The 56,174-nt window shown below is 73.1% G+C and carries 49 protein-coding genes and 1 pseudogene (2 of these 50 cut by a window edge); 26 read left to right on the forward strand and 24 right to left on the reverse strand.

Translation table 11 applies throughout. The features are described 5' to 3' along the window. Positions 1-1,520 carry the 3' portion of a beta-propeller domain-containing protein gene (locus ACLQ2W_RS21210; RefSeq protein ID WP_425787916.1) on the forward strand. 397 nt of this gene lie to the left of the window's left edge, so 1,520 of the gene's 1,917 nt are visible here — the last part of the coding sequence; its start codon lies off the left edge, out of view; its stop codon occupies positions 1,518-1,520. Positions 1,521-1,577: 57 nt separating this feature from the next. After that, positions 1,578-2,786 carry a D-mannonate dehydratase ManD gene (gene manD / locus ACLQ2W_RS21215; RefSeq protein ID WP_425787918.1) on the forward strand — a complete coding sequence of 403 codons (1,209 nt, stop codon included), beginning with the start codon at positions 1,578-1,580 and terminating at the stop codon, positions 2,784-2,786. Between the two features lie 10 nt (positions 2,787-2,796). Here manD and ACLQ2W_RS21220 read toward each other — a convergent pair whose 3' ends face one another. The 6 genes from ACLQ2W_RS21220 to ACLQ2W_RS21245 are packed head-to-tail and all read right to left on the reverse strand — an operon-like array spanning position 2,797 to position 10,680. Then, positions 2,797-4,914, reverse strand: coding sequence for an alpha-glucuronidase (locus ACLQ2W_RS21220; RefSeq protein ID WP_425787920.1), 2,118 nt, complete (start codon positions 4,912-4,914; stop codon positions 2,797-2,799). Continuing rightward, complete coding sequence (locus ACLQ2W_RS21225; protein WP_425787922.1) at positions 4,911-5,594, reverse strand: hypothetical protein; 684 nt, start codon at positions 5,592-5,594, stop codon at positions 4,911-4,913. Before ACLQ2W_RS21225 ends, ACLQ2W_RS21220 begins: the two co-directional genes overlap by 4 nt. Continuing rightward, a complete protein-coding gene (locus tag ACLQ2W_RS21230) occupies positions 5,591-7,135 on the reverse strand; it encodes a GH39 family glycosyl hydrolase (protein WP_425787924.1) in 1,545 nt (514 codons plus the stop codon). Before ACLQ2W_RS21230 ends, ACLQ2W_RS21225 begins: the two co-directional genes overlap by 4 nt. Positions 7,136-7,141: 6 nt before the next feature. Beyond that, entirely contained in the window at positions 7,142-8,785 is a 1,644-nt protein-coding gene (locus ACLQ2W_RS21235; RefSeq protein WP_425787926.1) for an extracellular solute-binding protein, read from the reverse strand. Positions 8,786-8,812: 27 nt separating this feature from the next. Continuing rightward, on the reverse strand, positions 8,813-9,697 hold the full coding sequence (locus ACLQ2W_RS21240; RefSeq protein ID WP_425787928.1) for a carbohydrate ABC transporter permease: 885 nt from the start codon (positions 9,695-9,697) through the stop codon (positions 8,813-8,815). Further along, positions 9,694-10,680: an ABC transporter permease gene (locus ACLQ2W_RS21245; protein ID WP_425787930.1), complete on the reverse strand. Its 987-nt coding sequence runs from the start codon at positions 10,678-10,680 to the stop codon at positions 9,694-9,696. Before ACLQ2W_RS21245 ends, ACLQ2W_RS21240 begins: the two co-directional genes overlap by 4 nt. 119 nt (positions 10,681-10,799) lie before the next feature. Here ACLQ2W_RS21245 and ACLQ2W_RS21250 point away from each other — a divergent pair, with 119 nt between their 5' ends. After that, positions 10,800-11,810 (forward strand): acetylxylan esterase, encoded by a 1,011-nt coding sequence (locus ACLQ2W_RS21250; protein WP_425787932.1) that lies wholly within the window; start codon positions 10,800-10,802, stop codon positions 11,808-11,810. Between the two features lie 77 nt (positions 11,811-11,887). Here the strand turns inward: ACLQ2W_RS21250 and ACLQ2W_RS21255 are convergent, their stop codons facing one another. After that, positions 11,888-12,979, reverse strand: coding sequence for a cellulose binding domain-containing protein (locus tag ACLQ2W_RS21255; protein ID WP_425787934.1), 1,092 nt, complete (start codon positions 12,977-12,979; stop codon positions 11,888-11,890). A 297-nt stretch (positions 12,980-13,276) separates the two neighbouring features. Here ACLQ2W_RS21255 and ACLQ2W_RS21260 point away from each other — a divergent pair, with 297 nt between their 5' ends. After that, positions 13,277-13,609 (forward strand): YciI family protein, encoded by a 333-nt coding sequence (locus tag ACLQ2W_RS21260; RefSeq protein WP_425787936.1) that lies wholly within the window; start codon positions 13,277-13,279, stop codon positions 13,607-13,609. Here ACLQ2W_RS21260 and ACLQ2W_RS21265 read toward each other — a convergent pair. Next, complete coding sequence (locus tag ACLQ2W_RS21265; protein ID WP_425787938.1) at positions 13,606-13,965, reverse strand: hypothetical protein; 360 nt, start codon at positions 13,963-13,965, stop codon at positions 13,606-13,608. The genes ACLQ2W_RS21260 and ACLQ2W_RS21265 overlap by 4 nt on opposite strands. Positions 13,966-14,106: 141 nt before the next feature. Here ACLQ2W_RS21265 and ACLQ2W_RS21270 point away from each other — a divergent pair, with 141 nt between their 5' ends. Continuing rightward, positions 14,107-14,376 carry a GlsB/YeaQ/YmgE family stress response membrane protein gene (locus tag ACLQ2W_RS21270; protein WP_107156754.1) on the forward strand — a complete coding sequence of 90 codons (270 nt, stop codon included), beginning with the start codon at positions 14,107-14,109 and terminating at the stop codon, positions 14,374-14,376. Positions 14,377-14,440: 64 nt separating this feature from the next. Here ACLQ2W_RS21270 and ACLQ2W_RS21275 read toward each other — a convergent pair whose 3' ends face one another. The 4 genes from ACLQ2W_RS21275 to ACLQ2W_RS21290 all read right to left on the reverse strand — a co-directional run bounded on the left by ACLQ2W_RS21275 (position 14,441) and on the right by ACLQ2W_RS21290 (position 18,835). Next, the gene (locus ACLQ2W_RS21275; protein ID WP_425787940.1) at positions 14,441-15,616 is read right to left on the reverse strand and encodes an SGNH/GDSL hydrolase family protein; all 1,176 of its coding nucleotides are present in this window, start codon (positions 15,614-15,616) and stop codon (positions 14,441-14,443) included. A gap of 71 nt (positions 15,617-15,687) precedes the next feature. Further along, on the reverse strand, positions 15,688-16,527 hold the full coding sequence (locus ACLQ2W_RS21280; protein ID WP_425787942.1) for a sugar phosphate isomerase/epimerase family protein: 840 nt from the start codon (positions 16,525-16,527) through the stop codon (positions 15,688-15,690). Further along, a complete protein-coding gene (locus ACLQ2W_RS21285; RefSeq protein WP_425787944.1) occupies positions 16,524-17,687 on the reverse strand; it encodes a dihydrodipicolinate synthase family protein in 1,164 nt (387 codons plus the stop codon). The genes ACLQ2W_RS21280 and ACLQ2W_RS21285 overlap by 4 nt, the downstream gene beginning before the upstream one ends. Next, positions 17,684-18,835: a Gfo/Idh/MocA family protein gene (locus ACLQ2W_RS21290; RefSeq protein ID WP_425787946.1), complete on the reverse strand. Its 1,152-nt coding sequence runs from the start codon at positions 18,833-18,835 to the stop codon at positions 17,684-17,686. The genes ACLQ2W_RS21285 and ACLQ2W_RS21290 overlap by 4 nt, the downstream gene beginning before the upstream one ends. Positions 18,836-18,951: 116 nt before the next feature. On the opposite strand from ACLQ2W_RS21290, the gene ACLQ2W_RS21295 reads away from it, so the two are divergent. Continuing rightward, positions 18,952-19,983 carry a LacI family DNA-binding transcriptional regulator gene (locus tag ACLQ2W_RS21295; RefSeq protein ID WP_425787948.1) on the forward strand — a complete coding sequence of 344 codons (1,032 nt, stop codon included), beginning with the start codon at positions 18,952-18,954 and terminating at the stop codon, positions 19,981-19,983. A gap of 40 nt (positions 19,984-20,023) precedes the next feature. On the opposite strand, the gene ACLQ2W_RS21300 is transcribed toward ACLQ2W_RS21295, so the two are convergent. Beyond that, positions 20,024-20,968, reverse strand: coding sequence for a sugar phosphate isomerase/epimerase family protein (locus tag ACLQ2W_RS21300; RefSeq protein WP_425787950.1), 945 nt, complete (start codon positions 20,966-20,968; stop codon positions 20,024-20,026). 136 nt (positions 20,969-21,104) lie between these two features. Here ACLQ2W_RS21300 and ACLQ2W_RS21305 point away from each other — a divergent pair, with 136 nt between their 5' ends. Next, on the forward strand, positions 21,105-21,524 hold the full coding sequence (locus ACLQ2W_RS21305; RefSeq protein WP_425787952.1) for an NUDIX hydrolase: 420 nt from the start codon (positions 21,105-21,107) through the stop codon (positions 21,522-21,524). A gap of 95 nt (positions 21,525-21,619) precedes the next feature. Here the strand turns inward: ACLQ2W_RS21305 and ACLQ2W_RS21310 are convergent, their stop codons facing one another. After that, complete coding sequence (locus ACLQ2W_RS21310; protein WP_425787954.1) at positions 21,620-22,351, reverse strand: class I SAM-dependent methyltransferase; 732 nt, start codon at positions 22,349-22,351, stop codon at positions 21,620-21,622. Positions 22,352-22,573: 222 nt separating this feature from the next. On the opposite strand from ACLQ2W_RS21310, the gene ACLQ2W_RS21315 reads away from it, so the two are divergent. The 3 genes from ACLQ2W_RS21315 to ACLQ2W_RS21325 are packed head-to-tail and all read left to right on the forward strand — an operon-like array spanning position 22,574 to position 27,225. Beyond that, the gene (locus ACLQ2W_RS21315) at positions 22,574-23,164 is read left to right on the forward strand and encodes a DUF7019 family protein (protein WP_425787956.1); all 591 of its coding nucleotides are present in this window, start codon (positions 22,574-22,576) and stop codon (positions 23,162-23,164) included. A 9-nt stretch (positions 23,165-23,173) separates the two neighbouring features. Then, positions 23,174-26,623 (forward strand): WD40 repeat domain-containing serine/threonine protein kinase, encoded by a 3,450-nt coding sequence (locus ACLQ2W_RS21320; protein ID WP_425787958.1) that lies wholly within the window; start codon positions 23,174-23,176, stop codon positions 26,621-26,623. After that, positions 26,620-27,225, forward strand: a complete 606-nt coding sequence (locus tag ACLQ2W_RS21325; RefSeq protein ID WP_425787960.1) for a hypothetical protein — start codon at positions 26,620-26,622, stop codon at positions 27,223-27,225. Before ACLQ2W_RS21320 ends, ACLQ2W_RS21325 begins: the two co-directional genes overlap by 4 nt. A 345-nt stretch (positions 27,226-27,570) precedes the next feature. Here ACLQ2W_RS21325 and ACLQ2W_RS21330 read toward each other — a convergent pair whose 3' ends face one another. Beyond that, a complete protein-coding gene (locus ACLQ2W_RS21330) occupies positions 27,571-27,990 on the reverse strand; it encodes a DUF6119 family protein (RefSeq protein ID WP_425787962.1) in 420 nt (139 codons plus the stop codon). On the opposite strand from ACLQ2W_RS21330, the pseudogene ACLQ2W_RS21335 reads away from it, so the two are divergent. Then, positions 27,904-28,608 (forward strand): annotated as a pseudogene (locus tag ACLQ2W_RS21335) (DUF5753 domain-containing protein). The gene ACLQ2W_RS21330 and the pseudogene ACLQ2W_RS21335 sit on opposite strands and share 87 nt — an antisense overlap. Here the strand turns inward: ACLQ2W_RS21335 and ACLQ2W_RS21340 are convergent. The 3 genes from ACLQ2W_RS21340 to ACLQ2W_RS21350 form a co-directional block, all read right to left on the reverse strand. After that, positions 28,574-30,139 carry a B12-binding domain-containing radical SAM protein gene (locus tag ACLQ2W_RS21340; RefSeq protein WP_425787964.1) on the reverse strand — a complete coding sequence of 522 codons (1,566 nt, stop codon included), beginning with the start codon at positions 30,137-30,139 and terminating at the stop codon, positions 28,574-28,576. The pseudogene ACLQ2W_RS21335 and the gene ACLQ2W_RS21340 overlap by 35 nt on opposite strands. A gap of 62 nt (positions 30,140-30,201) precedes the next feature. After that, positions 30,202-30,879: an HAD family hydrolase gene (locus ACLQ2W_RS21345; protein ID WP_425787966.1), complete on the reverse strand. Its 678-nt coding sequence runs from the start codon at positions 30,877-30,879 to the stop codon at positions 30,202-30,204. Positions 30,880-30,888: 9 nt separating this feature from the next. After that, positions 30,889-33,138 carry a hypothetical protein gene (locus tag ACLQ2W_RS21350; RefSeq protein WP_425787968.1) on the reverse strand — a complete coding sequence of 750 codons (2,250 nt, stop codon included), beginning with the start codon at positions 33,136-33,138 and terminating at the stop codon, positions 30,889-30,891. Positions 33,139-33,443: 305 nt separating this feature from the next. Here ACLQ2W_RS21350 and ACLQ2W_RS21355 point away from each other — a divergent pair, with 305 nt between their 5' ends. The 5 genes from ACLQ2W_RS21355 to ACLQ2W_RS21375 are packed head-to-tail and all read left to right on the forward strand — an operon-like array spanning position 33,444 to position 36,813. After that, positions 33,444-34,133, forward strand: coding sequence for a DUF6308 family protein (locus ACLQ2W_RS21355; protein ID WP_425787970.1), 690 nt, complete (start codon positions 33,444-33,446; stop codon positions 34,131-34,133). A 1-nt stretch (position 34,134) separates the two neighbouring features. After that, a complete protein-coding gene (locus ACLQ2W_RS21360) occupies positions 34,135-34,386 on the forward strand; it encodes a hypothetical protein (protein WP_425787972.1) in 252 nt (83 codons plus the stop codon). After that, on the forward strand, positions 34,383-35,396 hold the full coding sequence (locus ACLQ2W_RS21365) for a hypothetical protein (protein ID WP_425787974.1): 1,014 nt from the start codon (positions 34,383-34,385) through the stop codon (positions 35,394-35,396). The genes ACLQ2W_RS21360 and ACLQ2W_RS21365 overlap by 4 nt, the downstream gene beginning before the upstream one ends. Further along, a complete protein-coding gene (locus ACLQ2W_RS21370; RefSeq protein WP_425787976.1) occupies positions 35,380-35,976 on the forward strand; it encodes a hypothetical protein in 597 nt (198 codons plus the stop codon). Before ACLQ2W_RS21365 ends, ACLQ2W_RS21370 begins: the two co-directional genes overlap by 17 nt. A gap of 45 nt (positions 35,977-36,021) precedes the next feature. After that, positions 36,022-36,813 (forward strand): class I SAM-dependent methyltransferase, encoded by a 792-nt coding sequence (locus ACLQ2W_RS21375; RefSeq protein WP_425787978.1) that lies wholly within the window; start codon positions 36,022-36,024, stop codon positions 36,811-36,813. Between the two features lie 232 nt (positions 36,814-37,045). On the opposite strand, the gene ACLQ2W_RS21380 is transcribed toward ACLQ2W_RS21375, so the two are convergent. Together ACLQ2W_RS21380 and ACLQ2W_RS21385 are read right to left on the reverse strand one after the other, a co-directional pair. Further along, positions 37,046-37,639 carry a hypothetical protein gene (locus ACLQ2W_RS21380; RefSeq protein ID WP_425787980.1) on the reverse strand — a complete coding sequence of 198 codons (594 nt, stop codon included), beginning with the start codon at positions 37,637-37,639 and terminating at the stop codon, positions 37,046-37,048. 47 nt (positions 37,640-37,686) lie between these two features. Continuing rightward, entirely contained in the window at positions 37,687-39,078 is a 1,392-nt protein-coding gene (locus ACLQ2W_RS21385) for a pyridoxal phosphate-dependent decarboxylase family protein (RefSeq protein WP_425787982.1), read from the reverse strand. A gap of 181 nt (positions 39,079-39,259) precedes the next feature. Between ACLQ2W_RS21385 and ACLQ2W_RS21390 the strand changes: the two genes are divergently transcribed. Further along, entirely contained in the window at positions 39,260-40,174 is a 915-nt protein-coding gene (locus ACLQ2W_RS21390) for a hypothetical protein (RefSeq protein WP_425787984.1), read from the forward strand. On the opposite strand, the gene ACLQ2W_RS21395 is transcribed toward ACLQ2W_RS21390, so the two are convergent. Further along, entirely contained in the window at positions 40,143-42,098 is a 1,956-nt protein-coding gene (locus tag ACLQ2W_RS21395) for a BTAD domain-containing putative transcriptional regulator (protein ID WP_425787986.1), read from the reverse strand. The two genes, ACLQ2W_RS21390 and ACLQ2W_RS21395, sit on opposite strands and share 32 nt — an antisense overlap. A 105-nt stretch (positions 42,099-42,203) precedes the next feature. Between ACLQ2W_RS21395 and ACLQ2W_RS21400 the strand changes: the two genes are divergently transcribed. Then, positions 42,204-43,082, forward strand: a complete 879-nt coding sequence (locus tag ACLQ2W_RS21400; protein WP_425787988.1) for an alpha/beta fold hydrolase — start codon at positions 42,204-42,206, stop codon at positions 43,080-43,082. Between the two features lie 49 nt (positions 43,083-43,131). On the opposite strand, the gene helR is transcribed toward ACLQ2W_RS21400, so the two are convergent. Next, a complete protein-coding gene (helR, locus tag ACLQ2W_RS21405) occupies positions 43,132-45,279 on the reverse strand; it encodes an RNA polymerase recycling motor ATPase HelR (protein ID WP_425787990.1) in 2,148 nt (715 codons plus the stop codon). Positions 45,280-45,719: 440 nt separating this feature from the next. On the opposite strand from helR, the gene ACLQ2W_RS21410 reads away from it, so the two are divergent. The 6 genes from ACLQ2W_RS21410 to ACLQ2W_RS21435 all read left to right on the forward strand — a co-directional run bounded on the left by ACLQ2W_RS21410 (position 45,720) and on the right by ACLQ2W_RS21435 (position 52,931). Next, complete coding sequence (locus ACLQ2W_RS21410) at positions 45,720-46,691, forward strand: ATP-binding cassette domain-containing protein (protein WP_425787992.1); 972 nt, start codon at positions 45,720-45,722, stop codon at positions 46,689-46,691. Between the two features lie 11 nt (positions 46,692-46,702). After that, a complete protein-coding gene (locus tag ACLQ2W_RS21415; RefSeq protein ID WP_405094234.1) occupies positions 46,703-47,521 on the forward strand; it encodes an ABC transporter permease in 819 nt (272 codons plus the stop codon). Positions 47,522-47,553: 32 nt separating this feature from the next. Further along, on the forward strand, positions 47,554-50,391 hold the full coding sequence (locus ACLQ2W_RS21420) for a DEAD/DEAH box helicase (protein ID WP_425787994.1): 2,838 nt from the start codon (positions 47,554-47,556) through the stop codon (positions 50,389-50,391). Next, entirely contained in the window at positions 50,388-51,689 is a 1,302-nt protein-coding gene (locus ACLQ2W_RS21425) for an SWIM zinc finger family protein (protein ID WP_425787996.1), read from the forward strand. The genes ACLQ2W_RS21420 and ACLQ2W_RS21425 overlap by 4 nt, the downstream gene beginning before the upstream one ends. 100 nt (positions 51,690-51,789) lie before the next feature. Next, positions 51,790-52,596, forward strand: a complete 807-nt coding sequence (locus ACLQ2W_RS21430; protein ID WP_425787998.1) for a TetR/AcrR family transcriptional regulator — start codon at positions 51,790-51,792, stop codon at positions 52,594-52,596. A 23-nt stretch (positions 52,597-52,619) separates the two neighbouring features. Further along, positions 52,620-52,931, forward strand: coding sequence for an NIPSNAP family protein (locus ACLQ2W_RS21435; protein WP_405089369.1), 312 nt, complete (start codon positions 52,620-52,622; stop codon positions 52,929-52,931). A 33-nt stretch (positions 52,932-52,964) separates the two neighbouring features. Here ACLQ2W_RS21435 and ACLQ2W_RS21440 read toward each other — a convergent pair whose 3' ends face one another. Then, positions 52,965-53,975 carry a helix-turn-helix transcriptional regulator gene (locus ACLQ2W_RS21440; RefSeq protein ID WP_425788000.1) on the reverse strand — a complete coding sequence of 337 codons (1,011 nt, stop codon included), beginning with the start codon at positions 53,973-53,975 and terminating at the stop codon, positions 52,965-52,967. Between the two features lie 95 nt (positions 53,976-54,070). Between ACLQ2W_RS21440 and ACLQ2W_RS21445 the strand changes: the two genes are divergently transcribed. Then, positions 54,071-54,649, forward strand: a complete 579-nt coding sequence (locus ACLQ2W_RS21445) for a DUF664 domain-containing protein (protein WP_425788002.1) — start codon at positions 54,071-54,073, stop codon at positions 54,647-54,649. 18 nt (positions 54,650-54,667) lie between these two features. Here ACLQ2W_RS21445 and ACLQ2W_RS21450 read toward each other — a convergent pair whose 3' ends face one another. Beyond that, positions 54,668-55,885 (reverse strand): MalY/PatB family protein, encoded by a 1,218-nt coding sequence (locus ACLQ2W_RS21450; RefSeq protein WP_425788004.1) that lies wholly within the window; start codon positions 55,883-55,885, stop codon positions 54,668-54,670. Positions 55,886-55,918: 33 nt separating this feature from the next. Here ACLQ2W_RS21450 and ACLQ2W_RS21455 point away from each other — a divergent pair, with 33 nt between their 5' ends. Then, positions 55,919-56,174, forward strand: partial view of a GNAT family N-acetyltransferase gene (locus tag ACLQ2W_RS21455; protein ID WP_425788006.1) — the 5' portion only. Its footprint extends 302 nt past the window's final position; the window shows 256 of its 558 coding nt (coding positions 1-256); it begins with the start codon at positions 55,919-55,921; its stop codon lies beyond the right edge, outside the window.

The following is a 56,174-nucleotide window of genomic DNA, read 5'->3' on the forward strand; positions in this document are numbered from 1 at the left end:
CCGGCCGGCTGGCGATCGAACCGACGGTGGGGGAGCGGTTCGGCGGGGGTGACATCAGTCTGCTGCTGCACGGCGACCGGGCGCTGGTGCTGCTCCCGGCCCGGTGGGTGGTCAAGTCCGCCGCGCCGAAGGGGCGGCTCGGCCCGGACGGGCCGCAGTCCCGGCTGGTCCTGGTCGACCTCGCCGGGGCGCCGCGGATCCTCGGTGACTACCGGATCGACGGCAGCATGGTCGACGCGCGGCAGGTCGGGGCGAGCGCCCGGGTGGTGGTCCGCTCCACGCCCCGGCTGGCGTTCCCCGCGCCGGGCCGGGGCAGCGACGCGCAGCGCACGGCCGCCAACCGCGCCGTCGTCGACCGGGCCACGATCGACGACTGGCTGCCCCGGTACGAGGTCCGCGAGGGTGGCCGCACCGCCACCGGGCGGGTGGACTGCGACCGGGTGAGCCGGCCGGCCGGCTTCTCCGGCACCGCGATGGTGACCGTGCTCAGCTTCGATCTCGGCGCGTCCACGCTCGGCACCGGTGACCCGGTGACCGTCGCGGCCGACGGCGACACGGTCTACAGCAGCGGTCCTCGGCTCTATCTCACCAACGACCAGCGCCGGCGGTGGTCGGCGGCGTCGCCGGGCGGGGCGGACGGCGGCACCGAGATCTACCAGTTCGATCTGACGGGGCGCACCCCGCGTCACGTCGCGTCCGGCTCGGTGCCGGGCTGGCTGATCAACCAGTACGCGTTGTCCGAGTGGAACGGCCACCTGCGGGTGGCCACCACCACCGGGGACCGGTGGGGCCGCGGGGATCGTTCCACCTCCGGCGTCTACGTGCTGCGGACGGACAGCCCGACGCTCACCCGGGTCGGCCAGGTCACCGGGCTGGGTCGGGGCGAGCGGATCTTCGCGGTGCGGTTCCTCGGCCCCACCGGTTACGCGGTGACGTTCCGGCAGACCGACCCGCTGTACGCGGTGGACCTGCGGAACCCGGCCGCGCCCCGGGTGACCGGCGAGCTGAAGATCAACGGGTACTCGTCGTACCTGCATCCGGCCGGGGACGGCCGGTTGCTCGGGGTCGGGCAGGAGGCGACCGACCGGGGGCAGGTCCTGGGCACCCAGGTGTCGCTGTTCGACGTCGCCGACCCGGCCCGGCCGACCCGGCTCGCCCGGCACCACGTCGCGCAGGGCTGGTCCGACGCGGAGGCCGACCCGCACGCGTTCCTCTACTGGGCGCCGGAGCGCCTGGTGGTGCTGCCGGTGAACCGGCCGGGCGTGGTCACCGACCGGGCCGGCGGGGAGGCCCGCCGGGCCGCGCCGGCCACCGGGATGCTGGCGCTGCGGGTCGGCGACGACGGGTTCACGGTGGCCGGCACGATCGACCATCCGCCGTCGCTGGGCGACGGTGCGGAGTGGACGCCGGTCCGCCGGTCGCTGGTGGTCGACGGGGTGCTCTGGACCGTCTCCGACACCGGCCTGAAGGCGACCGCCCCGACCACCATGCGGACGGTGGCCTGGGTGCCGACGACCTGACCCGGCCGGCGGACCGGCGGCCCGCCGCGACCATGGATGTCTGTTAATGTCCTGATGATGAGGATCGTCGATGCTCGGGTCATCCTGACCTGCCCCGGCCGCAACTTCGTCACCCTCAAGGTGGTGACCGACGAGGGCGTCACCGGGGTCGGCGACGCTACCCTCAACGGTCGGGAGCTGGCCGTCGCGTCCTACCTGCGTGACCACGTGGTGCCGCTGCTGATCGGCCGCGACCCGGCCCGCATCGAGGACACCTGGCAGTACCTCTACCAGGGCGCGTACTGGCGACGCGGGCCGGTCACGATGAGCGCGATCGCGGCGGTGGACACCGCGCTCTGGGACATCAAGGGCAAGGTCGCCGGGCTGCCGGTCTACCAGTTGCTCGGCGGCCGGTCCCGCGACGGCGTCACCGTCTACGGCCACGCCAACGGCGAGAGCGTCGACGAGGTGCTGACCGAGGTGGCCCGCTACGTCGACCTCGGCTACCGCGCGGTACGCGTGCAGTGCGGTGTGCCCGGCCTGCCCCGCACCTACGGCGTCAGCTCCGACAAGATGTTCTACGAGCCGGCCGACGCCGCGCTGCCCAGCGAGACCACCTGGTCGACCGAGGCGTACCTCGCCCACGCGCCGGGCGTGTTCGCCCGGGTCCGTGACGAGTTCGGCCCCACCCTGCGGCTGCTGCACGACGTGCACCACCGGCTCACCCCGATCGAGGCGGCCCGGCTCGGCCGCAGCCTGGAGCCGTATGCGCTGACCTGGATGGAGGATCCGGTCCCGGCCGACCTGCCGGAGGGCTTCCGGCTCATCCGCCAGCACACCACCACCCCGATCGCCGTCGGTGAGGTCTTCAACAGCATCTGGGACGCCGCCCAGCTCATCCGGGAACAGCTCATCGACTACGTCCGCGCCACGGTGGTGCACGCCGGCGGGCTCACCCACCTGCGGCGCATCTTCGACCTCGCGGCGCTGCACCACGTCCGCAGCGGCTCGCACGGGGCCACCGACCTGTCGCCCGTCTGCATGGCCGCCGCGCTCCACCTCGACCTCGCCATCCCGAACTTCGGCCTCCAGGAGTACATGCGGCACACCGAGGCGACCGACGAGGTCTTCCCGCACGGCTACCACTTCGCCGACGGCTACCTGCACCCCGCCGAGACGCCCGGCCTCGGGGTGGACATCGACGAGGCGGCGGCGGCCCGGTTCCCGTACGCGCCGGCCTACCTGCCGGTGAACCGGCTGACCGACGGCACGGTGCACCCGTGGTGACCGCGCCGGCTCACCAGATGCGGCGACCGTACGCGTCCGGCACCCCGGACTTGCGGAAGAAGTAGGTGTTGATCTGGTCCCGCCACTGGATGGCGCTGCGGACCTGCTCGTCGAGGCGCTCGGCCACCCGTTCGTACACCGCCGGTTCGATCAGGCCGGCGAGCCGGCGCCACCGCTCGCGCATCGCCTCCACCTGCTCGACGCCGGCGAAGTGCGTGTCGTAGATGTGCTGGATCACCGTACGGCCGCTGTGCAGCACGTGGTCGTAGGGGACGTGGTGGAAGAAGAGCAGCAGCTCGTCCGGGCACCGCTCGCGTGACTCGTACACCTCCGACCAGGGTTCCGGGTACTGGCCGGTGAACCCGGTCCCGGTCGCCCGGGTGCGGTCCACCCCGACACCGTCCCGGTCGGCGAAGTGGTAGGTGCCCCAGGCGGTGTACTCGTAGCCGTCCACGTCGGGCCCGTAGTGGTGCCCGGGCCGCACCATGAAACCGACGCCCAGCGGCGCGGTGTACCGCTCGTAGCCGCGCCAGGAGTCGTCCATGATCTCGTGCAGCGTCCGCCGCAGCAGGTCCGGGTCGGGCGTCGTGGCCGGCGGCCACGTCAACCCGATCCACTCGTCGAGCACCGCGTCGGGCGCCAGGCGGGGGTCCCAGGCGAGCCGTCCCACGGCGTACAGGTTGGCCTGGGCCAGCGGATGTCCGGTCCAGAACGGGTCGTCCCCGGTGCTGGCCACCGCGGCCAGGCCGCCACCGCGCGCGCCGGCCACCACGTCGGCGACCGTGCCGGCGTCGCCCCGGGGCGCGAACCGCAGCACCTCGCTCCAGCAGGGGCCGAGCCAGCAGACGTGCCGCTGCTGGCCGGTGTACTCCTGCGTCACCTGCACCTCGACCGCCATCCGGGTGGCCGGCATGGCCAGCAGCAGCGGCGACACCGGCTCGCGGACCTGGAAGTCCACCGGGCCGAACTTCACCTGGACGATCACGTTGTCGGCGAAGCGCCCGTCCAGCGGGGTGAAGTGGTCGTACGCGGCCCGGGCCCGGTCCGTCGACCGGTCCCGCCAGTCCTGGTGGTGGTCGTAGACGAACGCCCGCCAGTGCACCACGCCGCCGTGCGGCGCGAGCGCGGCGGCCAGCAGGTTCGCCCCGTCGGCGTGGTCGCGCCCGTAGGTGAACGGGCCGGGCCGGCCCTCCGAGTCGGCCTTCACCAGGAAGCCGCCGAAGTCCGGGATGCGCGCGTACACCCGCTCGGCGGCGGCGGCCCACCAGGCCCGCACCCGGTCGTCGTGGGGGTCGGCGGTGGGCAGGCCGCCGAGCACCACCGGGGCGGCGAACGTGACCGCCAGGTGCACCCGCACGCCGTACGGGCGCAGCACGTCCGCGATCTCCGCCACGTCGCCCAGCCGGTCGGTCAGCAGCCGCGCCTCGGTGTCGTGCACGTTGACGTTGTTCACCGCGATCGCGTTGATCCCGGCGGCGGCGAGCAGCCGCCCGTAGTCCCGGATCCGGGCCGTGTCCCGCCGCGCCGCGCCGTCGCGCCAGAAGATCGAGCCGCCGGCGTAGCCGCGCTCGACCTGACCCGACACCGGGTGCACGGCCACGTTGTCCCAGTGGTCGAGCATCCGGCGGGACAGCGCCGGGACGTTCCGCCGCGCCGGCCGGTCGACGTCGAACGCCGCCGCGCCCAGCCGGACCACGTGGAACAGCCCGTACAGCAGGCCGGCCGGCGCGTCGGCCAGCACCACCGTCACGCCCGCCGACCGGGCGGTCAGGAACCCCTCGTCACCGAGCGCGCCGTCGCCCCGGCCGTTCACCGCCGGCGTGGCGGCGAGGCGGACCGCCTCCGCGGTCGCGTTCGCCAGCGGACCGGCGTCGCGCAGCGCGAGCACCAGGTCGGCGTCGACGTCCCAGGACGGGGAGCGCCACACCCGGCCGCCGTACCGGGCGCAGGCCCGCGTCACCTCGTCCAGCACGGTGTCCACCAGCGGGCCGGAACCGTGCACCAGGACGCCCCGGGTGCCGAGCGCCCGGAACGCCTCCGGCGGCAGCCAGGCGGCGTGCCAGGTGGTGGTGTCCACCGGCCGCGGCTCCGCGCCGCTCGCCGGGTCGTCCGTGGCAGCGGTACTCATGCGGTGAACTCCCTACGGATCACGTCGATCATCGGGTCGCCGATCCGGAGCAGCGCCAGCACGCCGACCGCGCCCAGGAGCGCGAGCACCGCCTCGGAGAAGACGGCGGTGACGCCGGCGGCGGCGCCCAGCAGGACGATGTTGCCGACCGTGACGCCGGGCGTGCGGACCAGGAAGTACCCGGCCAGCCGGACCACGTCGCGGGTGCGGAACGCGAACAGCGAGACGATCACCAGGGCGTTGGTCCCGACCAGCGCGACGCCCGCCCCGACCAGCGCCAGCGGCACCGCCCACCAGGCCGGCACGGCCGCGGCCGGCAGGTGGGCCAGGTTCACCGCGATGAGCGTCAACCACGCCAGCGTCGGCACCCAGACCCGCAGCACGCCCGGCAGGTTGGCCCGGTAGGCGCGCCGGAACGCGGCGGCGGGCCGCAGGTCGGTCAGGTCCCGGCGCTGGTGACGCAGGGCGTGCAGCGCGGCGGAGACGGCCGGCCCGACCGGCAGCAGGCAGACCGCGACCAGCGGCAGGTTGCTGGCGTCCCGGTCGAGCAGCACCAGCGCGACCAGCCCCGGCACGGTGGTGAGCAGGAGCAGCAGCTCCACGACGAGCAGGATGTGCACGGTCGCGGCGGCCCGCGACAGCGGCCCGTCGCCGAACTCCCGCCGGCCGGGCCCGCTCACCACGGCTCCGCCCCGGTCGGGGCCGGCTCACCGGTCGGGTCGAACAGCCGCCCGTCGTCCCACGGCGGCGTCTCGTCCACCACCGGCGTCAGCTCGACGAGCGTCACCTCGTGCCGGGCGAGCGTGAGGTCGACGTCGGCCCGCCCGGCGGCGACCGGCAGGGCCCGGTGGCTGCGGGCCGGCTCGGCGGCCTCCCGCAGGGCGTCGAGCTGCCGGGGGTGGGGCGAGCGCGGGCTGCCCATCTCCCGCCAGGCCGCCCGGACGTTGCCGGCCTCCTCGCTCACCGACGAGCGGAGCTGGAACGCCGAGGTGGTGCCCGGCGGACCGAGCGGGACCGACAGCGCCAGGGTGTGCCGCGCCGGTGCCGGCGTCCGGCCGGTGACGTCGACCGGCGCCCAGGCCAGCACCGCGACCCGACCGTCCGGGTGCCGGGTGACCAGGTGGTCCGGCCCGCGGGCGAGCACCTCGCCGCCGAGCCGCGCCATGAACGCGTACAGGTGGTAGGTGGGTTTCTTGAGCTGCCGGTGGGCGAGCAGGCCGAAACCGCCGTGCAACGGCGCGGTCGGCACGCCCACCTCCTCGAACACGTCGCTGAACGTCCAGTACGAGAACGAGTCGACCAGGTCCCCGCCGCCGGCCAGCACCGGCGCGAGATAGGCGGCGTGGAACGCGGTGTCGTGGATCGGGTTGTCCGGCCGGTAGGAGGAGTTGAACTCGGTGATGTGCACCGGCCGGTCCGCCAGCGCGGTGCCGGCCAGGTGGCGGCGCGGCGCGGCGAACTGCTCCAGCAGCTCCGCCGCCGGGGCCAGGGTCTGGTGGGTGCCGAACGGCACGTGCCGGGCCGGGCCGGAGGTGTACGCGTGGCGGCTGACGAAGTCGACGGGCACGTCGCGGGCGGCGACGAACTCGGCGAACGGCGCCAGCCACTCGTCCGCGCCGGGGGAGATGGCCGGGCCGCCGACCTGGAGCGAGGCGTCGACGTCCTTGACCGCGTGCGCCGACACCTCGTACAGGCGGTGGTAGGCGGCCTGGTCGGCGTCCCGCCAGAAGTCGGGCAGGTTGGGTTCGTTCCACACCTCGATGGGCCAGCCGCGCACCTCGGCCAGGCCGTACCTGTCGACCAGGTGGGCCACCGTGGCGCGGACCAGGTCGCCCCACTCCGGATAGGAGCGGGGCGGCGTGACGTTGCCCCGCCACCAGAACACGGTCTGGTCCCCGGAAGCGAGCGCCGACGGCATGAAACCCAGCTCCACGAAGGGCCGGACGCCCCGCTCCAGGTAGGCGTCGACGACCTGGTCGACGTACGTGAACGCGTGCCGCACCCGGCGCTCGCCCCGGTACTCGTACGGCTGGTGCACGCCGACGCCGTCACTGAACAGCCCGTGCCCGCGGATGTGCCGGAACCCGATGTCGCGCTGCACGAGCGCCAGCGAGTCCTGGTGGTCCCGGCGCAGCGCCAGGTCGAACCGCCCGGTGCCCACGCAGGTGCGCCAGGCGTCGGTCAGCCGGCCGACGGGCCGGTCGGGGACGGTGCGGCGCATCGCCGGTCACCCGTGGTTCTTGCGGTACCGCTCGTACGCCTTGTTGACCAGATCGGTGTACGCCTGCGCGTTCTTGCCCTTCAGTTCGGTGACGTAGGCGTCCCATTCGCTCAACGGGCGCTGGCCCAGCGCGAACCGGAGCGTGTTCTGGGTGACGTAGTCCTTCAGCGCCGTCGCCCAGAGCGTGGTCTGCTCGCGCTCCTCGTCGGTCAGCGGCGCGGGCGGCGGCGTCACCCAGGGCGCCGGCTTGCGGCCGTTCATCTCCCGCTGGAACTCCATCTCCTCGGGGGAGAAGAACGACTGCACCAGGTCCAGCTTGCCGCCGTACGCGAAGACGCCGTTGGCGAAGCCGAAGTCCTTCTGGAGGTGCTTGGTGCCCTTGGGGTTGAGCCCGACGATGTCGACGTCGGGGGTGGGGGCGCGCCGGCCCGAGGCGTCCCGGGTGTAGGTGGTGCCCTCGACACCCCACTTGGCGAACTCCTGGCCGGCGTCGGAATACCAGAGCCAGTCGATGAACTGCATCATGGCCACGAAGTTCTTGCCCTCGCGGGCCTTGCTGGAGATCATCACGCCGTTCTCCAGCCGGCTCGCCGGGTTGACCGGGCCGGCCGGGCCGATCGGGAACATGATCTTCTTCAGTCGGGCGTTCGGGTTGATCTTCGCGATGTCCGGGCGGTAGTCGTTGACCAGGGTCTGCGCGTTCGTGCTGATCACGAAGGACTTCCCGCTGGCGAGCTTCTGGCGGGCCTGGTCGTCGGTCTGGGTGAACGTCTCCGGGTCGAGCAGCCCCTCGGCGACCAGCTTGTGCAGGAACGTCACCACCTGCCGGTACTGCTCCGACGCGCCGGTGAAGACGTACTTCCCGGCGCCGGCGTCCCAGGCGGTGGCCTGGTAGTTCCAGCCGGCGCCCGGCAGCCCGTGCGACAGGGCGAGCATGTTCAGCAGGTTGCCGGCGGGGTTGGGCTTGCCGAACCGGTCGGAGAACGGATGGACGTCCGGGTGGGCCGCCTTCATCGCCTTGAGCATGGTGTACACCTCGTCCCAGGTGGTCGGCGACGGGATGCCCAGTTGCTCCAGGATGTCGGTGCGGACCGCGAGCGTGTACTCCTGCCAGGGCTTCTCGTGCAGGCCGGGCAGCAGGTAGAACTTGCCGTCCTCCTGCCGGAGCGTGTCCATCTCCGGCTTGAGGTTCCACTTCTCCAGCTTCTCCGCGAAGTGCGGCATCAGGTCGAGGTAGTCGCTGACCGGCAGGATGGCGCCGGAGGAGACGTACGAGTTCTCCTGCGGGTGGTAGGTCTTCGGGATGATCAGCGGCGCGTCCCCGGAGGAGACGAGCACGCTGCGCTTCTGCTCGTAGTCACTGAGCGGCACGGCGACCGGGTCGAGCTTGACGTTGGTCCGCTTCGCCAGCTCCGACCAGAACAGCCACTCCGGCTTGAGCGGGTAGTTCGGGTGGTTGTTGTAGAGGATCGAGTACGTGACCGGCTCGGTGGCCCGGAACTGGTCGCCGACGCCGTACTTCTCCATCGCGCCGGTCCGGTTGCGGTCGAGGTCCTTCTTGTCAAGGCCGTCGTCACCGCATCCGGTGAGCGAGACGACGGTGGCCGCGCCGGTGGCGAGCAGCACCTGGCGGCGGGACAGCTGGACCATGGGTGTTCCCTTCGGTTGGCGGCACCGCTATCCCTTGACGGCGCCGAGCATGATTCCGGAGACGAAGTAGCGCTGGATGAAGGGGTAGACCGCGAGGATCGGCAGGACCGTCAGCACGATGGTCACGGACTGGATGGTCGCGGCGGCCTGCACGATGTCGTCGCCGCTGCCGAGCCCGCCGCCGGCCTGCGTGGCGTCGCTCGCGCCCACGATGAGGTTGCGCAGGTAGACCGTCACCGGGAGCAGGTCCTGCCGGTCCATGTAGAGGAACGCGGCGAACCACGAGTTCCAGAACGACACCGCGTAGAACAGCACCATCGTGGCCACCATCGCCTTGGACAGCGGCAGGACGATCCGCAGCAGCGTCCCGTACGTGCCCAGCCCGTCGACCGCGGCGGCCTCCTCCAGCTCGACCGGCAGGCTCTCGAAGAACGCCTTCATCACCAGCAGGTTGAACACGTTGATGGCGTTGGGCAGCGCGACGGCCCACACGGTGTTCTTCAGGCCGAGGCTGGTGACCAGCACGTAGTTGGGGATCAGGCCGCCGGTGAAGAACATGGTGAACACGGCGATCCCGACCAGCGCGGTCCGGCCCCGCAGGTGCTTCTTCGACAACACGTACGCGTAGCAGGTGGTCAGCACGACGGAGATGAGCGTGGCGACCACCGTGTAGACGACGGTGTTGCGGTAGCTGATCCAGAACGCCGGATCGGACGTCACCACCCGGTACGCGGTGAGGTTGAACCCGCGCGGAACGAGGTTGACCTGCCCGCTGACGATGGCGGCGTTGTCGCTGAGCGAGCGCGCCACGATGGTGAGGAACGGGTACACCGTCACCACCACCACGGCGGTGAGGACGACGGCGTTGACCGCCTGGAAGACGCGGTAGCCCCGGGTGGGGCGGGGGCTCACCACAGGCTCGTCCCCACCGCGCGCCGGGAGATCCCGTTCGCGGACAGCACCAGCGTCAAGCCGATCACGGCCTCGAACAGGCCGATCGCGGCGGCGTAGCTGAGGTTCCCGGAGACGATGCCCACCCGGTACAGATAGGTGGAGATGACGTCCGCGGTCGGGTAGGTGAGCGGGTTGTAGAGCAGCAGGATCTTCTCGAAGCCGACCGCCATGAACGTGCCGATGTTCAGGATCAGCAACGTCATCATGGTCGGTCGGATCCCGGGCAGCGTGACGTGCCAGGTCTGTCGCCACCGGTTGGCGCCGTCGATCCGGGCCGCCTCGTAGAGGTCGCCGTCGATCGTGGTGAGCGCCGCGAGGTAGAGGATGGTGCCCCAGCCGACGGTCTGCCAGACCTCGGAGGAGACGTAGATCGACCGGAACCAGCCGGGCTCCTGGATGAACGGGACCGGTTGCCCACCGAACGCGCCGACCACCTGGTTGACCGTGCCGTCCACGGACAGCAACTGCATGACCATCGCGGCCACGATCACGATCGACAGGAAGTGGGGCAGGTAGGACACCGACTGCACGAACCGCCTGAGGAACCGGCTGCGCACCTCGTTGAGCAGCAGCGCGAGCACGATCGGCAGCGGGAAGCAGAACAGCAGCGTCAGCGCGCCCAGCACCAGCGTGTTGGTGAAGACGTCCCAGAACGTGGGGTCGGTGAAGAACAGCCGGAAGTAACGCAGGCCGGTCCAGTACTCGCCGAACACGCTGCCGCCGGGCCGGAAGCGCCGGAACGCGATCACGTTGCCCAGCATCGGCAGGTAGCGGAAGACCAGGAAGAACAGCAGCGGCAGGACGGCCAGCGAGTAGAGCTGCCAGTCCCGCCGCAGCGCCCGCCGCCAGGGCCGGCGGCCGGCGCGGCGCCGGCGGTCCGGCCGCGGCGCGGGCGCGGGCCCCGTCGGGGCGGACCGCGCATCCGAGCGTACGGATGTCATTCGCGCCCTCCCACCGTGGCCGAAAATTCCGGTAATGGCCCGTAAGCTTTCCGGAAATTTATGGCCATCGCTTGATCCATGTCAAGGCGATCGATGTCCCCGTCATCCGTGGAGGATCCGTGCCCTTCTCCGACCTGCCACTCGACCAGCTCCGGCGGTACCGGCCGGCGGTCCCCGAGCCCGCCGACTTCGACAGGTTCTGGCGCGCCACGCTCGACCGGGCCGCCGCGACCCCGGTCCTCTGCGACGTCCGGCCCGAACCCACCGGCCTGCGCCTGGTGGACACCTGGGACGTGACGTACGCCGGCTTCGACGGCGAACCGGTGCGGGCCTGGTACACCCGCCCCGCGGGCGTCGACGGGCCGCTGCCCGCCGTGGTGGAGTACGCCGGCTACGGCCGCGGGCGGGGCCTGCCGGGGGAGCGGCTGAGCTGGCCGGTGGCCGGGTACGCCCACCTGCTGATGGACAACCGGGGCCAGGGCGGCTGGTACGCCCGCGGCGACACCCCCGACCCGCACGGCGGCCCGGGCGGTCCGACCATCGCCACCCGGGGCATCCTGAACCCGGACGACTACTACTACCGTCGCCTGATCACCGACGCGGTCCGCGCGGTCGACGCGGTCCGCGCGCTGCCGGGCGTCGACGCGACGCGCGTCGTCGCGGCCGGGAACAGCCAGGGCGGCGGGCTCGCCCTGGCGGTCGCCGGCCTGGTCGACGACCTCGCCGCGGTGCTGGTCACCGCGCCGTTCGCGTGTCACATCCTGCGGGCCGTCCAGCTCACCGACGCCTCCCCGTACGGCGAGATCGCCCGGTACCTGGCCGTCGACCGTGAGGTCGAGGCGGCGGTCCGGCACACGCTCGCCCACGTCGACGGCGTCGCCTTCGCCCGCCGGGCCACCGCCCCGGCGCACTTCGGCATCGGCCTGCGGGACGACGTCTGCCCGCCGAGCACCGGCTTCGCCGCGTACAACCAGTACGGCGCCGCCAGCGGCCGGCCGGTGCCGCCACTGCGGGAGATGCACACCTACCCGTACAACGGCCACGAGGGCGGGGAGGCGGTCCACGTGCGGCGGCAGCGGAGCTGGCTGGACGAGGTGCTCCGGCGTGCCGACGCGCCGGTGCGGACCTGACCGCCCGCCGTGCCCGGCGCGTCCGGCTGGTGCGGCCGGGCGCGTCGGGACGGCCGGTACGGTCCGTCGGCGGCCGATCAGCCGACCGAGCAGGGGGCGCCGTTCAGGCTGAAGGACGCCGGCTTGCCGGTGTTGCCGGAGTGGCTGGCCTGGAAGCCGATGTCGACGGAGGCGCTCGGGGCGATCGTGCCGTTGTAGGAGACGTTGCGCGCGGTCACCGCCCCGCTCGTCGGCGCGTACGAGGCGTTCCAGCCGCCGGTGATGGTCTGCCCGCCGGGCAGCGTGAACGCCAGCGCCCACCCGTTGACGGCCGCGCCGCCGGTGTTGGTGATCGTGACGCTGGCGGTGAGACCGTTGCTCCAGGCGTTGACCGTGTACGCCACCCGGCACCCGCCGGCCGGCGGCGGGGTGGTCGGCGGGGGAGTGGTGGGCGGCGGTGTGGTGGGCGGGGCAGTGGTCGGGGGCGTGCTGTCGCTGATGCTGCCCGGGACCGATCGCAGCGCGTTGTACCAGGCGGCGGCCATCTTGGCGTAGCCGCCGGCGTTGGGGTGCACGCCGTCGGCCAGGTCGCCGAGGGTCAGCGCGGCGTACATGTCCACCAGGTGCACGCGCCGCCCCGCGTCGGCCCGGCTCTTCACGATGCCGGGGATCGCCGCGTTGTACCCGCGGACCTGCGTGTCCGCGCCGGACTTGGGAATGATCGTGGCGACGAAGAGTTCGGTCGTGGGCGACGTCGACGTGATGCGGTCGACGAGCGTGGCCAGCCGGCCCGGGGCGCCGCTGGTGTCGCCGTACATGTCGTTGGTGCCGATGTGCAGCAGCACGGTGCGGGGGTTCGTCGCCCGCAGCCAGTTCACCACGTTGGCGTCGATCTGGGCGATGGTCCACCCGGAGTGCCCCTCGTGGTCGTGGTCACCCAGGTTGCTCGGGCCGTTGAACTGCGAGCCGACGAAGTCGATCCGGTAGTTGTCCGCCGCCAGCCGCCGCCACAGCTCCGTCCGGTAGCCGCCGGGCACGTTGAACCCGTCCGTGATGGAGTCGCCGAGCGGCATCACCCGGACGCCCCCGTTGGACTCGGCGCTCGCCGGGCCGGTGGCCATCGTCGCCGCGGCGGCCAGGGCCACCATCGCGGCGGCTGCCGCGCTCCACACTCGAAATCTTCGGATCATCGGGTCCTCCGCGGGGGATCGGTCGGTGCGTGCGTCACCGCGGTCGCCGTGGCACGCGCGGTGACGGGACGGGAGTGCGGGCGCGGAGCGACCGACCGGGACCCGGACACCGGTGTCGTGCCGCACGGGGAGCGTGCCCTCCGCTCCCGCCGGCCCACGCTACTGAGCTTCCGATAACGATGTCAATCGATGGTGCTAAATCGATTTCGACCTACCCGGACGGGCGCGGCGCGCCGTGGTGCGGCGCGGGCGTGGTAGGCAGGTCGAGGACCGCAACCGCGACGGAGGGCCCGCAGCATGCCGACGTTCATCACCATCGGGTACGGCGACCAGGACGGCTACGACCGCACCGACCCCGCGGTACGCGACGCCGCCCACGCGCACGACCAGCGGCTGCGGGCGGCCGGGGTCCGGATGGGTGTGGCCGGCCCGCCGGTGCAGGTGCGCAACCCCGACGGCGTGGGCGCCGAGGTGCGCGACGGGGCGTTCCTGACCTCGGCGCTGCCGATCGGCGGCTTCGCGGTGATCGAGGCGGCGTCGATGGCGGAGGCGATCGAGCTGGTGTCGGGCACTCCGTGCGCGGTGGCCCACGGCGTCGTCGAGGTGTGGCCGCTGCGCGACACGCCCTAACCGAGCCGGCGCAGCGCCGCGTCCACGGTGTCCTCCGGGGTGCTGTTGAACGCGATCGCCGCGCCCGGGGCGTGCCGGTGGACCAGGTTGACGACCTGCTCGAAGAGCTCCAGCAGCGGCTCGTGCTTGCGGAGGCCGCCCCCGACCACCACGCAGGCGTACGCCCGGCGGGTCAGCGCCGCCGCGATCTCTCGTGCGGCGTCCGGGTCCGGCGCGACCAGGCACAGGTCGGCCTCGATCCCGTGCTCGGCGAAGCGGGCGTGACCGCGTGCGATCGCGGCGACCACCGGCGCCGGGTCCCAGCCCGGGATTCGGGCCGGGTCGAGTCCGATCACCAGCACCGGGCCGTGTGTCATGGCGTCCTCCTCGGTGTGCCGCGCCGTCCGGTCCATCCCATCCCATCGGTGGCGCTCCGGTCAGCCCGCCACCCGGTTTCATTTTCCGTTGCCCCGGGCAATTGACCGGTCGACTCACACCCCTGAGGAAGGGCGGCCATCATGCACGTCGGCGGCATCATCTCCGGCATCATCATCGGTCTGATCATCGGCGCGCTGGGCCGCCTGGTCGTACCGGGCAAGCAGAACATCCCGATCTGGCTCACCCTGGTCATCGGCGTGGTCGCCGCGCTTCTCGGTACCGCCGTCGCGGGCGCGCTGGACGTGGCCGACACCAACGGCGTCGACTGGATCGAGCTGCTCATCCAGGTCGTCTTCGCCGCGATCGGCGTGGCGATCGTCGCCGGCACCTACGGCCGGCGACGGATCTGACCCGACCGCACCGCCGTCGCCCCGGCCGGTCGGGACGCCGCGAGCGTCCCGACCGGCCGGCGTGTCAGGAGCCGTCGGCGGCGAACGGGCCGCCCGCGCCGAACGCCAGCGCGGCGAACCGCTCGCCGATACGGCGGTCCGCGACCGGGTCGGGGTGCAGCTCGTCGGGCAGCGGCAGCTCGGCGTAGTCCGCCTCGCCGTAGAGCTCCAGCCCGTCCAGGTAGTGCAGGTTCGGGTCGTCGGCGGCCCGGCCGGCCACGATCCGGGCCAGCTCGGCGCGGATCACCCGCAACGTGAGCTTCCCGGCGGCCTGCTCGGCCGGGTCGCCGGTGGCGACGAACCGCAGCGTACCGGTGCTGAGGTCGGCCGCGCCCGGACCGGGCGTGTCCTCCTGGATCGGGCACAGGATCGACGAGACGACAAGCAGCGGGATGTCCGGGTGCCCGTCGCGCAGCGTGTCGAGGAAGCCGTGCACCGCCGGGGTGAACGCGCGCAACCGCATCGCGTCGCTGTTCACCAGGTTGATCCCGATCTTCACGCTGATCAGGTCCGCCGGGGTGTCCCGCATCGCCCGCGCGGTGAACGGGTCGAGCAGCGCGCTGCCGCTGAACCCGAGGTTGACCAGCTCCACGCCGGCGAGCCCGGCGGCGATCGCCGGCCAGGTGGCGGTGGGGCTCTCGGCGTCGGAGCCGTGGCTGATCGAGCTGCCGTGGTGCAGCCACACCCGCCGCCCCCGGTCGCCGACCGGCTCGACCGGCGCGTCGGTGCGCAGCGCCACCAGCTCGGTGATCTCCCGCTGCGGCAGCCAGATCTCCACCTCCTTGTCGCCGACGGGCAGGTCGGCGAAGCGGACCGCGGCGACCGGTCCGGGATCGGTGGTCACGGCGCCGGTGGTCAGGTCGATGGTGAGCACCTTGCCGCCGTCGGCGGTGGCCTGCCCGGCCAGCCGCCCGTCGACGAGCAGGTCGTAGCGGCCGTCCGGGCGCGGCGGGGCGCCCCGGTAGACCATCTTGGTGGGCAGCACGTCCAGCTCGACGACGGTGGCGCGGGTGCGGAACACCAGGCGCACGCCGGACGGCATCGTCTCCGCCATCGTCACCTGCGGGTCGGTGTTCTGGGCCCGGGCGCGGGCCGGCAGCCGGTGCGGCAGCACGCCGTGCGCGGTGCGTTCCAGGTCCAGCGCGCCGCGCAGCAGGTCGGCGGTGATCGGCGTGGTGATCGAGGGGGGCGGCAGGGTCATGATCCGATCTTGACCTACCGGTCCGCCGGACGACCACGTGTTTCGTCCGAGAGGCCGGACTCGGGCGCGCGTCAGTCGGCCAGCACCAGCTCGACGTAGCGCTCGGCCATGGTGGCGACGACCTGATCCGGGTCGGTCGCCCACACCTCGGCGTTGAAGATCTCCACCTCGGTGTCCCCGGTGTAGCCGGCCGCCGCCACGGCGCGGCGCAGCGGCGGGAAGTCGATGTGCCCGTCGCCCATCATCCCGCGCCCGAGCAGCACGTCGGCCGGCAGCGGGGTGAGGAAGTCGCACACCTGGAAGCTGGCGATCCGGGCCCCGGCGCGGGCGATCTGCCGCCACACGTCCGGGTCCCACCAGACGTGGAACGTGTCCACCACGACGCCGACCTGGTCGACCGGGAACGCCTCGGCCAGGTCGAGCGCCTGCCCGAGCGTGGACAGCACCGCCCGGTCGGCGCAGTACATCGGGTGCAGCGGCTCCAGCGCCAGGCGTACGCCGCGCTCGCCCGCGTACGGGGCCAGCTCGGTGAGCGCGTCGGCGACCCGCGCCCGCGCGCCGGCCAGGTCGCGGGAGCCGGGCGGCAGGCCGCCGACGACCAGCACCAGACAGTCGGTGCCGAGGCCGGCCGCCTCGTCGATGGCGCGCCGGTTGTCGGCCAGCGCCTCGGCCCGCGCGGCCCCGCCGGCGGCGGTGAGGAAACCGCCCCGGCACAGCGAGGACACGCGTAGCCCGGCGTCCGCGACGAGCGCCGCGGCGGCCGGTACGCCGATCTCGGCGACCGGCTCACGCCACAGCCCGATCGCCGGGATGCCGGCGCGGACGCAGCCGTCGACCGCCTCCCGGACCGACCAGCGTTCGGTGGTGCGCTGGTTGAGCGACAGCTTCGCCAGCCGCGGATCGGTGGTCATCCGGTCACCCCCGCCACGTCGAGGTACCCGCGCATCCGGTGTGCCGCCAGCTCCGGGTCGAGCAGCAGCCCGGCGGCGTCGGCCAGCCGGAACGTCTCCACCAGGTGCGGTACGCCGCGCCCGCCGTGCAGGCCGCCGACCATGGTGAAGCCGGGCTGCCGGCCGTTGAGCCAGGCGAGGAACGCGATGCCGGTCTTGTAGTACCGCGTGGGCGGCGCGAACACGTGCCGGGACAGCGGCACTGTCGGGTCCAGGACCGCCCGGAAGCCGGCCGGGTCCCCGGCGTCGAGCCGTTGCAGCGCGGCCGACGCGGCCGGGGCGATGGCCGCGAACGCGCCGAGCAGCGCGTGACTGGACCGCTCGCCGTCGCCGGCGATCAGCTCGGGGTAGTGGTAGTCGTCGCCGGTGTAGACCTTCACGGAGGGCGGCAGCAGCTCCCGCAGCCGCACCTCCCGGCCGGCGTCGAGCAGCGACACCTTCACGCCGTCGATCACGTCGGCGTGCGCGCGCACCAGCGCGACGAACGTCGTGGTGGCGTCGTCCAGGTCGGTCGAGCCCCAGTAGCCGGCGAGCGCCGGGTCGAACATGTCACCGAGCCAGTGCAGCACCACCGGTGCGCCGCTGGCGCCCAGCACCTGCCGGTAGACGCGCCGGTAGTCGTCGGGGCCGGTGGCGAGCGCGGCGAGCTGCCGGCTGGCCATCACCACCGCGACCGCGCCGCACTCCTGCACGAACGCGACCTGCTCGGCGTACGCGGTGACCACCTCGTCGAGCGTGTCGGGCACGCCGGTGAGCTGGTCGGTGGCCGCCCCGGCGACGATGCGCCCGCCGCAGGCGGCGGCCTCGGCGGCGCTGCGCCGGATCAGCTCGCGGGTGGCCGCCCAGTCCAGCCCCATGCCGCGCTGCGCGGTGTCCATCGCCTCGGCCACGCCGAGCCCCCACGACCACAGGTCACGCCGGACCGCGAGGGTGGCGTCCCAGTCCAGCCGGGCGGGCGCGTCGGGGGCGTTGTCGGCGTACGGGTCGGCGACCACGTGCGCCGCCGCGTACGCGATCCGGCTGGCCGGCGGCGCGGCCGGCCGCTGCCAGCCGGCCGGCTCCCGCAGCGTCCGCGTCTCGGTGCCGCCACCCGGGGTGGGCAGCGTGATCCGGACGGTCACCTGTCGATCTCCTCGATCTCGACCCGCCGCCCCTCCCGGGCGGAGCGCAGCCCGGCCTCGGCGAGCTGCACGCCGCGCGCCCCGGCCAGGAAGTCCCACGGGAACGGCTCGTCGTCCACGACGTGCCGCAGGAACGCCTCCCACTGCACCTTGAAGCCGTTGTCGTAGTCGGCGTTGTCCGGCACGGTCTGCCACTGGGCGCGGAACGGCTCGGTGACCGGCAGGTCCGGGTTCCACACCGGCATCGGGGTGGCGCCGCGGTGCTGGATGCGGCAGTCCCGCAGCCCGGCCACCGCGCTGCCGTGCGTGCCGTCGACCTGGAACTCGACCAGCTCGTCCCGGTACACCCGGACCGCCCACGAGGAGTTGATCTGCGCGATGACGCCGCCGGCCAGCTCGAAGATCCCGTACGCGGCGTCGTCGGCGGTCGCCGGGTAGGTGACGCCGTTCTCGTCGACCCGCTCCGGGATGTGCGTGGCGGTGACCGCGGTGACGGCGGTGACCCGGCCGAAGAGCTGCTCCAGCACGTAGTGCCAGTGCGGGAACATGTCGACGGTGATGCCGCCGCCGTCCTCGGCGCGGTAGTTCCAGCTCGGCCGCTGCGCGTCCTGCCAGTCGCCCTCGAACACCCAGTAGCCGAACTCGCCGCGCACCGACAGGATCCGGCCGAAGAACCCGCCGTCGACCAGCCGCTTGAGCTTGCGCAGGCCGGGCAGGAACAGCTTGTCCTGCACCACGCCGTTGCGGACGCCCCGGTCGGTGGCGAGCCGGGCCAGCTCCAGCGCCCCGTCCACCCCTTCGGCGAGCGGCTTCTCGGTGTAGACGTGCCGGCCGGCCTCGATCGCCGCCCGGATCGCCTTCTCCCGCTGGGCGGTCACCTGCGCGTCGAAGTAGATCTGGTGGCGGTCGTCGGCGAGCGCCGCGGCCAGGTCGGTGGTGTACGAGGTGAGCCCGTGCCGGGTGGCGATCTCGGCGAGTCGGGCCTCGTTGCGGCCCACCAGGGTCAACTCCGGCCAGATCCGGCTGCCGTCGCGGGCGGGCAGCCCACCCTGCTCCCGGATCGCGAGCAGGGACCGGACCAGATGTTGCCGGTACCCCATCCGCCCGGTCACGCCGTTGAGGATGATCCCGATAGACGTGCGCTCCACGTGTGTCCTTCCGGGTGGCGGTCCCGCTCCTGAATGCGTTTTCAGTAAGCGCTTTCAGGAGGTACGGTAGCCACGCCGAAACCGGCCGGTCAAGACGTTCCGCACGGGGGAGATCGATGCAGCCACGGGCGCACGTGACGCTGGAGGACGTGGCCCGGGCCGCCGACGTCTCGCTGGCCACGGCCTCCCGCGCGCTCAACGGCATGCGGGTCACCCCGCACCTGCGTGACCGCGTCCTGGCCGCCGCCGCGCAACTCGCGTACACCCCGAACGCGCACGCCCGGGCGCTGGCCGGGGCCTCCCACCGCACCGTCGGCGTCATCTGCCACGACGTCACCGACCCCTACTTCGCCGCCGTCGCCGGTGGCGTCATGCGGGTCGCCGGCGCCAACGATCTGCTGGTCATGCTGGCCAGCACGTTCCGCGACCCGGAACGCGAGATCGCGTACGTGTCGATGCTGCGCGCCGAACGCGCCCCCGCCATCCTGCTGATCGGCTCCGGCTTCGAGGACACCCGCTGGGAGCGGGCCATGGAGGCCGAGCTGAAGCCCTACCTCGACGGCGGCGGCCGGGTCGCCGTGGTCAGCCGGCACCGCAGCCTCAAGGTCGACAGCGTGCTGCCGGAGAACCGGGCCGGCGCCGCCGCCATGGCCCGCGCCCTGCTGGAGCTGGGTCACCGCCGCTTCGCGGTGCTCTCCGGCCCCCGGGCGCTCACCACCGTCATCGACCGGCTCGGCGGCTTCCGGGACGAGCTGGCCGCCGCCGGCGTCACCCTCCACCCGGCAGACGTGATCGAGGGGCCGTTCACCCGCGACGGCGGCTACCAGGCGATGACCGACCTGCTGACCCGAGGACTGGACGCCACCTGCGTGTTCGCGGTGACCGACGTGATGGCCATCGGCGCGTACGCGGCGCTGCGCGACCACGGGCTGTCGGTGCCCGGTGACGTGTCCGTCGCCGGGTTCGACGACATCCCGATCGTCCGCGACCTCACCCCGCCGCTGACCACCGTGGCGCTGCCGCTGCGCGAGATCGGCGAGAAGGTGATGGAGCTGGCGCTCACCGAGAACACCACCCGCCGCCGGCGGATCCTGCGCCTGAGCGGCGAGGTGGTCCTGCGCGCCAGCACCGCCAAGGTGGGCGCGTGAGCAGGCCCGCCGCGTTCACCGCGATCGCCCATGCGCCGTGTCAGTAGGTCAGGCGGCGCAGGTAGCGGTAGCCGACCTCGGCGGTCCGCTGCGGCGTCACGTCCGGGGTGTCGTTCTCCACGATGTACTCCAGCACCTGGTGCCGGCGGAAGATCCGGGCGAAGTCGATCATCCCGGTGCCCAGGTCGGCCATGTCGCCGGTGACCGGGTCGCGGTCCTTGACGTGGTACTGCAGCACCCGCTGCGGCGCGCAGCGGATGACGTCGAGCGCGAAGCCCTCCGGGTCGTCGACGCCCTCACCCGAGTTGATGCCACCGGTCACCGCCCAGTACAGGTCGATCTCCAGGTGCACCAGGCGCGGGTCCAACTCCTCGGTCAGCACGTCCCACGGGCGCCGGCCGTTGCCGAAGTCGATGGTGAACTCGTGCGCGTGGTTGTGGTAGCCGTACCGCAGGCCGGCGCGGCGCGCGGCGGCGGCCTCGACGTTCATCTGCTCCGCCCAGCGCTTCCAGTCGTCCTCGCGGTCGGAGTTCAGGTACGGCACCACCATGAACCGCTGGCCCAGCGTACGGGCGTTGGCGATCTTCTGCTCCAACGCGGCGGCGTCGGCGGCGATCCCGTCGTGGCTGGAGGTGGCCCGGATGCCGATGCCGTCGAGGAAGCGGCGCAGCTCCTTCGCGGTGCGGCCGAAGTAGCCGAGCGCCAGCTCCACCCGCGGGTAGCCGACGCGGGCCAGGTGGGCCAGCGTCGCGTCGTAGCCGGGTGCGCCGTTGAGCGCGTCGCGGACCGTCCAGAGCTGGAGGCTGATCAGCTCCTTCGGCACGTGCCGCCGGCCGTGCTGGTGTCCACCGCCGGCCTGGGCCGCGGTCGCGCCGAGCCCGCTGGCCAGCCCGACGCCGGCCAGCGCCGCCAGCGAGCCGCGTAGCAGGTTGCGCCGGTCGAGGGACTGCCGCAGCGCGCCCTCCCCGTCGAATCCGTAACACATGACGTTCTCCCTTTCGCCGGTCTTAGATGCGGCCGAGGCTACAAAAGGTATGTCTATATGTCCATAGCTTTCTGCTTTTCCGGCGCAACTTTTGCCCACGTTGGACGAAAGTGGTGCGCCGTGCCATGCTCCGCGCATGACCAGCTACGACGTCGCGCTCGTCCTGCTCGTCGACCCGACCGGCGCGATCCTCATGCAGCACCGCGACGGCAACGCACCCGTCTCGCCGTATCGGTGGAGCCTCCCCGGCGGCAGCATCGAGCCCGGCGAGACACCCGAGCAGGCCGCCCGCCGCGAGCTGCGGGAGGAGACCGGCCTGACCGCCGGCGACCTGCGCCTGCTGTGGAGCGGCCCCCGACCGTACGAGGAAGGTTTCCCGCACGCCGTCACCGTGTACGTCTTCCGCGGCACCACGGACGCCCGGCAGGAGGACGTGGTGCTCGGCGAGGGGCAGGCCATGGTGTTCGTGCCCCGTGACCAGGTGCTCGACCGGGAACTGGCGGTCGGCACCGCGAAGGTCCTGTCGCTGCACCTGGCCGACCCGGAGGTCGGCTAGCGTTCCGTCACGTCGGGTCCCGTTTCGGCCCGGCGTCGGACTGTGCCGGCCGGCCACTGTCGAGCTGAGAGCGGAAACGACTCAAGCAGCGGTGATCAGCGCACGACCAGCAGGTCCAACTCATCGACCACCGGCCCGGTGTCGGCCCGGGCGGCCTCCCGCAGGCGCGCGACGCCGGCCGCGTACTCGTCATCGGTGATCAACTGAAGCGGCGTGTGCGCCTCCCGGCGCAGCGTGACCGCCGCCTCCCGCAGCGACGGCGCGGTGACCTGCGGGACCGGCTCGACGGACGCGGTGGGAAAGCCGGCGCCGGCGAAGGCCGACCCGACCTCGGCGACGCCGGGGTACGTGTCGAGCACGCGCACGGCCTCCGGGAAGTAGCGGAACAACGTGATCGCCGCGTGCCGGCCGGCGAACGCCGACCGGATGAGCACCGGTCCGCCGGGCCGCACGACCCGGCGCAGCTCACGCGCCGCGGCGGCGAGGTCGGACACGTGGTGGACCACGGTGGAGAGCCACGCGCCGTCGACGCTGTCGTCGCCGAGCGGGATGGCCACTGCGTCGCCGGCCAGGACCGGCCGGAACGTGGCGCGGGCGCGCATGGCCGCGGACGGTTCTACGGCGACGACGTCGAGGCCGGGGAACCAGGTGGTGAACGCGCGGGCCCAGCTCCCGGTGCCGGCACCCAGGTCGAGCAGTCGCCTGCCCGGCTGTGGGGCGAGGTGGCGCGCGACGGCCTGTCGCCACGCGGTGAGGCTGTCGTCGGTGAGGTGACGGGTCGACGCGAACGCTGCCGCGTCGGTGTCGTCGTACGCGATGCGGGCCATGCCGTCGAGTCAACCATCCGGTCGGTATACACCGACCGCCGTAGCCCACCCGACGACCCTGGTCACTTCGTACGGCGCTCGCCGACGTCGCCCGCGCCGTTCATCGACCACAGTCGTCGGTCGGTGATCCGGTGACGGTCCGGACGTCATCGCAGGGGGCGGCAGCGCGAGCATGCGCCACGTAGGCTGGAACCGGCCATCTCCCTCCCATCGGAGCGTGCCTTGACCCTCAAGTACTACCTCTACCTGTCGCACCTCAAGCTCGGGCTCCTCGCGGCCCAGACCGCCCCCTCCGTGCAGCACGAGACCGAACTGGCCGTGGATCTGAAGGTGGTCCGCTACAGCCGCAAGGCGGTCCGGCCGGAGCGCCACGACCTCGACAAGCTGGAGAAGGTGATCCGGCACCTCCAGGACGCCGACCAGATCGGCACCGCGTTCGAACCCGGTCCCTACTTCCAGGCCTGCCTGCCGATGCGCTGGCAGGTGTTCCCCACCGCCGGCATCGTGGTCTTCGCGGGGACGCTCGACGACCAGGTCATCGTGTTGGGCGGCTCGGCGTCGCACGTGGTCGGCGGCGGCGACGCCGAACCGGTCGGATCGGTCCCGCCCTACCTGTTCCGCAAGCTTCAGGAACTGCGTCCGGAGCCGGGCGAGTTCGACGACGAACGCCTACACGAGGCCCTGGCACAGATCGGGGACGGGCTTCCGGGGCCGACGCAACCGGTCGAGTTCATCGCCAAGCGGCTGGCCGAGAAGTCGGGACCGAACGGCGCGTTGCTGGGCAGCCCGATCTACGTGGCGCTCGCTGACTAGGGCTTCGGGGTGGACGCGGGGGAGGTGATCCGGTGGCGGCCGGGGGAGACCGTCCTCGACACGTTCCGCATCGAGGAGGTGGTCGAGACCGGCGGCATGGGTTTCGTGTACCGCGCCCGTCACCTCGGGTGGAACGTCGACCTGGCCGTGAAGACGCCCCGACCCGACCTCGCCACCGCGTCCGGCATCCTCGACCTGCTCGCCCAGGAGGCGCAGGCCTGGACCGATCTCGATCCCCATCCGAACGTGGTCGGCTGCGCCTACGTGCGGCGCGTCGGCGCGTACCCGGTGATCTTCTCCGAATGGGTCGCGGGCGGTGACCTGACCGCGGCGGTGCAAGAGGAGCGCTGCCTCGACCTTCCCCGGGCGCTCGACGTCGCGATCCAGACGCTGCGCGGCATCGGGCACGCCCACGCGGCGGGCCTGGTGCATCAGGACATCAAACCCTCGAACATCATGTACGACGGCGAGACGGCCCGGGTGACCGACTTCGGCACGGCCAAGGCGAAGGCGCACGCCCCGCAGGATCCGCAGGAGTCCGCCGAGACCGCGTACGCGACGCTCGGCGGACTCACGCCGCAGTACTGCTCCCCCGAGCAGGTCGATCCGGACGGTCGGATCGGTCGGGCCAGCGACCTGTGGTCCTGGGCGCTGACGGTGATCGAGCTGATCCACGGACGTCGACTCTGGAAGTGGGGCCACGACGGCGCGGACGCGTTGGCGGGGCTGCGCGCCGATCTCCCGCCGGCACTGCGTGACCTGCTGGCGGGCTGCCTCGCGCGCGATCCCCGGTCGCGGATCAACGACGCCGCCGAGGCGGAGGCCGTCCTCACCGCCGTGTACGCGGACCGCACGGGCAGCCCCTATCCGCGCTCCCACCAGGTCCCGCCGTCGTTGAAGGCCGACGGCCTGTCCAACAAGGCGCTGTCGCTGTGGGACCTCGGCGAGCAGCGCCGGGCGATCGAGCTGTTCGAGCAGGCGAAGGCGATCGATCCGCACAATGTCCGCGCGGTCTACAACCACGGGCTCACCAGGTGGGCCGACGGGCTCGTCACCGACGCGACCCTGCTGTCGGAACTGCGCGCCACCGGAGACTCGTGGGAGGCCGACCACCTCGCCGCGATGGTCCACCTGGAACGCGGCGACGGTGTCCTCGCGGCACGGCACCTGGCGGAGGCGGACCGGAAGCATCCGGGCGCGCCCGAGATCATCGCCGCGCGCGAGCGCTGTGCCCGGCTGACGTCGAGGGGCACACTCGAGACGTTCGGGCAGTTCTCCGGCGAGGTCGTGGCGATGGCCTGCGACCACGACGCGACGCACGTGGTGGTGGCCGAGGCGTCGGGCCGGGTGCGGATCTGGGACGCCCTCGCCGGCCGGGTGGTCGGCGAACTCACCGGGTCCGGTCGCACACCCGTCGACGTCGCGATCGACCACGCCGGAGCGTGCGTCCTCGTCTGCTACCAGGACACCGTCATCGAGCGGTGGCGCCTCACCGACGGCGCCGCCGACCTCGAGGGCCGGCTGGACGGTGGAACAGCCGTGGCGCTCAGCCCGGAGGGCGGCTTCGCGGCCGTGGGCACGGCCGACGGTCGGCTCCTCGTCCACCGCACCGGCACGTGGGAGCAGGTCGCCGACCTTCGACCCCACGAGGGTCGGATCACCCGGGTGATCCTCGCCCGGGACGCCGAGGTGTGCGTCTCCGCCTCACTGGGCCGCCCCGACACCGATCGCCGGGTCGAGCAGTGGTGGCCCCTGCGGCGGACGAGGATGCGGGGCCTGCAGATGCCGTCGGACGGAATGGACGACGGCCGGAGGATCGCCCTGGCGACGGACGGGTCGATCGTCCTGCGGCTCGGCTTCCGGTCCATGATGACGGCGGACATGCGGGTCTGGGACGATCCGCGTCGGTGGGACGTTCCCTGGCTCGTCGGACACGACGTGCTCGGCGTCTCGGGTCGGGCCGGCTGGGCCCTGCTCGACCCCGGAACCGGCGACCTCCAGGTCCTGGAACTGGCCATCCGCCGCTGCGTCCGCACCTTTCCGAAGGACTGGACGCGTGGATCGCATCGGGACGCGACCGCGTTCAGCGGCGACTGCGGATACGCCGTCATCGCCGAACGCGACGGTCACCGCGGCCGGACCTCGCTGTCGCGCCTGCCGATGCCGCTGCCCGGACATCTCGCCCCCTGGGCGTACGCGCCGCCTCGCCCGGTCGGTGCCCTCGCCGCCGAGGAACGCGCGTTCGAGCAGGCCATGGCGCGCATCGAAGAAATGATCGTGGCCGGGGAGGGCCAGCGGGCGACCGACGCCGTCCGTGCGGCCAGGACCATTCCCGGCTTCGAGCGCCATCCCCGGCTCCGGCGGGCCGCCCGCGATGCGGGCCGCGGGCGGCGCCGCACCGGACTGGCCGGCATCTGGGTGGAGCAGGAACTGTCCGACGTGATGCTCGCCCACGGGGCGTTCGACGTCAGCGACTCCGGGCGACTGTTCGCCTTTCCCGCGAACGTCGACGAGGTCGAGATCGTCGACCTGGAGACGCTGGAGAAGGCGGGATCGGTGGTCGAGAAGCGGAACCCCGCCCGCAGCCTGCACTTCACCCGGACCGGGCGCGACCTGCTGATCGGCTACGCGGACGGGTCGGTCGCCTGCCACGACACCGCGACGTTCGAGCCGCGGTTCAAGGTCGCCGGCGCGCTGCCCCGCGACGAGGGGTCGACGACGCTCGACATCTGCGGCGACCTGCTGACGGTCGGGTTCGGGCACGGGCTGGCGACGGTGTGGTCGCTGGAACAGGCGGCCTGCGTCGCGAAGATCCGCACCGGCGCCGGGACGATCCAGGGCGTCACGGCGGACGAGACGTCCCGCTCGATCGCGGTGCACCTGCGGACGGGCGACGCGACAAGCGTCGAGGTCCGGTCGATCGACACCGGGAAGGTGGTGCGGACCTTCCCGGACGTCCACTCGCACACCGAGATCCGCTTCGCCTCCGGCGTGCTGCTGCTGGCCGAGATGACCCGCCTCTCCGCGTGGCGGCCGGGGCGCCGGCGACCGCTGTACCGCCTCGACGGGCTCAGGCACAGTTCGTCGGCGGACCTGGCCTTCGCCGACTCCCGTCGCCTCGCCGTTCTCGCCGGGATGGCGGGGTTCGTGGTGTGGCACGCCGCGACCGGAGAGGTGGTCTTCGACGGACGGGCCCTCGAAGAGCCCGATCTCCGCTACGGGACCGAGGAGGTGGCGGTGTCCTCCGACGGCCGGTTCGCCGTGGCGGGCGACGGCGGGGACGAGACCGTCGACGTCTGGGACCTCCGCGCCCGGCGCCGGATCCGATCGTTGCACGGGCACCCCGTCCGGGTGAACGCGATCCGTGCCGACGCCTCCTTCCGCACCATCGTCACCGGGGACCACCAGGGCAACGTCCGGGTCTGGGGCCTCGACTGGGACCACGGGAGTGATCGATGACGGCCAAACCCGACCTGCGGGCGAAGTTTGTGGCCAACCGGGAGCAGGTGCGGTCCTGGCTGGCGGCCTGGGAGATGCCGGAGATCATGTGGACCGACGAGTTCAACGAGATCCCGGCGCCCTGGGTCGTCTCGGAGCGGGACAGAAACGGTTGGCTCAAGGACCGCGCACCCGCCCTCGACGCGTACCACTGGATGTTCGTCGGCCGGCCGCTGACCCCGGGGGTTCGCAAGGTGCAGGCCCTGTGGCGCTTCGCGGCGGGACACCGGTTCGAGAAACTCGAGCTGACGATCACCAGCGTCTGCGATCCCGGATACCTGGCCGAGAAGCTGACCCTGGCGGTTCACCACGCCGGGTTGAGGGGGTGGCGGCAGGACGACGCGCAGCCGCTCTACCAGTGGCTCGTCGAGGGCGTGAACACCAGGCCCCTCAACGACGCCGTACGGGGCAACGAGCGGTTGGGCTTCGTCCTGCTGAGCTTCACCCGCTTCCCGACCGGCGACGGCGACGTGATCGTGTCGCTGACCGCGGCCGAGACGGATCGCGCGCTGGACGGCTCGCTGCTCGACGAGAACGGGGTCTCCATTCCGCCGGCACCGTGACCGCTCGGCAGATGAGCCGGTGAGCGTAACCCCGATCGATCGTTCGACGGCTCGATCAGGTCGGGCCGGGGGCGGCAGGCGACGCCGTGTTCGGCGGCCAGCCGGACGGTGCGGTCGAGGAGTTGGCCGGCCGAGGCGAGCTGCCCGTAGTGGGCCGCGGTGAGCGCGAGCGCGACCGTGTCGCCGATGCGCTGACACTGCGGGCAGCCGGCGCGGAAGGCGTGACGGCGCAGCGGGCGGACGCGGTCGTGCAGGGCGGCGGGAAGCAGGCTCAGGGCCTGGCGGAACTCATCGGGTTGCACGGGTCCCTCCGGAGTGGTCGATGGGGGCGGACGCGGATCACTGTCAGGCGGGCGGGATGGCGACGACCTCGACGTCGACGCCCTCGGCGCGCAGCGTCTTCACCGCCTGGTAGAGCGCGACCTGCGCGAAGGCGTACACCACCGTGCGGGGACGGAAGTCCTCGGGCAGCTCCACGCCGCCGGGCTGGGCGCGCACCAGGTCGCGGAACCGGCCACGCGCCCGGGCGTCGTAGCGCAGCGCGTCGTACGAGGTGACGCCCTGCGCGAAGAGGTGACTGAGCGGGGAACTGCCGGACGCCTGCTTGACGTGGATCAGCTCGCCGTTCGGGCCGAGCAGGTCGCACGCCTCGCGGTGCGCGGCGTCGACGTGCGGGCGATGTGCGACCTGTACGCGGCGACGCCCGCGCTGACCGGCGCGCTCACCGGCCTGGCCGCCGAGACGCGGGCGAAGGGGTGGTGGCACGCCTACGGCGACGCCGTCCCCGACTGGTTCGCGCTGCACGCCGGCCTGGAGGCCGCCGCCGGCCGGCTCCGCGAGCACGCCGACACGCTCGTGCCCGCCCTGCTGCAAACCCGGGGGTACGCGACCGCGGTGTGCCAGCCCCACCCGGACCGCGCCGCTGAGGAGCGGTAACACCTGATCGAGGTACGGCTGCGCCGGCGGGAGCTGCTACGCCGGCGGCTGCCCCCGCCGCCCCGGTTCGACGTGGTGCTCTCCGAGGCGGTGCTGCTGCCCGTGGTCGGCGGGCCGGCGACGATGGCCGGGCAGCTCCGGCACCTGGTCGAGATGGGTCGGCTGCCGCACGTCACGAGCCGGGTGGGGCCGCCCGCCGCCTGCCTGCCCGCCGGGGCGGTCGCAGGGGCGTTCGTGCTGCTGGACTTCCCGCTCGGCAGTCGCATCGAACCGGACGCGCCGGTGGTCTACCGCGAGTCGTTGACCGGGGCGCTCTTTCTCGACCGGCCGGCGGAAGTGGCCGCGCACGAGACGGTGTGGGCGGGCCTCGACGCGCTGGCCCTGGGCGAGGAGGAGTCGAGGCGGCTCATCGTCAAGATGGGGGACGAGGTGCACCAGGATGGCTGAGTGGACCGGTGCCCGCCAGCGCGGATGCCTCGCCGCGCGCCCGTTCCACCCGTTCCAGGCCGGCGGCGAAGTCGCGTCGCCACGCGGGCGCGTTCCAGGCATAGCTGAAGGCCCAGGGGGCCACTCCGTGCAGCTCGACTCCCGCTGGAGGGCGAGCGACCATCGGCGCGCCGCGAACCATCTCCAGCATGTTCAGCGAGCAGTCCACCCGGCCGGGCGGCGCCGCCGCCTGGAGGCGCAGGAACCACGCTAGTTGCGCCTGCGCCTCCTCCTCCCGCTCACCGGGGAAACCGAAGATCAGGTTGGTGACCACGGTGATGCCCGCCTCCGCCAGGGCCAGGATCAGCTCCTGGAGCATCGTGGGGTCGGCTCGCTTGTCGAAGAGACGCTGACCGGTGGGGCTGATCGTTTCCACCCCGATCTCCAGCGTGGTGAGCCCCGAGGAGGCCAGCACCGGGGCGATCGGAACGAGTGCCCGGCTGGCCTTCGTGGTGGCGCTCCATCGCACGTCAGTCGTCGGATCCTGAAGCAGCGCGTGGGCCAGGGCGCGTAGCATCGGCGCAGTGAACAGCGAGTCCTTTAGGGAGAATCGACGGATCCCGTACGCTCGCGCGAGCGCGCCGATCGTCCGGCTTGCGCCCTCCACGTCGAGGGCGGTGAGCTGCGGTTCGACGACCGGGTAGGTGCAGAAGGTGCACCGACCGTAGGAGCATCCGCGGGTGAACTGCACCGGCAGGGTGACCTGCTGCCGGTCGTAGTGCGCGAGCTGCCGCTCGCCGAACGTGGGAAGGTATTCGAACGGGGCGCGGGCGGACGGCTGCGCCGGTGACAATGCCCGTCGGAGGGCACGCGCGCTGAGGCGCGCCACCAGTGCGACGAACTCGTCCTCGCAGTGACCGGTGAGCACCACGTCGACCCCGTCCCGTAGCCCGGCGTCACGTTGGAGGGACTCCCGCAGCAAGGTGACGTGGCTACCCCCGAGCACGGTCGTCGTGTCGGGCCAGATCTCCTTGGCCACGCGCAGCACGAGGAGCCCGACGAAGACCTGCGAGGGCCCCATGAGGGACACACCCACCACGGTCGGGGGCCGGTCGCAGGTGGCGCGGAGATGCCGTTCGAGCCAGGCTCGCCAGGGCTCGGGGTCGGCGGCGGCTGCGGTCACGGCATCGACGACGGCGGTCAGTGGGTAGTGCATGCCGGCCACCGGGTCAGCGGTGTCGGGTAGGTGCAGCGGGGGAGTGTCGCGTAGGCCAGTGTGGGCGAACAACCACTGCGCCGCGGCGGCTACGCCCGAACGGTCCTTGCCATGGTCACCGAGGGTGTGGCCGAGACCGCCCGCCCGATTGCCGAACCGTCTGAGCAGAAGGATGTTGAGATCCAGCACCTCGACGTGAAACCCACTGCGTGCCGCCACTGTCGCGAGGATCGCCGGCCCCAATGGGGGATTGGTGTCCGATGGAGACGGTGGCGGGACGACGATCAACGCATCGCAGGGCGGTCGCGGCGCATGGCGGAATTCGGACGATGCCATCGCATCCTCACACTGAGCCAGGGATTGATTGCCCTCAGTGTAGGTTCGCAATATGGCGCGGTCTACACACGCTGAAGAACCTCACGGAGATCCCGAATTTTGAAGTCGGCCTTGCATTTGCGTAATGCAAACCCGGGGTGGGCGAAGAGAAAGGTGGTGCCACCGGCCACCTCCGCCAGTCGCATGTCACTGGCCGAATCTCCGACGATCACCACCTCCTCGAAGCGCGGCTGCCCGGCGAGATAGCCGGCGAGCACGTCCATCTTGGTGGTCTTCACGTCCAGCACGTGCTGGTCGACCGCGAACGCGCGCCCCGGTACGAAGTAGTCGGTCAGGTCCAGCAGTTTGAGGAACATGTCGAGTGTGCCGGGGCGCGTGTTGGAGATGACGATCTGTTGATGGCGGGCGGCGATGGCGTCCAGCACGGTGATCACGTGCGGCGTGGGCGTCATCCACTGATACTGCAGCTCAGGTCGCTCCTCCGAGAGGATGAAGCAGGCGTCCTGGAGTTCCAGGTGCCGCTGGTGCGTCTCATCGGGCAGCAGAAAGGCGAAGTACTCGAACCACTTCTTTCCGTAGAGTAGACGACCTTCCTCGTAGGTGAACCGCGGCTCGTATCCGAAGGTGGAGAGCACCTCGTTGGAGATGTCGACCACGGCTCGGTCGTTGCCCTGCTCAAGTACGCCGTGCAGGTCCCAGACAAAGAGTTTCACAAGCTGGCCTTCCCATGGTCGCGTCATGTCATCTACTCATCCGGCAAACGACGTCGGATTTGTGTCCGGTATGGGCCGACGGGAGATCGTCTGCAGCATGTCGGACAGCTTTTCCTCCATTGCCTGCGTCAGCCCCTGCCCGGACAGCGCGTCGACGGCCGCGTGAAGCGTGGACAGGGAACGGCCACCGATGGTCTCATGACGCACAAGATAGATGTCCATGAAGGTGTAGAGGTCGACGTAGCGGCGTTGTGCGGGTATTGCCTGGAAGGTCGGGCTCTCGAACATCGCCAACACCCGAGTCGTGGTGCGCTCATGCGGCAGGTACGGCGGCCGGTCCAGGAACGGTGGCCGGCCCGCCCTGACGTCGCCGTAGTAGTAGAGGACGTAGCCACGACTGCAGGCCCGGAACTCCGGGTCATACTGCAGAAGGGAGAAGAAGCGCGACAACGCGGAGTCCGACCGATGGTGGCACAACGCCCACAGGATCGCACTCAGCAGGAACTCGTCCCGCTCCCGGTGCAGCAGCGCGCCCAACTGCTCGGGCGCCGCCGGGCTGGTTCGCGAGATCAGGTAGACCAGCAGGTTGCACACGGTGAGTCGATCGGCCGAGTCGAGACCCGGTTCGTCCCGCAACTGTCGGTACAGCTCGGAGAGCCGCTCGCCGAGCCCACGATCGGCCAGCTCCTGCAACTGACCGATCAGGTGGTGTCTGACCTCCCTGGTCAGGTCTCGCCGCAACAACACGACCGCCTGCTCGGGTGAAAGGTCGGACAACATCCGGTCCCTGATGTGCCGGGCCAGCAGATATTCGTAGAACGAGTAGTGGAGGAACTCGCCGACCTCGGTGCCGTGCAGCGTGCGCCGGTCGATCACCTGGTCGAGCGCCCGGATCTCCGCGCCGCGTCCGCTGCCAGGATTGAGCGCGACGAGCAGGTCGGCCATCGGGATGGCGTCCGCCGGCAGGTCCCGGGCGTGCACGAGCCAGGCCGCCGTCTGCCAGACCGCAAGGGACTGGCCGCCCCACCCGGGATGACTGCCGCGCACCGCGAAGTCCGTGGTGTGGCCCAGACGGTTCAGGTACTCGCCGTAGAGGTTGCTCGCGCTGCTGACCCGCGTCGCGGCGTCGGGGCCGATGAAGGTGAGCATCCGGGCGTAGAGCGGGCGTCTCACGAGCCGGGTCAACCGCTCCGACGCGACCACCGTCCGGTAGAGCCCCGGATCCGCGATCAGCCCGTGCCGTTGCAGCCGGCCCAGGTAATCGGCGAACTCGATCTCCACCGACCAACCCTGGAGCACGAACACCTCGTCGAAGCTGATGCTGGTGGTCTCGAAGGCGATCCACTCCTCGTACTCCCTCGTGCGAGAGGTGACGAGGGCCGGTGCATGGCCGAGCAGGTCCAACAGCGCAGCGGTGAGCGGCCCGCCGTCGGCCAGCTCGCTCGCCTCGTCCAGGCCGTCCACCAGCATGACCCCGTCCGCCGCCTCCGCCGGGTCCAGCCCTGCCGCGCGCAGGTCGCCGACAACCTCCACGGCGTCCAGCGCGCGCCACGGGATCGGCCGCAAACCAGCCCGCTGCAGTGCCAGTGCGACACCGTAGAGCGAGAGGCTCTTTCCGGAACCTGGCTCGCCCAGCAGAAGCACGGAGTCGCCGCCACGCAGGCGAGCCACCAACGCCGCCACCGCTGGCTCGCCCGTCTCTGGGGCCCGCTCGTGATAGCGGACCAGCCGACCCGGCACGAACAGGTCCATCCGATGCAGCTCAGCCAGGCTCAGATCGAGGGGGTACGCGGTCCGCCGCCGACCGAGCCGGCTGACCAGTCCCTCGGACAGTCGGGTGAGCCGTTCCCGTTGCACCTCCCGGCGCTGCTCAGCCGCCGGTGTGGTCTCCTCGCCCACCGGTCCCTCAGCCGGCCGCATCGGCGGTTCCGCGTCGTCGTCCGACGGATCCTCCGGGCCGCCCGGAGTCCTCGTTCCGCCCTCCGGCAGCACCACCAGGGCGACGGTCAGCCCGACCAGGAGTAGCGCCAGGACGCCGAGCGACTGCCACGCGTGGGTGCGGATCACCTCCAGCCAACCGGGCCACCGCTGTTGGGCTGACGCCTCATTGGTTATCAGCCCCGTCAGCACGGTCGCGACGGACAGGACGCCGGTGACCGCGATCGCCACCACCATTCGCGGTGTCCTCATGATGTGCATCCCTGACGCGATGATTGGCTGGGGGTGACCGGACGCTGACTCCAGGCTATCGCTGCTGGCCGAGGTGCGCCGGTCGGTGGCATCCACAAGGGAGTGCCGCCCGGTCGCATTCCCGACTCACCCCGGCGTGGCGGGATTCTGACGGGGTGTTCCGCAGCGCCCGTGACCCGCTGATGCGGACCATCCGGATCGCCGACTTCTGGCGCGACGTCGAGCCGGCGCCAGGTGACGACGGTGACGTGTTCGTTTACTGAAGCTCGTCCCGCACCACGTCCAGTCGGGAGTCGCGTTCCTGACCGAGACGTTGATCCACTCCGGCCGTCTGGTTGGCTGGCCCGATCACGCCCGGGTCGACGTGGAAAGCGACGCGCCCCGGACCTCGAAGGAGACAGATGCGCCAACCTCTCACCGTTGCCGAGATCCTGGCTGTGCTGGCCTCTCCAGACTCGATCGGCGACCTCCGGAGCTACTTCCACGGTGTCGCCGACGCGGCATACACGGGCGGGCAGTTCGAGATGCTGGGCGGCGGTGGGTCCCGCCCGACGGTCGCGAACACCGTCACTGCCGAGGATCTGATCGCGGTGGAACTGCTCGGCGTGACCATCCGCCCCAGACGGCGGCTCGATCTGCTCCAAGGCCAGCTCGGCCGAGACGTGTCCGCGGCACTGGCCACCATCCCGACCGACGTCGAGCTCGACGAGGACGACGCGCTCGCCTACATCGTGGACGGCGGTGCCGCCGACACCGCGTGGCGTCTGCTCCGCGACACGCCCGGCATCGGCTGGGTCATCGCCGGCAAGCTCCTCGCCCGTAAACGCCCGAGGCTCGTGCCGGTCTACGACCACGTGGTGTCCTGCGCCTACGGCACACGGAGCGGCTTCTGGGAATGGCTGCACGACACACTCCGCGAGGACACCGCTGCCGTGTCACGGCGGCTCGACGCTCTGCACCGGGAGGCCGAGCTGGCGCCCCCGGTCAGCCGGCTTCGGGTGCTCGACGTCGTGTTCTGGATGCGGCACCGGGAGGACCACCTTCCCAGCGACTGCCCGGGCCTGCGGCTGCCCGCTTCAGTGGAGCGATGAGATGCGCGAGATCACGATCCGCTTCGACTGTCGCGACGATGACCGGTACGCGGACATCGCCAACGCCCTCTGGGCGCAGATGAACGCGACCGGCTGCGACTTCACCGTGGCCTTGGGCACTGACGCTGACGCGACCGCAGCCGACAAGCGATGGGACCACTACAGCAAGGTGTCGTGGGAGTACGGTGGGCGCCGGGGCACGCCGCAGGCGTTCGCGGCCGGGGATTCCCGCGCCGACACGTCGCACGAATGACGGCCCGCGGGGAAAGCGTCACGGTGCTCTGCGTCAATTGCGGCGAGGTCGTCCACGGCCGGGCGAATTCGCGCGGTCGTGGCCCGGACATCGCCTGGCACGCCCACTGCCAGCCGTGCGCGGCGCTGGTGGCGGACCAGATGGAGCGGCTCGATCTGCTGCCGGAGGGCAGTGGTGTCGAGATCTACCGGTGCCGGAGCTGTGGCACCCGCCGTATCTGCCGCACGGGCTGGCGGACCCGGTGCCACATCTGCCTGGACGAGCGCTCGGCCGGCTACGCCCTCGCGGCCGGGGAACGCCTGCTGGGCCGCGTCCCACACGAACCAGCCCACGCGACACAGCTCCGCCGGTTCGCCGGCCTCACCGCGGAGGACGACATTCCGGTACGCGTCGCCGCCGAGTTCCAGGCGGCCATCGCGCTCGGTACGGAACTCGACCGGCGCCGCCGGGACGGTTGGGACGACCTCACCGGTGACGTCCACGGGCTGCCGTGGCACGGCGAACGGACCGCAGCCTGGTCCCACGGCACCTGGGGTGTGCACGACCGGTGTGGCGCCTGGCAGCGGTTCCGGGACCGGGCCTGCCCGCAGTGTCCGCCGGAGCCGGGCGATCGGTCGTTCGCCGCGCTGCGGGACACCCCCTATCTGCTGTACCTGGTCCGGCATCGAGGGCTGCTCAAATTCGGGGTCGGTCGCCCGGCTCGGGTACGGGAGCATCTGCGCGCCGGCGCGGAACTGGTGGAGGTGGTGGAGGGGCGCCACGCCGACGTCATCGCCGCTGAGGCGACCCTCAAGCGGCAGCGGACAGCACCGCTGCGGAAGTGGCGCACCTGGCGGATGCCGGCGTCGTTCGGGAAGGGCACCGAGGTGGTCCGGGTCGTGGTGCCGATCAGACTCGCGGACGTGCTGCCCGCCGGTCGTGACGTCACCGACCGCTTCGTGGATCCCGCGCGACACGGGGGTACGGCAGCGCGCCTGGGCAACCGGAGGCCCGTTGGCTCTCAGGCTTGATGTCGGTCTACCGGCTAAGACGCCGCTGCTCGTCCACCATGATCTTGACAACTACCTGCTGCCGCTGGTCGCGCACCTGACCCGGAAGACAGGGCGGCGATTCGCCAGCGCCTGGGCCACGAAGCGAACGTCACCGACATCCTCGCTTCAGATTGACCGGGCGCGACCCCTTCGGGGCGATGCCGACACCGGCCAGCTCCACATGGTCCGTACCAGCGCATCGAGCCAGTCCGTCGGCTTCAAGCAACAAATCCACGACCAGCTCAGCGACGCGGATCCGCTCCCGGAGGGCCCGGTCGCACTACACCTGTCCTTTGCCGTGGGGCCACAGCGAAACTGGACGAACCTGTGGAAGCCGACGATCGACGCCCTTGAGCGGATACTCGGCCGAGCTACGCCGGATCGCTCCTGGCACCCGAGAGACGGGCGTGTCGTCGAACTCGGCCTGCACTGCCAGATCGATACGGCGCTGCGCTACGACGTCGTGGTCGCCATCACGGCGACCGCGGCCCGCACCGCCACTGATCCTCCCGCGACGGGCTTCCCCGCTCGGGAATCCGATGGCCTTCGCATGCCGTGAGCAGAATGTCTCGCTTCTCAGGAAGATCGCGGGCAGGCTGCGGGGGTGGCGAGGGGATTCGGCGGTGAGGTGGCCACCTACTACGCGCGGCACCGGCGCGGCTATCCGCCCGCGGTGCTCGACGCTCTCACCGCGGCGTTGGCCCTCGACGCCGACGACACGGTGATCGACCTCGGCTGTGGCACCGGCCAGTTGACCATCCCGCTGGCAGCCCGGGTGGCCGCGGCCATCGGCATGGACCCGGAGCCGGACATGCTGGCCATCGCCCATGCGTCCGCCGTCAACGGTGGACGGACCAACGTGACATGGCTTCTCGGCGCGGACGACGATCTGGCCGCGGTGGGCCGGCTGCTCGGACCTGGAACGGTCGGCGCGTTGACCATCGCTGTCGCGATTCACTTCATGGACCGTGCCGCCGCATTCACCGCCGCGCGGTCGATGCTGCGTCCCGGCGGCGGTGTCGCGGTGGTCACCAACGGCGCGCCCTTGTGGTTGCAGGACACGGACTGGTCCGGCGCGCTGCGCGCATGTCTGGAACGGCTGCTCGGGCATCCCGTGACCGCCAGTTGCCAAACCGACGAGGCCGGTCGCCGACTCAACCAGGAGGCGCTCGTGCGGGCCGGCTACCGGTATGTGGAGTCGGTGGTGCGATACGACGCTCCGCTCACCGTCGACGACATGGTCGGCGGCGTCTTCTCCGCGATGTCGGCCGACCAGTTGCCCGCGCTGGAGCGGCGTGCCGCGTTCACCGCCGAGGTCCGCGACGCCCTCGGAGGTAGGGAAGAGGTGACCGAGCGGGTGCACGTCTGGCTGCAGTGTGGCGTGCTGAACCCGTAGCCGTACTCAGCGGGCTACCGGCGCCGCGTCGCTGACAATGTGATCTCGGCGGTGGTGGCGGCATCGAAGGCGGAGTGCCGCCACCACCCTCCCCAGAGGACATCGCCAACCGTCACGCAGATAGCCGGGTCGCGCTGGGCATCTGTCCCGTTGCCCTGCCACCATCTGATGCACCGCGCCAACGGAGGGCCGACCGCCAGCCGCGTGGATGCGTGCCGACGAGGGACATGGGTCAACCCTGGAGCCGCTGTGCCCAGAAGACCTGGTCATCGGATCCTATGTAGACCAGTGCCAACAGCAGATCGGGCAGCGTCACCGGTGCGGTGGCGATCGGGAACTCCCGTCGATGCCTTTCCAAATGCGGAAAGAGCGCCACGAACGTCACCGGTGAGGCACCCGAGTCCCCGATCGCGAGCCGGCTCCCCACGCTCTGCCACTCGTGTTCGCCGACCCGGATGTCGCCCGCGCCGCGCAACCAGGGGTAGTGGTCGACGATCCTGTTCTCCACCCCGGCGCTGCCCAAGCTGACGCTCTCCTGCGGTGCGGCCACCGCGAACACCGACGGTTTGAGGTCGGTGCGCTTGTCGACGAGGAAGAGCGCGAAGTATCCGCCGTTCAGCGATGCCGGCGGCGTCTGCCAGGACACCCGGCCCAGCACCAGTTGGTCACCGCCGGACGCTACCGGAGCCTGGTACGCCGAACCGAGTGCCGCCTGCGCCTGCTCGTAGCTGACGAACTCCAACGATGACCGCAGGTGCAGTGCCTCCGGCCCGTAGGGCGGACGCTGGTGCCACCAGCGCCACCCGGCGACGGCCACCACTGCCACGACCAACACCGCCGCCGTGGAAGCGACCCGTCGCCATGTCACGCCCGTCAGTGAACCATGTCGCCGCCCGGCCGGCGGGCCAGCCGGGTGATCGCGGCCACCGACCGGTCCACGTCCGCCGCCGTGGTGGTCGCGTTCGACACCGAGATCCGCATCAACCGTCGGCCCCGCCACGTCGTCCCGCCCACCCAGCAGGTCCCGTCGGCCTGCACCGCGGCCACCACCCGGTCGGTGCGCGCGTCGTCGCCGCAGCTGACCAACACCTGGTTGAGGACCACGTCGTTGACCACCTCGAACCCGGCCGCGGTCAACCCGTCGGCGAACCGGCGGGCCAGCGCGCAGCACCGGTCCACAAGCGCGGTGACGCCGTCGCGGCCCAGCTCCCGCAGGCCGGCCCAGACCGCGAAGCCACGGGCGCGGCGGGAGGACTCCGCGGTCAGGTCCGCGCCCGCCGGCACCCCACCGGAACCCACGAGGTACGCGGCCGAATACGACAGGGCCGCCGCGTGCGCGTCGGGTCGGGCGCAGAACGCGAACGCGGTGTCGTACGGCAGGTTGAGCCACTTGTGGCCGTCGCAGGCCCACGAGTCGGCCGCCTCGATGCCGTCCACCAGGTGTCGGGTGGCCGGGCTGGCGGCGGCCCACAGCCCGAACGCGCCGTCCACGTGCACCCAGCCGCCGTGCCGGTGCACGAGGTCGCAGGCCCGGCGCAGCTCGTCGCAGGCGCCGGTGTTCACGTTGCCGGCCTGGAGGCAGACGACGGTGGGGCCGGGCCCGGCGTCGCGCAGCGCCACGGCCAGCGCGTCCGGGTCGATCGCGCCCTGCGGGCCGGCCGGCACCTCGCGCAACGCGTCGGTGCCGAGGCCGAGCAGGCGCAGCGACCGGTCGATGGTGGCGTGCCGTTCGGCGCCGGCGAGCACCCGCACCGGCGGCGCGCCGAGCAGGCCGCGCCGTTCCACGTCCCAGCCGGCGTCGGCGAGGACCTGGTGTCGGGCGGCGGCGAGCCCGGCGGTGTTGGCGGCCTGGCCGCCGGTGACGAAGCCGACCGACGCCGACGCCGGCAGGCCCAGCAGCTCCTTGAGCCAGGTGCCGGCGGCGGTCTCGGCGGCGACCGCGGCCGGCGAGGTGACCGCGTTGAACGCGATCTGGTCCCAGCCGGCGGCGAGCATGTCGGCGGCGGTGGCGGCCGGGGACGCGCCGCCGACCACGAAGCCGAAGTAGCGCGGCCCGGCGGTGGCGACCAGCCCCGGGTCGGCGGCGGCCACCAGGTCGGCCAGCACCTGTTCCGGGGGCGTGGGCGTGGCCGGCAGCGGGGCCGCGAACGCCTGGTCCAGCGCGGCCTGGTCGACCGGCCGGCCGACCGGCCGCTCCGGCAGTGACCGCCGGTAGTCGACGGCGTGGTCGGCGGCCCGCCGGAACAGCTTCCGCAGCTCGTCCATCGCCGCACCCTAGCGCCGTGACCGCCGGCTCGGGAGGGCGGTCGGGCAGCCGGCACAGTCGGAGTGAGTGCTGAGTGACGCCCGTGACCGCTGGCTCACCCACGGACTCCTGCGTTTGTGTGGAGTGGGTCGGACCGTCGGTGGCTTTCCCGCCGACGAACAGGCGCCCGGGGGAGGACACATGAGTCTGCGGAGATTGTTGGACAGCACACCTGCCCAACTGGCGGGACGGAGTTCCGACCTGCTTCAGTTGGTCGTCCTCGCCGGCACGGCCCTCGCGACGCTGTACGGCGTCGGTACCACCTGGGCGGTTGCCCTGCACCTCTCACCGCTGGCGCTCGTCGTGCTGGCGCCGCTCCTGCTCACCGTGGTGGTGACGGCGTACTACCTCCGGTGTGTCTACCGCCCACCGGACTTCGTCATCGAGGAACTCGACGGTTCGCTCGTCGTCACGCGTGTTCCGGGTGACGGCGGCCCCGACCATCACCGCTACGCCTACACCCGGCGGCAGCGCGTCCGGGCTACGCGGCAGATCCGGTTGGTGAGCGTACGTTCCCACTGGAGCGGCCAGAACCGGGTGGTCGAGGAGGCGAGTTCGCTGTTTCCGGAACATCGACTGCTCGACGGCGCCGTCGCCGAGGAGGACGGGCGCGTCTACCGGTGGCTGTACCTGCTCGGCCCGCTCGCCCGCGGCCGTCGGGTGAACGTCGGGATCAAGCAGGTGTTCGAGGACGTGTACGCGCCGATGAAGCCGTACTACCGGGAGAGCTGCGAGGAGCGACAGGTTCGGAAGCTGTCGGTTCGGGTGCAGTTCGACCACGTGGACGCGCCGGCCGAGGCGTGGCACGTGGTGTGGCGGAGAACGCGGTCGGGGTCGAGTCGTCAGGAGGTCGCCCGTACCCGCTGCCGGCCCAGTGTCGACCCGGCGGGGGAGAAGGTCGTCTACGAGTTGACCCTCCGGCGACCGGACCCGGAGTGCGCCTACGGCATCTGGTGGCGGTGGCCGGAGGAGCCGCCTCGGCGACACGCGGATGCGGCGGCGCGGCGGGCCGGGGAGGAGGGAGTCATTCGGACGCCTCCCCGAGAGCGGCGGTGAGTCGGTCGAGGTGGGTCGCGACCGGCCCGGCGGTGAGCATGCCGCTGCCCGCGCCGGCCACCTCGTGCGCCGCCGGGGCGAGCGCGGCCCGGGCCCGCCGCATCGCGGCCCGGTCGCCGAGCGCCGTCGCGGCCCGGCCGGTCAGGCACCACAACGCTTCGAGCAGCAGGTCGGGCGGGGGAGCGGGGGTCCGGCGCAGCGTGACGGCGGCGTCGGCGGGGCGGTCGGCGGCGAGCAGGACCAGCGGGCGGGCCCAGGGTGCGTACGGCCCCCAGTCGGTGTCGTCGGGGAAGTCGGCGGGTCGGTCGTGCCACACCCGCAGACACAGCAGCGCCAACGGGAGCAGGCCGCGCGCCACGCCGGGCATGCCGCAGCCGGCCAGCCGGGGCGCGGCCGACCGGTAGGCGGCCTCGGCCCGCGGGTACGGCGCGCCGGTCGCCGCGGTCCGCATGGCCCGGTACCAGGTGGTGAACACGCCGGTGAGCGGGGACTCGTGCCGGTCGGCGAGCCGGTCCGCGGCGTCCGCGTGCCCGTCGGCGCCGGCGAAGTCGGCGAGCGCGCCCCGGGCCTGCATCCGGATCAGGTGCCCGAGGATCTCGACCGGGGCCTGGCCGTGCCGGGCGGCCAGCGCGACCAGTTCCGCGCCGACGGCGTCCCGTTCGGCGGCCAGCCCGGTGCGGTGGAACGTCTGGAGGAACACGCCGTTGAGCGCCTGGGCCAGCAGCGCCGGGTCGGCGAGTCGCCGGGCGATCGCCTCGGCCTGCCGGGCCGCCTCGGGGCCCCGCGTCGACGGCCGGCCGCGTGACTCGACCGCGATGGTGGCGAGCAGCCGCGCCCGGGTCGTCTCCGGCGCGTCCGGGCCGAGGCCGGCGAGCGCCCGCTCCGCCGCGGTCACCACCCGGGCCGCCTGTTCCGGCTCGTCCGACCGGGTCCAGATCGCCGGCACGTCGTACCCGCCGATCACCCGCGCGGTGAGGTCCGGGTCGCCGAGCTGCTCGGCCGCGTCGATGGCCGCCAGCCGCTGGTCACGGGCGGCGGCCAGGCCGCCCGGCCCGGTCACCGCGAGGCTGCGCAGCAGGCCGACGGTGGACTCCAGCCGGGCCCGCGCGCCCGGCACCACGCTGCGCTGGTACGCCGCGGCGGCCTCCGCCCAGACGTGCGCGGGACCGGCCGGCTCGGGGTCGGCCTGGCGTCTCAGGTCGGTCTCCAGCCGGCGCAGTCGCGGGCCGGGGTCCAGGCCGAGCTGGTCGCGCAGCAGTTCGCGGGCCCGGCGCAGCACCGCGAGCGCGTCGGCCTGCCGCCCGGCGCGGTAGAGCGCCAGCGCGAGCAGCCGCCAGCCGTCCTCCCGCCACGGGTGGTCCGCCACGTGGGCGTCCAGGTCGGGTACGGCGTCGGCGGCCCGGTCGAGCGTGAGCAGCGCCTCGGCCCGGCGTTCGACGGCGGTGAGCCGCACCTGGTCGAGCCGGGCGCGTTCGGCGTGCGCCCACGACCTGTCGACGTCGGCGTACCCGGGCCCGCGCCACAGGCCCAGCGCCGCGTCGAGCCGGTCGAGTGCCGGCCGGGGCAGCGCGTCGGCGGCGTCGGCGACCGCGGTCTCGAAGCGCCAGGCGTCGACCGTGTCCGGGGCGGCGCGCAGCGCGTACCCGGGTCCGTCGGTGACCAGCAGCCGGGCCGGCTGCCGCGGTGGGCGGTGCGGTTCCAGGCCGCGGCGCAGCGCCGCCACGAACGTGCGGACCGCGCCGACCGCACCGGCCGGCGGGTCGTCCCAGAGGTCCTCGACGAGGTGCCCGACCGGCACCACCCGACCCCGGGCCACGATCAGCCGGGCCAGCACCGCGCGGTGCCGGGGACCCCGCAGGTCGACAGGTGCGCCGGTGTCGTCCCAGGCCGTCACCGGACCGAGCACACCGAAGTTGACCCGCACCGACCGTCCCCCTCCTCGACCGGGCCACCGTACCGCGCTCATCGGTTGCTCATCCGGCGCGGCGACGCTGGTCGGGCACCAGTCGAGCGGAGAAAGGAACGACCGATGACTCCCACCATCGCCGGATTCGAGACGCGACGGGTCACCGTCGCCGAGGACGTGGCGCTGCACGTGGCCGTGGGCGGCTCGGGTAGCCCGATCGTGCTGCTGCACGGCTTCCCGCAGACCCACCTGATGTGGCGGCACGTCGCCGCCGACCTGGCGGCCGACCACACCGTCATCTGCCCGGACCTGCGTGGGTACGGGGCCAGCGACAAGCCGGCCGCGCGCGACGAGGACACGTACGCGAAGCGGACCATGGCCGCCGACGTGGTGGCCCTGGCCCGGGCGCTCGGCCACGAGCGGTTCGCGCTCGCCGGCCACGACCGGGGCGCCCTGGTCGCGGTGCGGGCCGGCCTCGACCACCCGGACGCGGTCACCCACCTGGCGTCGCTTGACGTCCTGCCCACCCTCGACATGTGGGAGGTGCTGCACGGCGCGTCCGCGTCGGTCGCGTTCCACCTGTACCTGATGGCCCAGCCGCCCGGCCTGCCGGAGCGGATGATCTCGGCCAGCGCGGACGACTTCTTCGGGTACTTCCTCGACGCCTGGGCCGGCGACCCGGCGGCCATTCCGGCCGACGTGCGCGCCGAGTACCTGCGGGCCTCCCGGGAGGCGGTCGACTCGATCGTCGCGGACTACCGCGCCTCGGCCGGGATCGACGTCGCGCACGACCGGGCGGACCGGGATGCCGGGCGGCGGCTGGCGATGCCGGTCACGGTGATCCAACAGGACTGGGGCGCGGCGCTCGGCTACGACGCGGCGGCGGTGTGGCGGGCCTGGGCCCCCGACCTGGAGCACCGCACCACCTCCGCCGGGCACTTCCTGGCGGAGTCGGCGCCGGCCGAGGTCAGCGCCGCGCTGCGCGCGCTGCTGGCCCGGTGACGGCGGACGGGCGGCGGCGGGACGGCACGTCGCCGCCCCGCCGCGGCGGTCAGCCGAGCACCACGAGCTGCCGGGTGGCCCGGGTCATCGCGACGTAGCGGTCCACCGCGCCCGCGACGCCGTCGCCGAACGCCGCCGCGTCGACGAGCACGACCAGGTCGAACTCCAGCCCCTTGGCCAGTTCCGGGGTCAGCGACCGGACCCGGGCCGGGGCCGGGAACGCGGGGTCGCCGATGACGCAGGCGGTCCCCTCGGGGTGGGCGGCGAGCCACCCGTGCACCACCGCGCCCAGCTCCGACCGGTCGCCGTACCGCACCGGCAGGTCGCCGGTGCGGATGGACGTCGGCACGTTGGCGTCCGGGAGGACGGCCCGGATGACCGGCTCGGCCACAGCCATGACCTGCGCCGGGGTGCGGTAGTTGACGGTCAGCGAGGCCAGCTCGATCCGGTCGAGACCAACCCGCTCCAGCCGCTCCCGCCAGGACTCGGCGAACCCGTGCCGGGCCTGGGCCCGGTCGCCGACCACGGTGAAGCTGCGCGACGGGCAGCGCGACAGCAGCATCTGCCACTGCGCGTCGGTCAGCTCCTGCGCCTCGTCCACCACCACGTGCGCGAACGGGCCGGCCAGCAGGTCCGGGTCGGCGACGGCCAGCCCGCTGTCGTCGATCAGGCTGGTCCGCATGTCCGCACCGCTCAGCATGGTCATCAGGCCCTCGCCGTCGTCGTAGGCGTGCGTGGCGATCAGGGCGTCGACGACCGTGTCCATCCGCTCCCGCTGCGCGGCCAGGGCCGCGGCGTTCCGGCGCCGTCGCCGGGACGCCTCCGGGTCGCCGACCCGCTGCCGCGCCGCGTCCAGCAGCGGCAGGTCGGCGACCGTCCAGGCGCGGGCGTCGTCCCGGCGCAGCGTACGGATCTCGTCCACGCTCAGCCACGGGGCGCACCGGCGCAGGTAGGCCGGCACCGACCAGAGGTCCGCCACCACGTCGGTCGGGTCGAGCAGCGGCCACGCCCGCCCGAACGCGACGGCCAGGTCGCGGTTGCCGGCCAGTGACCGCCGGACCGCGTGTTCCGGCTCGTCGCCGTGGTACCGCTCCAGCAGGATGGTGAGCAGCTCCTCCCACACGTCGTCGCGGGCCTCGTTGTGCGGGACGCCGGGCCCGGCCGCCGCGAACGCGTCCGCCCAGTCGTCGGCGGTCAGTCGCAGCTCGGCGTCCGCGACGCCGACCGTCATTCCGGACGTGGGTGGTTCCTCGTAGAAGCGCACCGCCGCGTCGACGGCCCGGACCAGGTCGACGGACGACTTCAGCCGGGCCGACGCCGGGTCGGTCTCGGCCACCGCCGCCGCGCCCTCGGGCACCAGGTCACGCAGTGTGCAGATCTGCACGTCCTCCTCGCCGAGGCTGGGCAGCACGTCGGAGACGTAGCTCAGGTAGGGCTGGTGCGGGCCGACGAACAGCACGCCGCCCCGGCGCTCGCCCAACCGTGGGTCGGCGTGCAGCAGGTACGCGGTGCGGTGCAGCGCGACCACCGTCTTGCCGGTGCCCGGCCCGCCGTCGACCACCAGCGTGCCCTGAGACCCGGCCCGGATGATGGCGTCCTGGTCGGCCTGGATGGTGCCGAGCACGTCCCGCATCCGGGCCGACCGGGTGTCGCCCAGGCTGGCGATGAACGCGGACTGGTCGTCGAGCGCGGCGTGCCCGGCCAACCCGTCGGCGGTGAACACCTCGTCCCAGTAGTCGGTGATCCGGCCCCGCGTCCAGCGGTACCGGCGGCGGCTGGCCAGGCCCATCGGGTTGGCGTGGGTCGCGCCGAAGAACGGCTCGGCGGCCGGGGAGCGCCAGTCCAGCAGCAGCCGGCCGCCCGCGCCGTCGGTGAGGCCGAGCCGGCCCACGTACACCGGGTCGGCGCCGTCCGCGCCGACCATCCGGCCCAGGCACAGGTCCAGGCCGTACCGGCGCAGGGTACGCAACCGCGCGGTCAGCCGGCGGATCTCCTGGTCCCGGTCGACGGCCTGCCGGCCCTTGCCGCCGGCGGCCCGGCGCTCGGCGTCGAGCCGGTCGGACAGTTCGGCGATCGACCGTCGCAGGCTCTCCCTGATGGTCGCGAAGTGCCGTTCGTCGTGGGCGATCAGTTCGGGATCGGCCTTCGCGGAGAGGCGCTCGGGAAGGTCGAAGACGCTGGTGGCGGATTGATTCACGAAATCAGCTCCGATCTGCGGCCGGCGGCCGGCCGGGGTGCCGCGAAACGCTTGTGGTGGGCCGGTCCGGGCGGACGCGGACACGAGTCACCCGCCGCTCGTGGCGGCCTTTTCATGTCGGGAGAATCGCTTCGGCCGGCCATTCTGCGCCCTCACCGGGGTCTTGCCGCAAGACCCGGAGTGCGCTATATGGTGATGGTGGCGGGGAACGCGAATGCCCCCGCTCTTTCCCGGGCCGATTCGCCGTCGCGAGGCCCGCGCCGCTCCGCTCCGCGCCGTCCCGGCCATCCCGGCCGTCGCCGGACCGCGCTCCGCCGAAATGCCGTGACCCCGCCGTCCAGTCGGCGTCCCCCCACGTCGCGTCCGGCAATGCCGTATCGCCTACCGTATGATGTACGCTAAAGTCGCCGTCGGGGCGACACTGCGGAGGAGGGCGCGACGTGGCAGCGGGCGAACACGCGATCATCGCGGCGGGGCTACGCAAGCGGTACGGCGACAGGACCGTCCTGGACGGGTTCGACCTGCGGGTCCCGCCGGGCACCGTGTGTGGCCTGCTCGGCCCGAACGGCGCCGGCAAGACCACCGCGGTGCGGATCCTGTCCACCCTGCTCCGGTTCGACGAGGGGCGGGCCGAGGTCGCCGGCTTCGACGTCGCCCGCCGGCCCGACCAGGTGCGCCACCGCATCGGTCTGGTCGGGCAGCACGCCGCGCTGGACGAGGTGCTCAGCGGCCACCAGAACCTGGTCATCTTCGGTCGCCTCTGCCACCTCGGCACGAAACGGGCCCGGCAGCGCGCCACCGAGCTGCTGGAGCGCTTCGGCCTCGCCGACACCGGCGACAAGCCGGTCAAGGCGTACTCGGGCGGCATGCGGCGCCGGCTCGACCTCGCCGCCGGCATGATCCTCACGCCGTCGGTGCTCTTCCTCGACGAACCGACCACCGGTCTGGACCCGCGCGGCCGCAACGAGGTCTGGGAGTCGGTCCGCGAGCTGGTCCGCTCCGGCACCACCGTGCTGCTCACCACGCAGTACCTGGACGAGGCCGACCAGCTCGCCGACCAGATCTCGGTGCTGGACAGCGGGCGGGTCATCGCCGCGGGCAGCCCCGACGAGTTGAAGTCGCGGCTCGGCGGCGACCGGATCGACCTCGTGCTGCACGACGCCGGTGACCTGGCCGTGGCCGCCGCGCGGCTGCGTCTGGTCGCCGATGCCGAGCCGGAGGTCGACCCCGACCGCCGCCGCGTCAGCGCCCCGGTCGGCGACCGGGGCGGCGCGCTCACCGAGGTGCTGCGGGCGCTCGACGCGGGCGGCGTCTCCGTGGCCGACGTGGCGCTGCGCCGTCCGACGCTCGACGAGGTGTTCCTGCACCTGACCGGCCGCCACTCGCGGGCCGCCGAGGAGGTGTCCGCGTGACCGGCGCGACCCTGCCCACCGCGGTCGGCCCGGCCGCCGTGCCCGGGCGACCGTTCCTGCTCGCCGACAGCGTCACCCTGACCCGGCGCAGCCTGGCGCACTGGCGCCGCGACCCGGGGCCGCTGATCGCGTCGCTGGGCTTCGACGTCGTCATGGTGCTGATGTTCGCCTACCTGTTCGGCGGCGCGCTCCGGGTGCCCGGCGGCGGCAGCTACCGGGAGTTCCTGATGCCCGGCATGTTCGCCATGACCATGGTGTTCGGCATCAGCCTCACCACCCTGGCCGTCTCCGCCGACGTCGACCGGGGCGTCACCGACCGGCTCCGGTCGATGCCGGTGTCGCCGCTGGCCCCGCTGATCGGCCGCGCCGCGGCCGACATGCTGTTCGCGGTGGTCACCCTGGTGGTGATGGTGCTCGCCGGCCTCGCCGTCGGGTGGCGGGCGCACGGCGGCGTCGGCGACACGCTCGCCGCGTTCGGGCTGATCCTGCTGCTGCGTTTCGCCCTGGTCTGGGTCGGCATCTTCCTCGGCTTGGTGATGAAGGGGCAGCAGGCGGTCGCCGGCGTGCAGACGCTGGAGTTCCCGCTCGGCTTCCTGTCCAACGCGTTCGTGGCGCCGTCCACCATGCCCGCGTGGCTCGGGACGGTGGCGGAGTGGAACCCGCTGTCGGCCACCGTCGGCGCCGTCCGGGAGCTGTTCGGCAACCCCGGTTGGGGCGGTGACTCCTGGGTGGTGTCCCACTACCCGGTGCTGGCGGTGGCGTGGCCGCTGGTCCTGGTGGCGGTCTTCCTGCCGCTGGCGGTCCGCAGATACCGCTCCTTGCGCAACTGACCCGCCCGGCCGGACGGGTAGGCTACGGTACGTTGTACGCCAAGCGGGGTGGGGCCGCCGGCACGATCGGGAGGTACGAGGTGCTGCTCGGGCGGTTCGCGGTCGTCTTCGAGCCGGGCGATCCGCCCCGGGCCGGCACGGTCAGCTTCTACGACCCGACCGGCGACGCGGTGCCGGACGAGTGCGACGAACTCGGCGACGTCCGCGAGCTGACGCTGGCCCTGCCCCTCGACGGCCCGGTCGAGGCGTGGCAGGTGCGGGTCTGCGCCGTGCCGGTCGCCGACGCGGTCCGGCAGCTCGTCGGGCTGCGCGGCGCGGCGGACGTGACGCCCGCCGCCGCGTTCTGGTCGGCGGTGGCGGTCACCGGCCTGCACCTGGTGGCGCGGGGCCGGCTGCTGCCCGGTGTCACCCCGGACGGGCACGACGCCTGGCGGGTCGGCCCCTTCGACGTCGCCGACGTGGAGCGCATCCGGGCGCTCGCCGCGGCGATGCCGGCCGGGGCCCGCGCCATGCCGGTCGACCCGTTCGCCGGGACGCTCGTGCTGCCCGACGCCGAGGACCTGGTCCGGGCGTTCCTGGACGCGGTGGCCGACACGCTGCCGCGTATCCCGGCGGCGCCGTGGCTGACCGGCGACGACCGGTTCACCGGCCTGGACCCGCAGCCGGTGGAGGAGCTGCGCGACTGGGCGCGGGAGGTCTCCGCCGGCGTGGACACCGGGCTGCGGGTGGCGTTACGGCTGGAGGGGCGCGGCGACCTCGCCACCGCCGGCCTCACCGCCGTGGTCCGCCTGCGCAGCCTCGCCGACCCGACGGTGGTCAGCGACGCGGCCGCGCTCTGGGAGGGCGACGAGCACGGCCTCGGCGAGCAGGCCACGTTCGAGGCCATGCGCGCGGTGCGCCGGGCCGCGACGGTGTGGCAGCCGCTGGCCCGGCTGCTCGACGAGGCCGCCCCGGTCGAGCTGGAACTGCTCGACGAGGACCTGATCGACCTGCTGGGCGGCGCCGAACGGCGGCTCGCCGCGGCCGGCATCGACGTCGAGTGGCCGCCGCAGCTGTCCCGCGAGCTCACCGCCCGCGTCCTGATCTCCTCGCCGCCGGAACAGCCGGCCGACCCGGCCGGCTTCCTCCGCTCGGCCGCGCGGATGCCGCGGAGCTGGCAGCTCACGCTCGCCGGCGAGGCGCTCACCGACGCGGAGATGGACCTGGTCGCCAAGTCCCGGCCGATCGTCCGGCTGCGCGAGCGGTGGGTGGCGGTCGAGCCGGAGCTGGCCCGCCGGGCCCGGGAGCGGCAGCTCCCTCCGCTCCAGGCGTACGACGCGCTGGCCGCCACGTTGATCGCCAGCACCGAGGTGGACGACGAACGCGTCGAGGTGGTGGCCGACGGCTGGCTCGGCGCGTTGCGGGAGCGGATCGCCGAGCCGGACGGCGGCCCCGAGCGGCTGGTCCCGCCGGCCGGGCTGGACGGCACGCTCCGCGCGTACCAGTTGCGTGGGCTGCGCTGGCTGGACCGGATGACCTCGCTCGGCTTCGGCGGCTGCCTCGCCGACGACATGGGTCTGGGCAAGACCGTCACCGTCGTCGCGCTGCACCTGCGTCGCCGCGCCGACCCGGCCCTCACCGGGCCGACGCTCGTGGTCTGCCCCGCCTCGGTGCTGGGCAACTGGGAACGCGAGATCCGCCGGTTCGCGCCCGGCGTGCCGGTCCGCCGGTTCCACGGCGCGGCCCGCACGCTCGACGACCGCACCGACGGGTTCGTGCTGACCAGTTACGGCACCATGCGACTGGACGCGGCCGTGCTCGGCGGGCGACGGTGGGGGATGGTGGTCGCGGACGAGGCGCAGTACGTGAAGAACCGGCTCAGCGGCACCGCGAGGGCGCTGCGCGAGATCCCCGCCGACGCCCGCCTCGCGCTCACCGGCACGCCGGTGGAGAACAACCTCTCCGAGCTGTGGACCATCCTCGACTGGACCACGCCCGGCCTGCTCGACACGGTCGGCACGTTCCGGGCCCGGTGGGCCCGGCCGATCGAGGTGGACCGGGATGCGTCAGGCGTGGACCGGCTGGCCCGTCTGGTCCGTCCGTTCCTGCTGCGGCGCCGCAAGTCGGACCCGGGCATCGCGCCGGAGCTGCCGCCGAAGACGGTCACCGACCACCTGGTGTCGCTCACCGGCGAGCAGGAGACGCTCTACCGCCGGGTCGTCGACGAGGTGATGGGCGAGATCCGCGCCAACCCGACCGGCATCGCCCGCCGAGGGCTGGTGCTGAAGCTGCTCGTCGGGCTGAAGCAGGTGTGCAACCACCCGGCGCACTACCTGAAGGAGCCGCACGGCGAGCTCGCCGGCCGCTCGGAGAAGTTGCAGCTCCTCGACGACCTGCTGGAGACCATCCTCGCCGAGGACGGCGGCGCCCTGGTCTTCACCCAGTACGTGCGGATGGCCCGGCTGCTGGAGCGGCACCTGGCCGAGCGGGGCGTGCCGGCGCAACTGCTGCACGGCGGCACGCCGGTGCCGCAGCGCGAGGAGATGGTCCGCCGGTTCCAGGCCGGCGCGACGCCGGTGTTCCTGCTCTCCCTCCGGGCGGCCGGCACCGGTCTCAACCTGACCCGGGCCGACCACGTCATCCACTACGACAGGTGGTGGAACCCGGCCGTGGAGGAGCAGGCCACCGACCGGGCGTACCGGATCGGGCAGACCCGGCCGGTGCAGGTGCACCGACTGATCGCCCAGGGCACCCTGGAGGACCGGATCGCCGCGCTGCTGGAGTCCAAGCGGGAGCTGGCCGACGCGGTGCTCACCGGCGGCGAGACCGCGCTGACCGAACTGTCCGACGCCGAGCTGCTCCGGCTCGTGCGGCTACGCGACGAGGGATGACGGACGTGGACTTCGACGTCGAGTTCGACGACGAGCCGGACGACGAGACGGCCGGGCCGGTCGAGGACGACGGGCGGGCCCGCAGCTTCCCGGCGTTCGGGCCGGGCCGACGGATCGGCCGGAAGTTCGCCGACACCTGGTGGGGCAACGCCTGGATCGAGTCGATGGAACACACCGCGCTCGACCCGGAACAGCTCAGGAAGGGCCGGCGGTACGCGTTCGCCGGTCAGGTCGGGCCGATCACGGTCAGCCCCGGGCGGATCTCCGCGCCGGTGCACGACGGCGACCAGTACACCCCGCACCACACCGAGGTCCGGATCGGAACGCTCGCCGACGCGGAGTGGGACCGCCTGCTGGACCGGGTCGCCGCCCGGGCCGGGCACATCGCCGCGCTGCTCGACCGGGACATGCCGCAGGACCTGGTGACCACCGCCGACGACGCCGGGGTGCGGCTGCTGCCCGGCTACGGCGACCTGGAGCCGTCGTGCGACTGCCCGTCCTGGGACCATCCCTGCCGGCACGCCGCCGCGCTGTCCTACCAGGCGTCCTGGCTGCTGGACCGTGATCCGTTCGTGCTGCTGCTGATGCGGGGCCGGGCGGAGCCGGAGCTGATCGAGGAGCTGCGCACGCGTAACGCCGGTCGCGCGGTCGCCGCCGGCGCGGCGGACGCCGTCGGCGTCCGGGCCGAGGAGGCGTACGCGACCGTCCCGGCCGCCCTGCCCGGACCGCCGCCGGCGGTCCGCGACGAGCCGATGGCGCTCACGCCGCTGCTGGCCCCGCACGACGCGCCCGGCCTGGACGCCGAGGCGCTGGGCGTGCTCGCCGCGGATGCCGCGTCCCGGGCCCGGCGTCTGCTCACCGCCGACGCGGCCGAGGTGCTCGCGCCCGAGCCCGACGCGTGGTCGGACGCCGTGCGGCTGGCGTCGCGGATGCCGCGCTCGCGGGCCGCGCGCCGCCTCGGCGAGGCCAGCGGCCGGGCCGCCGACCTGCCGCTGGCGATCAGGGCCTGGGAGTACGCCGGCGCCGCCGGCCTGGCCGCTGTCGACGCGGTGTTCAGCCCGCCGAAGGAGCTGGTGTCCCGGGCCACCGACGCGCTGCGCGAGGCCGGCGGGATCGGCGGCGCGACGCCGGAGGTGCGGAACTGGCGCAACCGCTGGACCGTGGGCCGGGACGTGCAGGTCCGCTACGGCCCGGACGGCCGCTGGTACCCGTTCCGCAGGCGTTCCGGCCGGTGGTGGCCGGCGGGCCCGCCCGGACCGGATCCGGCCGACGCGCTGCTGGACCTGTCGAGGGATTGATCCGCGGACCGGTGGCCGGCCGGAGGGTCCCGCTCCGGCCGGCCGCCTCAGCGGACGGCCCGTACGCCATACGGTATGCCATCGGTAGGATGGAGCCACTATGTCGAAGGAGCGCAGCGGCAAGGCCGATCCCGCACGCAGCCTGGCCATCCTCTGGCGCACCCGGGAGCCCACCAGCCGCGGCACCGGTCCGGGGCTCAGCGTCGACCGGATCGTGCGGGCGGCCGTCGAGATCGCCGACGCCGAGGGCATCGACGCGCTCACCATGCGGCGGGTCAGCGAGGCGCTGGGCGCCGGCACCATGTCGGTCTACACCTACGTGCCCGGCAAGTCGGAGCTGCTCGACGTCATGGTCGACACCGTCTACGGCGACATGCCGCGACCGGCCGACGTGCCGGGTGGGTGGCGCGGCCGGCTGGACCGGATCGCCCGGGACAACCTGGCGCTCTACCGCGCCCACCCGTGGCTGCTGCGCGCCGAGACCAGCCGCCCGGTGCTCGGCCCCCACACGCTCGCCAAGTACGACTACGAGCTGCGCGCCGTGGCCGACATCGGGCTGGACGACGTGGAGATGGACGCCGTGCTCACCCTGGTCCTCGGGCACGTCAAGAGCATCGCCCGCGCCGACCACGACGACGCGCGGCTGGAACGCGAGACCGGGATGACCGACGGGCAGTGGTGGCAGATCCACGGCCCGTGGCTGGAGAAGTTCATGACCTCGGGCAGCTACCCGATCGCGGCCCGGGTCGGCTCGGCCGCCGGGGCGGCGCACGGCGCGGCCTACGGCCCGGAGTACGCCTTCGAGTTCGGGCTGCGGCGGGTGCTGGACGGCATCGCGGTGGTGGTCGCCGAGCGCACGGGCGGGGCCGGCCCGCTCGGCTCGCCCCCGGCCGACGCCGGGCGGTGACCGCGCGCCGCTAGGGTGGTCGCATGATCACGTGCGTCGTGCACTACACCATCGATCCCGCCCGGATCGAGGCGTTCGAACGGTTCGCCCGCGCCTGGATGACGCTGGTGGCCCGGCACGGCGGCGTGCACCACGGCTACTTCCTGCCCGCCGAGGGCGCCAGCGACCGGGCCGAGGCGCTGTTCAGCTTCGAGAGCCTGGCGGCGTACGAGCGGTACCGCTCCCGGTTCGGCGTGGACCCGGAGTTCGTCGCGGCCGACCGGATCCGCGACGAGTCGGGGTGCGTGCTGCGGTACGACCGCACGTTCATGCGCCCGCTCCTGCCGACCGACTGACGCCGTCGCCGCGCTGCGGGGCGGCGGCGGTGGTCACGGGGAAGCCGGCCCCCGGGCCCGGGGGCCGACGGCCGCGGCGGCGTAGCGCCGGGCCAGGCGGGCGAACGCGTCCCGCAGCTCGGGTGGCCCGACCACCTCGATGTCGGCGTCGTACCGGCCGAGCAGGGCGGCCAGGCCGGGCCAGGACCAGCCGCCGAGCACCAGCCGGCAGCGGTCCGGGCCGAGCTCCTCGACCAGGCCGTCGCGGGTCCAGGTGGAGACCGTCCGGGCCGGCAGGTCGAGGATCACCTCCCCCCGGCACGGCCAGTCACCGGGGCCGCCGGCGCCGTGGAACCGGCCGGCGACGTACGCCGCCACGTCGCCGCCGGGAAGCTCCCGGGGCGTGAACCGGGGGCCGGTCGGGGTGCGCGGACTGATCCGGTCGACGCGGAACGTGCGCCAGTCGTCGCGGTCCAGGTCCCAGGCGACGAGGTACCAGCGCCCGCCCCAGGTGACCAGGTGGTGCGGCTGGACCCGGCGCGGCGGTGGCAGGCCGTGCGGTGCATCGGCCGCCGGCCCGGCCGGGTAGTCGAAGCGCAGCACCTCGCAGGCGTGCACGGCGGCGCTGAGCGTCACCAGCAGGCCCGGCTCGACCCGGGGCCGGACCGCGCCGCCGGACTTCTCCACCGCGACCACCCGCAGCGCGTCGACGCGGTGGCGCAGCCGCGCCGGCATGACCTGCCGAACCGTGGTCAGCGCCCGCGCGGCGGACTCCTCGATGCCGGTCACGGTGGTCGCCGCGGTCTGCAACGCCACGGTGAGCGCCACGGCCTGCTCGTCGTCGAAGAGCAGCGGCGGCAGCGCCGCCCCGGCGCCCAGCCGGTAGCCGCCGTCCGGGCCCTTGGCGGCGGCGATCGGATAGCCCAGCTCGCGCAGCCGGTCGACGTCGCGGCGCACGGTCCGCGCGCTCACCCCGAGCCGTTCGGCCAGCACCGCGCCCGGCCAGTCGCGACGGGCCTGCAACAGGGACAGCAGGGCGAGCAGGCGGGCGGACGTCGTCGACATGGGCCGCATTCTGCCCCGGGTAGCGGACAGGAACTGACCGCTACGCCTGCGAGCGTGGACCGGTACCGATCGCCGACCGGAAGGAACCGATGACCATGACCGCCCCGACCGCGCCGCCCACCACGCTCGACGCCGAGCGGACCGACCTGCTCCGGGCGCTCGCCGGCGCCCGCGCCGCGCTGACCGCCACGGTGCGCGACCTGACCGACGCCCGGGCGGGGGAGCGCCCCACCGTCAGCGCGCTCTGCCTGGGCGGGGTGCTCAAGCACGTCGCGTCCGGCGAGGAGGCCTGGCTGCGGTTCGTGGTCGACGGCCCGGCGGTGATGACCTTCACCCTGCCCGACGGCGTGACCTGGGCGGAGTTCCTGGCCGGCACGGCGCGCGAACTGCCGCGCTGGGCGATCGAACGGGAGCGGACGTTCCAGATGCTGCCCGAGGACACGCTGCCCGCCATCCTCGACCGGTACGCGCGGGTCGCCGCCCGTACCGAGGAGATCGTCGCCGGCCTGGCCGACCTGTCGGCGGCGCATCCGGTGCCGGACGTGCCCTGGCACGAGCCCGGCACGGTGCTGAGCGTGCGCGCGGTGCTGATGCACGTCATCGCCGAGACCCGGCAGCACGCCGGGCACGCGGAGATCCTGCGCGAGACGCTCGACCGGCGGACCACCGCCTGACCCGGCGCGTGCCCGCCCTCACCCCGGCGTGGCGACGGCCCGGCCCATCCGGGTCACCGCCTCGGTCAGCACGGCGGGCGAGGTGGCGAAGTTGAGCCGGACGAAGCCCGCGCCGCCGGTGCCGAAGACGTGCCCGGAGCTGAGCGCCACCCGGGCGTCGTCGAGGAACATCCGCGCCGGACCGGACAGGTCGGTGACGATGCCCGGCCCGTCACCCGGTGTCTCGGTGGGCAGGCCGAGCCGGGTGCAGTCCAGCCAGGCGAGGTAGGTGCCGTCGGGCGGCTGCCAGGACACCGCGGGCAGGTGCTCGGCGAGCAGCGTCCCGAGCAACGCGCGGTTGGCGTCGAGGCCGTCGAGGAGCTGGTCCAACCACGGCCCGCCGGCGGCGAACGCGGCGGTGTGCGCGAGCACCCCCAGGTGACTGGGCCCGTGGCTGACCTCCTCCGGCATCCGGGCCAGGTCGGCGGCGGCGTCCGGCCCGGCGACCGCCACCGCCGCCTTGAGACCGGCGAGGTTCCACGCCTTGGACGCCGACAGCAGCGCGAACGCGTTCCCGGAACCGGGGACCGTCAGGTACGGGGTGAACCGCGCGCCGGCGAGCGCCAGCGGAGCGTGGATCTCGTCGGAGACGACCCGGACGCCGTGCCGTGCGGCCAGCTCGGCGACGGTGGCCAGCTCGTCGCGGCGGTGCACCACGCCGGTCGGGTTGTGCGGGTTGCAGAGCAGGAACGCGGGCCGTGCGCCGAGCAGCCGGGCCCGGCGGAACGCCTCGTCCAGCGCGGCGAGGTCGAGCCGCCCGTCCGGCCCGAGCGGGGCCTCCAGCACCCGCCGGTCGGCGTGCGAGACGAACGCGTAGAACGGCGGGTAGACGGGCGGGCAGACCACCACCGCGTCATCCGGGTCGGTGACCAGCCGCAGCACCTCGACCACGCCCATCATCACGTCGGGCACCAGCGTGCTGCGCCCGACCGGGAAGTCCGGCCAGTCCCAGCGCTGCGCCGCGAACCCGGCGAGCGCCTCCGCGTAGCCCGTCCCGTGCGCGTAACCGGTGTCGCCCAGCTCGACCGCGCGGCGCAGCGCGTCGGCCACCGGCGGCGCGAGCGGTACGTCCTGCTCGGCCACCCAGAGCGGGAGCACGTCCGGCGGGTGCAGCCGCCACTTGACGCTGGTGCGCTGCCGGAGCTGAGCCAGCGTCAGCCGGGTGAGCGGGTTGCGGTCGTCGGCGGAAACGCGCATACCGTTCACCCTAGGCGGCTCTATCATCGCCCGATGGCCCGCCCGACGTATCCACTGCGGACGCCGCGACTGCTGCTGCGCCCGGTCACGCCCGACGACCTGGACGACGTGCACGCCTGGCAGCGCCGTCCCGACGTGTGCCGCTGGACGCTCGCGCAGCCGCGTACCCGGGAGCAGTCCCGGGCGTCGGTGGCCGCGATGGTGGGCGAGGACGCGCTGCGCGCGGAGGGCGACTGTCTGACGCTGGCCGCGGTCGCCGGCGACCGGGTGATCGGCACGGTGGAGCTGG

It is taken from the genome of Micromonospora sp. DT227 (assembly GCF_049841835.1).
Taxonomy (GTDB): Bacteria; Actinomycetota; Actinomycetes; order Mycobacteriales; family Micromonosporaceae; genus Micromonospora.

Coding starts and splice junctions, on each gene's coding strand:
- manD (WP_425787918.1), top strand. CDS start 1,578: ATGAGGATCGTCGATGCTCGGGTCATCCTGACCTGCCCCGGCCGCAAC.
- ACLQ2W_RS21220 (WP_425787920.1), bottom strand. CDS start 4,914: ATGAGTACCGCTGCCACGGACGACCCGGCGAGCGGCGCGGAGCCGCGG.
- ACLQ2W_RS21230 (WP_425787924.1), bottom strand. CDS start 7,135: ATGCGCCGCACCGTCCCCGACCGGCCCGTCGGCCGGCTGACCGACGCC.
- ACLQ2W_RS21235 (WP_425787926.1), bottom strand. CDS start 8,785: ATGGTCCAGCTGTCCCGCCGCCAGGTGCTGCTCGCCACCGGCGCGGCC.
- ACLQ2W_RS21245 (WP_425787930.1), bottom strand. CDS start 10,680: ATGACATCCGTACGCTCGGATGCGCGGTCCGCCCCGACGGGGCCCGCG.
- ACLQ2W_RS21255 (WP_425787934.1), bottom strand. CDS start 12,979: ATGATCCGAAGATTTCGAGTGTGGAGCGCGGCAGCCGCCGCGATGGTG.
- ACLQ2W_RS21260 (WP_425787936.1), top strand. CDS start 13,277: ATGCCGACGTTCATCACCATCGGGTACGGCGACCAGGACGGCTACGAC.
- ACLQ2W_RS21265 (WP_425787938.1), bottom strand. CDS start 13,965: ATGACACACGGCCCGGTGCTGGTGATCGGACTCGACCCGGCCCGAATC.
- ACLQ2W_RS21270 (WP_107156754.1), top strand. CDS start 14,107: ATGCACGTCGGCGGCATCATCTCCGGCATCATCATCGGTCTGATCATC.
- ACLQ2W_RS21275 (WP_425787940.1), bottom strand. CDS start 15,616: ATGACCCTGCCGCCCCCCTCGATCACCACGCCGATCACCGCCGACCTG.
- ACLQ2W_RS21280 (WP_425787942.1), bottom strand. CDS start 16,527: ATGACCACCGATCCGCGGCTGGCGAAGCTGTCGCTCAACCAGCGCACC.
- ACLQ2W_RS21295 (WP_425787948.1), top strand. CDS start 18,952: ATGCAGCCACGGGCGCACGTGACGCTGGAGGACGTGGCCCGGGCCGCC.
- ACLQ2W_RS21300 (WP_425787950.1), bottom strand. CDS start 20,968: ATGTGTTACGGATTCGACGGGGAGGGCGCGCTGCGGCAGTCCCTCGAC.
- ACLQ2W_RS21305 (WP_425787952.1), top strand. CDS start 21,105: ATGACCAGCTACGACGTCGCGCTCGTCCTGCTCGTCGACCCGACCGGC.
- ACLQ2W_RS21310 (WP_425787954.1), bottom strand. CDS start 22,351: ATGGCCCGCATCGCGTACGACGACACCGACGCGGCAGCGTTCGCGTCG.
- ACLQ2W_RS21325 (WP_425787960.1), top strand. CDS start 26,620: ATGACGGCCAAACCCGACCTGCGGGCGAAGTTTGTGGCCAACCGGGAG.
- ACLQ2W_RS21340 (WP_425787964.1), bottom strand. CDS start 30,139: ATGGCATCGTCCGAATTCCGCCATGCGCCGCGACCGCCCTGCGATGCG.
- ACLQ2W_RS21345 (WP_425787966.1), bottom strand. CDS start 30,879: ATGACGCGACCATGGGAAGGCCAGCTTGTGAAACTCTTTGTCTGGGAC.
- ACLQ2W_RS21355 (WP_425787970.1), top strand. CDS start 33,444: ATGCGCCAACCTCTCACCGTTGCCGAGATCCTGGCTGTGCTGGCCTCT.
- ACLQ2W_RS21360 (WP_425787972.1), top strand. CDS start 34,135: ATGCGCGAGATCACGATCCGCTTCGACTGTCGCGACGATGACCGGTAC.
- ACLQ2W_RS21365 (WP_425787974.1), top strand. CDS start 34,383: ATGACGGCCCGCGGGGAAAGCGTCACGGTGCTCTGCGTCAATTGCGGC.
- ACLQ2W_RS21385 (WP_425787982.1), bottom strand. CDS start 39,078: ATGGACGAGCTGCGGAAGCTGTTCCGGCGGGCCGCCGACCACGCCGTC.
- ACLQ2W_RS21390 (WP_425787984.1), top strand. CDS start 39,260: ATGAGTCTGCGGAGATTGTTGGACAGCACACCTGCCCAACTGGCGGGA.
- ACLQ2W_RS21400 (WP_425787988.1), top strand. CDS start 42,204: ATGACTCCCACCATCGCCGGATTCGAGACGCGACGGGTCACCGTCGCC.
- ACLQ2W_RS21425 (WP_425787996.1), top strand. CDS start 50,388: ATGACGGACGTGGACTTCGACGTCGAGTTCGACGACGAGCCGGACGAC.
- ACLQ2W_RS21430 (WP_425787998.1), top strand. CDS start 51,790: ATGTCGAAGGAGCGCAGCGGCAAGGCCGATCCCGCACGCAGCCTGGCC.
- ACLQ2W_RS21435 (WP_405089369.1), top strand. CDS start 52,620: ATGATCACGTGCGTCGTGCACTACACCATCGATCCCGCCCGGATCGAG.
- ACLQ2W_RS21440 (WP_425788000.1), bottom strand. CDS start 53,975: ATGTCGACGACGTCCGCCCGCCTGCTCGCCCTGCTGTCCCTGTTGCAG.
- ACLQ2W_RS21445 (WP_425788002.1), top strand. CDS start 54,071: ATGACCGCCCCGACCGCGCCGCCCACCACGCTCGACGCCGAGCGGACC.
- ACLQ2W_RS21450 (WP_425788004.1), bottom strand. CDS start 55,885: ATGCGCGTTTCCGCCGACGACCGCAACCCGCTCACCCGGCTGACGCTG.